A 49,718-nucleotide genomic window follows, 5' to 3' on the forward strand; every position below is an offset into this window, starting at 1 on the left:
TGCGACCCGCCGTCGAGGACGCGCTGGACGCGTTCGGGCCGGACCGACTGATGTTCGGCTCGGACTGGCCGGTCTGCCTGCTCGCCAGCTCGTACCAGCGGTGGGTGGACACCGTGGCGGAGCTGCTGGACGGCCAGGACGGGGCCGACCGGGCGTCGGTCTGGGGCGCGACGGCACGCCGCGCCTACGGGCTGGAGACGTCATGATGACGCGTGCGCTGCCGCGCCGGCCGGGGACACGTCTCACCGAGTTGGGCTTCGGCGCGGCCCAGGGGGGCAACCTCTACCGGGCGACGACGGACGAGGAGTTCGCCTCGGCGGTCGACGCCGCGTGGGAGGCGGGCGTCCGGTACTTCGACACCGCGCCGCACTACGGTATCGGGCTGTCCGAACGCCGCCTCGGCGCCGCGCTGCGCCAACGGCAGCGCGACGAGTACGTGGTGTCGACGAAGGTCGGGCGGCTCCTGGTGCCATCCCCGGGGGACGCGCACCTGCGGGACTCCGACGGGTTCGACGTGCCGGCGACCCATCGGCGGGTGTGGGACTTCAGCCGCGACGGCGTCCTGCGCTCCATCGAGGCCAGTCTGGACCGGACCGGGCTGGACCGGATCGACATCGTCTACCTGCACGACCCGGACGAGCACTGGGAACAGGCCGCACACGAGGCCGTACCCGCCCTGGTCGACCTGCGGGACCAGGGCGTCGTGGGTGCCATCGGCGCGGGCATGAACCAGTCGGCGATGCTGGCGCGGTTCGTGCGGGAGACCGACGTCGACGTGATGATGTGCGCCGGGCGGTACACGCTGCTCGAACAGGGCGCCGCCGGTGACCTGTTGCCGGCCGCCGAGAACCGGGGGGTGGGCGTGGTCATCGCGGGCGTCTACAACTCGGGGCTGCTGTCGCGGGACCGGCCGCCGGCCGACGCCGTCTACAACTACGAGCAGGCGCCGGCGGCGGTGATCGAGCGGGCGCGGCGGATCGCCACGGTCTGCGAGACGCACGGGGTGACCCTGCCGCAGGCGGCACTGGCCTTCGTCCGCCGGCATCCGGCGGTGGTGTCGACGGTGGTCGGCGTCCGCAACGAGGCGCAGGTGGCGGAGACGGTGCGACGGTCCGGGGTCGTCGTGCCCGAGGAGTTGTGGGACGACCTGGCGGCGGCCGGACTGCTCGCCGCGCCGCCCGGTCGGCACTCCCCGGCCCCGTCCGACTGACGGCTGCGTTCGCCTCTGCCGCGCACCAGTGGGTGCGACGGTGACGACGACGTCCCGGCCGGGACCGGTTCCGTTCCTCGGAGACCGGTCCCGACCGGGACGTCAGCTGTTACCGCGAGAGCGGCGGGATCACACGGCGGTGAACCGCCACTGCTGGTTCGTCGCGTTGGTGCAGTTCCACTGCAACACCCGGGCGCCGTCGGCCGTGGAAGCGCCGTTGACGTCCATGCAGAGCCCGCTCAGCGCACTCTTCACCGTGTACACGCCGGAGGTTCCCGTCGCGGTGGCGGTGAACTTCTGCTGGTTGCCGTTGCTGCAGGTGGCCTGCTGGAGGAAGGCGCCCGCCGCGGTCGAACTACCGATCGCCTCGACGCACTTGCCGCTGTGCACCGCCTTGAGGTAGAGCGCGCCGTTACCGGCGTCGACCGCCTGCCACCTCTGGTTGTTGCCACCGGTGGACGCCCACTGGGTGATCTGGGCGCCGTCGGCGGTGGAGACACCGCTGACGTCCAACAGCTTGTTGCTGTGCTGTGCGGTGACCGTGTAGGTCTTACCGGCCAGGCCGGTGCCGGTGCCGGTGCCGGGTGTCCCGACGCCGTTGCCGCCGAAGGTGTGCGAGTCCAGATCGAACGAGTTGTTGGCGTTCTTGAACACCATGTAGAGCGTGTGCGTCCCGCCGAGGGCGGCGACGCTCACCGGTGTCGTGGACTGGTAGTTGTCCCAGCCACCCGTGCTCGGCACCGTGGTGGTGGCCAACAGGGTGCCGGTCGGCGAGTCGGCCCGCAGCTCGATCGAACCGCCACCGGAGGGCGACGACAGCCGGTAGCTGACCGTCGAGATCCCCGACAGGTTCATCGGGTTGAACGCGATCCAGTCGTTGCTGGAGATGTCACCGATGCGCTTGGTGCTCTCCGCGGCCGCCTGGTCGACCACCCGGATGCCGGACTGGCTGCTGAAGTACTCGGACTGCTTGTGCTTCGGCTGCAGGATCGCCTGTGCGGTGCCGGTGAGCGGAGACCCGCCGCCCGAGCCGCCGTTGTCGGTGTACCTGGCGTTCAGCACGTAGAACAGGTTGGCGCCATCGGGGTGCCCGCCGAGCAGGTCGGTGGAGATGGTGCCCGAGCAGCCCGGGTACTCGGTGGTCTCGTGGGCGTGGTCGTCGTGGCCCAGCGCCGGGTTGAGGAACACCTTCGAGCAGTCGACTGTTCCGCCGTCCGGATCGGTCACGGTGATCTGGTACGACACCTTGTCACCGAAGGTCAGCATGCCGCCGTTGCCAGGTGTGGTGATGGTGACCACCGGGGCGCTGTTGCCGACGGTGATCGGGACGTTGGCGAAGCCGGTCTTGCCGGTGCTGTCGGTGACCTTCAACTGGGCGGTGTAGTTGCCGTTGGAGGTGTACACCTTCGACGGGTTGGCCGCCGTCGAGGTGGTGCCGTCGCCGAACGTCCACAGGTAGGTCAGCGTGTTGCCGTCCGGGTCGGACGTGCCAGCGCTGCTGAACTGGACGGTCAGCGGTGCGCTGCCGCTGGTGGGCGTGCCGGTGGCCTTGGCGATCGGTGACCGGCCGCCCTGGTTGTAGTCGATCCGGTAGAGCCCGGAGTCGCTGTTGCCGCCGCCGAAGTTGGTGCCCCACTCCAGCATGTAGAGCGAGCCGTCCTTGCCGAACTCCATGTCCATCGGCTTGTTGAACCGAACGTTGGGCAGGAACGGGTTGGTGCGGGTCACCGCCGAGGAGGAGTCGAAGTGCACCTCCTTGACGTAGTTGCGCGCCCACTCGTAGAAGAAGTGCACGCCGTCGTAGTAGGGCGGGAACTTCGTCTCGGAGGGGTTCGCCGCGTCGTACCGGTAGATCGGCCCACCCATCGGAGCGGAGCCGCCGGAGCCGAGCTCGGGGAAGGTCGTCGAGGCGGGGTAGCCATACCAGATGTTTGGCATGACGACCGGCTTCAGGCTGGTCAGACCGGTGTTGTTCGGCGAGTTGTTGACCGGCGCGGAGCAGTTGAACTTCGCGCCGACGACGCCGGTGTCCGGGTTGAACGGGGCGTACGGCTGGTTGTTGCCGTGGCAGAACGGCCAGCCGTAGTTGCCGGCCTGCTTGATCACGTTGAGCTCGACCAGGCCCTCCGGCCCACGGTTGGTGGTGGGCGGGTTCCGGTCCGGGCCGTAGTCGGCCAGGTAGACCCAGCCGTTGGCCGGGTCGATGGAGAAGCGGAACGGGTTACGGAAGCCCATCGCGTAGACCTCGGGCTTGGTCTGCGCGGTGCCCTGGGGGTAGAGGTTGCCCGACGGGATGGTGTAGCCACCGTTGGCCGAGGGCCGGATGCGCAGCAGCTTGCCGCGCAGGTCGTTGGTGTTGCCGGCGCTGCGGGCGGCATCCAGGTTGGACTTGCCCGACCGCCAGTCCAGCGGGGCGTAGCCCTGCCAGTTCGGGTCCAGGTTCGGCGGCGTGTCGTCGCCGGTGCCGATGAAGAGGTTGCCGTCGGGACCGAACTTGATGTAGCCGCCGGTGTGGCCGGGCTCCGGGAACGTCCGGTCCCGGTACGCCGGGATGTCGATGATCGTCACGCCGCTGGACGTGTTCAGCGTGTCACCGCTGACCGTGTAGCGGGAGACCCGGTTGACGTCGGTGCTGCTGCTGGCCGGTGAGTGGTACAGGTAGATGTAGCCGTTGGTGGCGAAGTTGGGGTCCAGCGCCATGCCGGTCAGGCCGTCCTCGCCGCCGGTGTAGACGCTGAGCGTGCCGGCGGTGACGGTGCTGTTGGTGGAGGGCTTGAAGATCTTCACCTGGCCGCCGCGCTGGACGTAGAAGACCCGGCCGTCCGGTGCCACACCCAGCGCCATCGGGTCGACGGTGTTGTCGTCGAGGGTGCGCCTCTCGAAGTTGCCCCAGACGGTGCCGCCGCAGTCTCCGGCGGCGTTACCGGCCGCCCACCGGATGCCACCGAGGACGTGGTTCTGGAAGTTCGCCTCGCTGTAGGAGCCGATCGCGTGGCCCATCGCGGTGGCCCACACCCGCCCTCCACTGGTGTTGCGGCACCAGGAGATCGGGTGGTCCGGGCCCATCGCCCGGGATCCCGGGTTGTAGGTGCGCTCGTCGGCGGTCACCAGCACGTGCACGTTGCCGCGCGGGTTGGCGTCGAAGTTGTACCACTCCTCGCTGCGGGTCCACCGATCCGGCAGGCTGGCCGTCGACGGGTGCTTCTTGTCGGCGACGATGGCGGTGCCCTGGAGCACGCCGGGGGAGTGCTCGGGCATGTGGGCGCCACCGTTGATGGTCTGGTCCCACCACGGGTATTCGCCCTCGATGCCCATGTCGGTGGCGTTGTGGATGGCGACGATGCCCTTGCCGCTGGCGAGGTAGCCCTCCACCGCCTGGCGCTGCGCCGCCGAGGTCCAGACCATGCCGGAGGTCTGGAGCATGACGATCACGTCGAAGGTCGCCAGGTTGCTGGCGGTGAAGACGCTGGAGTCCTCGGTCGCCACCACCTCGAAGTTGTTCGCGGCGGCCTGCTGTTGGATCATGCTGATCCCGGCGGGGATCGAGTCGTGCCGGTAGCCGGTGGTCTTGGTGAACAGCAGGGCCCGGAAGGCCGGGGCCGCCGACGCGGGTGGGGCGAGTCCGAGCGCCAGTAACAAACCGGCGATCACTGATATGAGCAGTGTGTTGCGACGCATGGCGTCTCCTAGGTTGGACGGGCAACTCCGGTAGCGACCACGGGCCCCGCAGCACGTCAGGTTGTGCCTGGACGCGTGCGACGGCACGAGGGTGGTGGTCGGTCCTCGTGCCGCTCGCCGAAGACGGCAGTCAGACCCGTGGGACGTCACCCAGCGTGATGGTGGCTGAGGGCTTCGTCCGGTGATCCACGGGGTCAGGATGAGCTACAAATAGATGACTGTCAATCAAGGAAGCAGGCGTCCGACGTCGCGCCCGGGTGACGACGGCCGTGATCGACTCCCTCGCTGCGGCGTCGCTGCCGCTCAAGTTGCGGCCCTGGCAATCAGCCCCGGTCGAGGATTGCGGACCCCAATCCAAACATCTATCTTCATACGTGTGATGTTTCCTCGATGTCAAGGGAATGTTCGCACCATAAGAACGTAAGCATCCGTCGATGGCTACGAAAGTTCGATGCCCAGGGCATCGAAGCCGCCGTAGAGTTCCATCGAACCTTGTTGATGACTACTGTCTGTGAGGGCTTTCGGGATGTCAGATCCGCCGCCGACGCCACTTCTCACCCTTCGGGGCATCGGCAAGTCCTTCCTCGGCGTACGTGTTCTCGACGGCATCGACCTCGACGTCGCCCCGGGCGAGGTCCACGCCGTCGTCGGTGAGAACGGCGCCGGGAAGTCAACTCTCATGAAGATCGTCTCCGGCGGCTACAGCCCGGACGAGGGCACCGTCGAGTTCGCCGGTGCCACCCGTAGCTTCCGCGGCCCGCGCGACGCGCAGCGGGCCGGCGTCGGCATCATCCACCAGGAGTTCAACCTCCTACCGGAGCGCACCGTCGCCGAGAACGTCTACCTGGGGCACGAGCCGATCCGCCGCGGGTTGGTCGACCGCCGGGGCATGCTGGAGCGCACCCGGCAGCTGCTCGCCTCGATCGGCGAGACCACGTTGCCGGCCGACGCCCGGGTGGGGCAGCTCGGTGTCGCCCAGCAGCAGGTCGTCGAGATCGCCAAGGCGCTGGCCCTGGACGCGCAGCTGCTGATCATGGACGAGCCCACCGCGGCGCTGGCCGACCACGAGGTCGAGCTGCTCTACGGGCTGGTGCGCCGACTCCAGGAGCGGGGCATCGGCCTGCTGTACGTCTCGCACCGGCTCGCCGAGGTCTTCGACCTGTCCGGTCGGATCACCGTTCTCAAGGACGGCCGCCGGGTCACGACGGTGGCCACCGCCGACACCACTGCCGACGAGCTGGTGCGGCACATGGTCGGCCGGGAACTGTCCAGCTACTACCCGGACCGGGCCGCCCCCGAGGACCGGGGCCCGGTGCGGCTCAACCTTCGCGACGCGGGAAACCGGAAGCTGCGCGACGTCAACCTTCAGCTGCGCGCCGGTGAGGTGCTCGGCATCGGCGGCCTGCAGGGCTCCGGGCGGTCCGCCCTGGCCCGCGCGATCTTCGGGGTGTCGCCGTTCACGACCGGCGACGTCACGCTCGACGACCGGCCGGTCCGGCTGCGCTCACCCCGCACCGCGATGCGGGCCGGCATCGCCTACGTCACCGAGGACCGCAAGGGCGAGGGGATCGTTCCCCGGCAGTCGGTGCTCGACAACGCGCTGCTCGCCAGCCGGGCCGTCTTCGCCGCCCGCTCCGGCCGGGCGGCACGGACGCTGCGGGTACGCGAGCTGCTGGCCGCCGTCGAGGTGCGCGGCGCCGGCGACGACCAGGAGATCCGCTTCCTGTCCGGGGGCAACCAGCAGAAGGTCGTGCTGGCCCGGTGGCTCGCGCTCAACCCGCGGATCCTGCTCTTCGACGAGCCGACCCGGGGCATCGACGTGGGCGCGAAGTCAGCCATCCACGATCTCGTCCGCCGCCTCGCCCGCGATGGCGCGGCGGTGCTGATGATCTCGTCCGATCTACCGGAGCTGCTGGGAATGAGTGACCGGATCGTCGTCATGCGGGACGGCCACGTCGCGGGCGAGCTGCCCGCCGGCGCGACCGAGGAGGAGGTCGTCGCCCTGGCGGTCGGCACCACCACCACCCGGGAGGTGGTCCAGTGAGCGCGAGGAGTGAGCCGGGTTTGCGAGCCCCGCAGTCGCGAACAGAGGTGGTCCAGTGAGCGCGAGGAGTGAGCCGGGTTTGCGAGCCCCGCAGTCGCGAACAGAGGTGGTCCAGTGAGCGCGAGGAGTGAGCCGGGTTTGCGAGCCCCGCAGTCGCGAACAGAGGTGGCCCAGTGAGCGCTTTGTCGCTGCTGCCGGCCCGGCGTCCCGTACCGGGTGTCTTCGTGGCCCTGACCCTGACCCTGGCGATCGGCTGGCTGGTCGTCCTGCTCGACGGCGGTCAGCTCTTCAACCAGTCCACGACGGTGAGCCTGCTGCATGTCGCCGCCGGCCTGGGACTGGTCGCGGTGGGGCAGACCCTGGTCATCCTGGGGGGTTCGCTCGACCTCTCGGTGGCGTTCGTGATCAGCCTCAGCACCCTCGTCGCGGCCGAGACGATGAACGGCAGCGATGGTGCGGTGCTGCCGGCGATCGGCCTGGTGCTCGTCGTCAGCGCCGGCGTCGGGCTGCTCAACGGGATCCTCGTCACCAGGTTCCGGGTCAACGCGTTCATCGCGACGCTCGGGGTCGGGTTGCTGCTCAAGGGCTACCTGGACAACGGCTACGACGGTCCGGCCGGTACGACAGCACCCGCACTCGTGCAGGCGCTCGGCTACCAGCGCGTCGGGCCGGTCCCGGTGTCGTTCCTGCTGTTGGTAGCCGTCACCGCGGCGGCCTGGTTCGCGCTGTCGCGGACCCGCTTCGGCCACCACCTGGTCGCTGTCGGCGGGGATCCGGAGGTGGCCCGGCTCTCCGGTGTCCGCAACGACCGGGTCCTCGTCACCGCCCACGTCCTGTGTTCGATGTGCGCGGGGCTCGCCGGCATCTATCTGGCCAGTCGGCTCGGCTCGGGTGCCCCCCGGGTCGGCACCGAGGGTCTCTACGACCTGGAGTCGATCGCCGCGGTGGTGATCGGCGGGACCGCTCTCGCCGGTGGGCGCGGCGGCGTCGTCGGCACTGTCGGCGGGGTGCTGCTGCTGGCCAGCATCGACGCCATCTTCAACCAGCTTGAGGTCGACGCCTTCTTCAAGCAGGTGATCCGGGGCGTCATCATCATCGCCGCGGTCGCCGTCTACGCCCGCAGGGCCATGCGAAAGGCGGCCTAGTCATGCAGACCGTCCAACCCCGTTCCCTGCCGCTGCGGCTGCCGCGGGTACGTCCCGGTGGTGTCCTGCCGATCCTCGCGATTCTCGCGGTGTTGGTGGTGCTGGTCGGCATCCGGCAGCCCGACTTCCTGGCCCCGCCGTCGCTGATGTCGTTCCTGGGTCGGTCGGCGCCGATCATCCTGCTCGCCGCCGGTCAGTACTTCGTGATCGTCTCCGGTGAGTTCGATCTCTCGGTCGGGTCCCTGGTCACCGCGCAGGTGGTGGTCGCCGCCCGACTGATCGACAGCGACCCGGCGCGTACCTGGCCGGTGGTGCTGCTCCTGCTCGCCTTCGGAGCACTTGTCGGGCTGGTCAACGGCCTGGTCACGACCCGGCTGCGGGTGCCGTCGTTCATCACCACCCTCGGCATGTTCCTGATCCTCGTGGGCGCTGTCTACCTGTGGTCCGACGGCGCTCCGAAGGGTGGGCTCTCCGAGGAGTTCCGGCGGTTCGGCCGGCGGGCCTTCGAGGACGTTCCGGTGCTGGGCCGGGTGCCGTACGCGCTGGTGGTCCTGGTGGTCCTGGCGGTGGCGGCGGTGCTGCTGATGCGGTCGGACTTCGGTCGGACGCTGGTCGCCGTCGGCGACAATCCGCGCACCGCCGAGCTGAGCGGGGTACGGGTGTGGCGTACCCGGACCTTCGCCTTCATCCTCAGCGGTCTGGCCGCGGCGGTGGCGGCGATCCTCCTGGGTGGCTACAGCGGCGTGTCGTTCCAGGCCGGCAACGGCCTGGAGTTCGGTGCGATCACCGCGGTCGTTCTCGGTGGGGTGGCGCTCGGCGGGGGTCGCGGCGCTGTCGTCGGGGCGATGCTCGGCGCGCTGACCCTCGAACTGCTGTTCGCTCTCATGAATTTCTACGGCGTCTCCGGCGCCCTCAGGTCGACCGTCCAGGGCGCGATCATCCTGCTCGCCGTGGCGGTCTCGGCAACGCGTTCTTCGTCCAGATAAGGGGAAACCATAGTGCGACGTTCCATGGCGGCACTGGCCGCTGTCACGCTGCTGTCTCTTGCCGCATGTGCCACCGACGAGCCGGCCGCGAGCCCGTCGGGAAGCGCGTCCGCCGCCACTGGTTCCGGCACCGGCGACCAGTCGAAGTTCTTCGTGCAGGCCGACTACGACGCCGAGTTGGCGCTGCTCGACGCGGCACCGACGGGCCCGGCCGACAAGCCGTGGGAGCAGGTGCTCAACCCGACGATGGTCGACACGGCCAAGTTCAAGAAGAACGGCCCGCACAAGATCTGTTTCTCGAACGCGGCCCTGAACAATCCGTGGCGGCAGGTCGGGTTCAAGACGATGCAGGCCGAGGTCGAGGCGCAGAAGAGCCGCATCAAGGAGTTCGTGCACGTCGACGCCGAGGGCAAGGACCAGAAGCAGATCGCGGACATCAACGACCTGCTCGGCAAGGGCTGCGACGCGCTCATCGTCTCGCCGAACACCACCGCCACGCTCACCCCGGCCGTCGAGGCGGCCTGCAAGGCGGGGCTGCCGGTCGTCGTCTTCGACCGTGGGGTCAACACGAAGTGCCCGGTGACGTTCATCAACCCCATCGGCGGTTACGGGTTCGGCCACGTCGGCGCCGAGTTCGTCAGCCAGAAGATGAAGCCCGGCGGCAAGGTCCTCGCCCTGCGGATCCTGCCCGGCGTGGACGTCCTGGAAACCCGCTGGTCGGCGGCGAAGGTGGCGTTCGACAAGGCGAAGGTCGACGTCGTGGGCGTCGAGTTCACCGACGGTGACCCGGCCAAGACCAAGAAGATCGTCGACGACTACATCCAGCGGTACGGCACGATCGACGGGGTCTGGATGGACGCCGGAGCGACGGCCGTCGCGGCGGTCGAGGCGTTCCAGGACGCGGGCAAGCCCGTTCCGCCGATGAACGGCGAGGACCAGCTCGACTTCCTGAAGATCTGGAAGGACAAGAACCTCACCGCGATCGCACCGACCTACCCGACCTACCAGTGGCGTACGCCGATCATCGCGGCACTGCGGATCCTGGACGGCGAGCAGGTCTCCAACCCGTGGAAGCTGCCGCAGCCGACCGTCACCCAGGACAACCTGGACCAGTACCTCGATCCGAGCATGCCGCCCCTGCACTACGCGATGTGCGGCTGCACCGACCTGCCCGGCTACCCGCAGCGCTGGAAGTAGGGCCCGATGTACGCCATCGGCGTCAACCCCTGGGTCTGGGCCTCGCCGGTCGACGACAAGGCCCTGGCCGAGCTGATTCCGCGGATCGCCGAGTTCGGCTTCGACGCCGTCGAGTTGCCGCTCGAGCAGCCCGGCGACTGGGACCCGATCCGTACGCGGGACCTGTTGGCGGCGCACGGCCTCGTGGCCGCCGGTGTCTGCGCGGTCACCCCGCCGGGGCGGGAACTGGTCGACGCCGCGCCAGCGGTGGTCGAGTCGACGGTGGCGTACCTCATGGGCTGCGTGGCGAGCGCGGCGGCCGTCGGCGCTGGATGCGTCGGCGGCCCCGCGTACGCCTCGGTCGGCCGCACCTGGCGGATGTCGCCAGCGGCCCGCGCGGCCTGCTACGCGGATTTCCGGCGCAACCTGGCGCCGGTGGCCGAGCGGGCCGGCGAGTTGGGCGTGAGCATCGGCGTCGAAGCGTTGAACCGCTACGAGACGAGCGTCGTCAACACTGTCGAACAGACCGTCGAGATGATCGACGGGTTACCGCCCAACGTCGGCATCATGATCGACACGTACCACATGAACATCGAGGAGGCCGACCCCTACGCGGCCCTCGCCGTCGCCGGCCGGCACATCAAGCACGTCCAGGTCAGCGGCACCAACCGGGGCGCGCCCGGTGCTGACCACTTCGACTGGCCCCGCTTCTTCACCGTCCTGCGGGACACCGGTTACCAGGGCGCTGTCTGCATCGAGTCGTTCACGGCGGAGAACGAGACCATCGCCACCGCCGCGGCGATCTGGCGGCCGTTGGCCCCCTCGCAAGATCGCCTCGCCACGGACGGCCTGCGCTATCTCCGGGAGATCCTCGGGTAGCCGCCGCCTGCTCCTACCAGCCACGCCTCCCGCCCGTCGAGGCGTTCCGTCCCCATGCCCTCCGCACGTCAGGAGCACCGTCCCATGTCCTCTTCTCCTCCACTGCGCCGGCTGCTGGCCGGCGCGGCCGCGACGGCGGTGACCGCAGTGGTCGCCGTGACCGTCGCCGCGTCCCCGGCCGCCGCGGCCACCACCACCCTCTACGCGTCGCCCTCCGGCGCCGGCACCACCTGTTCCGCCAGCCAGCCGTGTTCGCTGACCGGCGCCCAGACCGCGGTCCGGGCGATCAACAGCGCGATGTCCGGTGACATCGTGGTGGAGCTGGCCAACGGCACGTACCGGCTCTCGTCGCCGCTGCGGTTCACCGCCGCCGACTCGGGCAACAACGGCTACCAGGTGATCTGGCGGGCGGCCACCGGCGCGCGTCCGACGATCACCGGCGCGCGGGCGGTCACCGGTTGGTCGCTCGTCGACTCCGGGAAGAACATCTGGCGGGCCAGCGTTCCCGCCGGGCTCGACTCCCGCCAGCTCTACGTGAACGGGGCTGTCGCCACGCGGGCGCGTACCGCGGTGAACCGCTCCGACTTCACCTTCACCACGTCCGGAATGCGGTTCACCAACAGCGCGCTCAGCTACCTCAACAACCTGGGCAACCAGAACCGCGTCGAGGTGGAGAGCGTCGGTTCGTTCACCGACCGGTACTCGCCGGTGCAGAGCATCAGCGGGAACTTCCTGACGATGCAGCAGCCCGCGTGGAACAACAACACCTTCGGGTTCGACACCCTCTCCAGCCCACACCGCGCCGGTCCGTTCTACCTGACCAACGCGTACGAGTTCCTGGACTCGGCGGGGGAGTGGTATCTCAACCCGGGCAACGGCCAGCTCAACTACATCCCGCTCGCCGGGCAGAACATGAGTTCGGTCAGCGTCGAGCTGCCGCAGTTGCAGTCGCTGGTCAACGTCGGGGGCAGCTACGACGCGCCGGCACACCACATCTCGTTCAGCGGCATCACCTTCACGGGCACCAGCTGGCTCGGCCCCAGCAGCAGCAACGGCTTCGCCGACCAGCAGACCGGCGCCCACATCACCGGCACCTGGTCCCGCCCGTCCGACGCGTTGACCTCCTGCCAGGCCGGCTGCCCCCAGTTCGAGGCCACCCGACCGAACTGGAACCAGATGCCCGCCGCCGTGCAGGTGTCCGCCGCCAACACCATCACCTTCAGCGACTCCCAGTTCGTCAACCTCGGGCAGACGGCGATCGGCATCGGCAACGACGCCAACGCCCACGCCAGCGGGGTCGGTCTGGGGGCCAGCAACATCACCGTCACCCGCTCCGAGATCGCCCGCAACTCCGCCGGTGGCATCGTGGTCGGCGGTGTGCGGGCCGACGCCCACCACCCGAGCGACCAGCGGATGGTCAACCGCAACATCACCATCAGCAACAACCGGGTGCACGACCTCGGCCTGGAGTACCGGGGTGTGGTGTCGATCCTGACCACCTATGTGAACACGGCGCTGGTGTCGCACAACGAGGTCTACAACATGCCGTACACCGGTCTGTCGGTCGGCTACGGCTGGGGCGCCAACGACGCCGGCGGCAGCCAGCACTACGCGAACCGAGGGCTGTACAACTACCAGCCCCGCTACACGACGGCGACCACCGCGGCCAACAACCAGGTGATCGGCAACTACGTGCACGACGTGATGCAGCAGATGACCGACGGCGGGTGCATCTACACGCTGTCGGCGAACCCGGGCGGGACCATCAACGAGAACTACTGCCTGCGGACCAACGGCTGGTTCGGGCTCTACTTCGACGAGGGTTCCCGCTACTACACCGCCCGTAACAACGTGTTCTCCTCCACCGGTACCTGGGCCACCGCCAACTACTGGTACGCGGAGAACATGGGCAACTTCACCGTCACCAACAACTGGTCGACGAACAACAGCACGAACGTGACCAACGGCGACCGCGGCAACGTGGTCAACGGCAACGTCACGGTCTCCGGAGGCAACTGGCCGTCCGGCGCGCAGACGGTGATCAACGCGGCCGGCGTGCAGAGCGGCGGCAGCACCAACCCGCAGAACGTGCAGATCGTGGGCGTCCAGTCGGGCCGGTGCGCGGAGATCGGCGGGTCGAGCACCACGAACGGCACGCAGGCCCAGCTCTGGGACTGCATCAGCGGGGCCACCAACCAGCGGTGGACCCACACGGCCAGCCGGCAGCTCATGGTGTACGGCACCAAGTGCCTGGACGCCTCCGGCCAGGGCACCAGCAACGGCACCACAGTGGTGATCTGGGACTGCAACGGCCAGCCCAACCAGCAGTGGAACGTCAACGCCAACGGCACGATCACCGGCGTGCAGTCGGGTCTCTGCCTGGACGCCAACGGCGCCGGGACGGCGAACGGCACGAAGTTGATCCTGTGGTCCTGCAACGGCGGCACCAACCAGCAGTGGCAGCTGCGCAGCTGACCTGCCAGCTGGGCACCGACGGGTCCGGGCCGGGGCGACACGCCTCGGCCCGGACCTGTCCGGTCTACCGCCCGGCCGTCGCCCTCGCCGTGTCCACTGTCAGCCCGGCCGCGGCCCGGTAGCGGACCGGGATCGGGTCGGTGATCTCCCCGACGAACGTGTCGTCGACGTGGTCGAGGAAGCCGATGAGGGACCAGTCGTCGGCGGGTCCGTGGACCAGCCGGGGCGCGTACAGGTGCGGGTGGGTGAACGGTCGGGCGGACGCGATGTCCCACGGCCCGAGGGTGCTCTCGCCGGTCGCCACCCAGATCCGGTGGTCGTCGCGCCGGGCGCTGCCGGTGGCATCGGTGGAGAACAGCAGCAGCGGTTGCCCGTCGAGGACCGCGACCTGGGGCACCTCGAGGTGACCGAAACCGGCGGGGGTCGACAGGGGTGGCCGCACCGTCCAGGTCAGCAGGTCGGTGGAGGTGGCGTGGCCGACGACGCCACGGGTGTTCGCCGGCCCGGTGTTGGCGCGGGCGGTGATGAGCATGTGCCAGCCCTGGCCGTGGGGGTCGGGGAACACCCACGGGTCACGCCAGGCCTGCTCGTACCACAGGTCCGTGTCCAGCAGCTCGTACCAGGTGGGGTCGGCCTGGACGATCGGTTCGCTGCCGTGCCGGTGCCAGGTCATCAGATCGTCGGAGACGGCCAGCCCGATGCGTTGGACGAGCCCGTCCTCGGCGCGACCGACACCGGTGTAGAACAGGTACCACCGTCCGTCCGGCCCGCGCACTGTGCAGCCCGTCCAGGTCGCCAGGTCGTCCCAGCCGGGCGGGTCGGCGGGGACCAGGGCGTCGGCGACCAGCCGCCACGAGCGCAGGTCCGTCGAGACGGCGTGGCCGATCGTGGCCCGGCGGTGGCGGCGGTGCGGGTCGTGCAGGGCACGGGACGCGCGCAGGAAGAACACGTGCCAGAGGCCGTTGTCGTCCCGCGCGTACCAGCTGTCCCACACCCAGTGGTCGGGTAGACGAAGCATGGTCGGAAACCTAGCACTAAACCGTTTTAGCGTCGGCCGAGGCCGCCCCGGCGGTACGGTCGTGAGCCGTTGGTCAGCCGGCCGGGGGCGCGAGGGACCGGCGTCGGCGCAGCGGCATCGCGACCAGCGCGGGCTCGGCGACGCCGCCGTCCAGGAGCAGTTCGACAGCACGCCGCCCCATCTGCTCGTGCGGCAGGGCCGTGGTGGCCAGACTGGGCCGCAACCAGGCGGCGATCGGGTCGTCGTCGAACGAGATGACCGAGATGTCCTCCGGGACGGTCAGCCCCGCCTCGCCGAGCGCCTGGTAGGCGCCGAAGGCCAACCGGTCGTTCATGCAGATGACCGCGCTGGGGCGCTTCGGCTTGCTCAGCAGGCCGCGCATGGCGGCGTACCCGTGCTCGGGCAACCACTCGGTGCAGAAGCACTCGGCCAGCAGGCTCACGTCCGCCTCGTCCAGGGTCTGCCGGATGCCGTGCAGCCGGGCTCTGGCGGCGAGCGAGACCTCCGGGTCGTCCTCCTTGAGCCGGTTGCGACCGATGAGCGCGATCGCGTCGCGGTGGCCGAGCTCCAGCAGGGCGGCGGCGACGGAGCGGCCGGCCCCCTCGTCGTCGGGGACCACGCTGGGCAGACCGTCGGGGCTGGTGGCGTTGAGCAGCACCACCGGTCCGCCGAGGATGGCCGCGGGCACCGACAGCCGTCGGGTCGCCATCGCCGCGTAGATCACCCCGTCGACCTGCCGGTCCAGGACGGCCTCGATGGCGTACTGCTCGAAGGTGGCGTCGCCCTGCGTCTCGGTGATGAGCAGGACGTGGTCGCGTTCGCGGGCCGCGTCGAGAGCGCCACGGATGAGGTCACCGGCGAACCGGGTGGTGGCCACGATGTCGGAGACGAACGCGATGGTTGCCGTCTTGCGGGTGCGTAGGCTGCGCGCGGCGAGGTTGGGCCGGTAGCCGAGTTCCTCGGCGGCGGCGAACACCCGCTGGTGCGCCTCGGCCGAGAGTCGGGTGCCCTCCCTGCCGTTGAGCACCATCGACGCGGCGGTCTTGGACAGCCCGGCTCTGCGCGCGACGTCGGCGAGTGTTGCTCTGTTGCGGCCCATCAGTCCTCCGAATCAGGCGCGGTGCCGCAGGCACCGCTCCCGCCCATCATGATGCGTCGCCGCCCAGGATCCAGCGCCGGTCGTGTCGGCGCGGTGTGAACCCGACGTTTCCGCACCGTTGCCAAGTTGTCCTTGACAGCTTCCCGTGCCACGCGCATGCTCTGCTAAATCAGTTTAGCGACCACTTCTGGTGCATCCAGAGGCGCCTTCGGTGGCCGTGCCGGCTTCTTTTTCGCTGACGGTACGGGTGCTGCGCCCGGGCGGCAGGTCACGGCGTACGTGCCGTGGCCGCACCCGGTCGCGCTGGTCCCGGTGGAGCCGTCGCGCGGCCATGGGTCGCGGGACGCGTGGAGATGTCAAGGAGTCATGAAATGACAGAATTGCTGACAAAGTTTCCGCGACGGAGAACGGTGCTCCTCGCGTCGCTGCTGGCGGTCGGGATGACCGCGACGGCCTGCAGCGCCCCGGGCGAGGACCGGTCGTCGACCCAGAAGTCCGATGCCGCCGTCACGACGGAGCTGGGGACCGACCCGCTCACCCTGGAGATGTACGCCGAGACCGGCTTCCCGCTGGCCAAGGCGTTGGCCGAGGAGTTCTCCAAGCAGCACTCGAACGTCAAGTTCAACATCCGTGAGGACCAGTTCACGGTGATCGTGGAGAACGCGCCCCGGGTGATGGCCTCGGACAACTCGCCCGACATCATCCGGCTCCCCACCATGGTCGACCTGGTCAAGGACGACCTGCTCAAGAACCTCGACCCGTACTTCACCGCGTACGGCTGGGACAAGTTCCCCGCCTCACAGCTCGTGCAGCTGCGCGTCGGTGAGAACACCCGGGGCACCGGCTCGCTGTTCGGGATGGGGCTCGGCTACAGCGTCACCGGCGTGTTCTACAACAAGAAGCTGGCCACCCAGATCGGGATGACCCAGCCGCCGGCCACCGTGGCCGAGTTCGAGCAGCTGCTGGCCAAGGCGAAGGCCGGTGGGGTTCAGCCGATCATGCAGTTCAACAAGAACACCGCCGGCATCAACTTCCCGCACCAGGCGCTGCAGAACCAGTTCGGTGACCCGGCCCAGGTCGCGGACTGGATCTTCCAAAAGCCGGGGGCCACGTTCGACACCCCGGCCGCCCTGAAGGCCACCCAGACGATCCAGAAGTGGGCGCAGGCCGGCTACTTCCCGAAGGACGCCAACGCCATCGACTACGCCGGCATGGTGGGGGAGTTCCAGAAGGGCAACGGCCTGTTCATGTTCAACGGTGACTGGGAGTCGGCGAACCTCGACAAGTCGATGCCCGGCAATGTGGGCTTCTTCCTGTTCCCCACCGAGTCCCCCGGTGGGAAGCACGTGGCGATGTCCGCCCCCAACACCTTCGGCGTCTCGGCCAAGGCGAAGAACCCGGACGCCGCCGCGTACTTCCTGAACTGGGTGCACACCAACGCCAAGGCCCGGGAGATCTCGGTGACTGTCGGCGGCTCGAGCCCCGGCGGCCCGAGCGACCTGCCGGTGCCGGCCGCCGCCCCGAACACCGTGCTCGCCGAGACCCTCAAGGCGTCGCAGCAGCTCGGCGCGGAGAACGGCGCTGTGGACTTCACCGCGAACGCGACCGGCGGCATCTTCGCCGCCGCGATCACCCCGGAGATGCAGAAGCTGATCGCCGGCCAGCAGACGCCCGAGGGGTACGTGAAGGCGGTCCAGGCCGAGTACCAGAAGGAACTGTCCCGATGACGTCTGCCCTCGGCAGCGCACCAACCGGGCGCGACGATCGTCGTGCCCGTCCGACCCCCACGCGGGCCCACCGTTCTCGGTGGGCCCGCGCGGCCGGGACCGGCTGGTTGTACGTCCTGCCCGCCCTGGTGATGTACGCGGTGTTCGTCCTGCGCCCGCTGGTCCTGACGCTGCAGTACTCGCTCTACGACTGGAACGGCATCGGGGTGGCCCGCTGGGTGGGCCTGGACAACTACCTCACCGTCTTCACCGACAGCGACCTGCTGAAGATCATCGGCAACGCGATCGTCCTGATCGTCTTCTTCAGCTTCATCCCGGTCGCGCTCGGGCTGTTGGTGGCGAGCATGGTCCGCCGGATCACCACCGGCCCGTTCGGCACCGTCGTCCGGACCATCCTCTTCCTGCCGCAGGTCATCCCCCTGGTGGCGGCGGGCATCGCGTGGAGCTGGCTGCTCTCGTCGAACGGTCTGGTCAACCAGGTGCTGCGGGCGGTCGGGCTGGGTGGCGTCGCCCGCGCCTGGCTCGGCGACTTCGACACGGCGCTGCCCGCCGTCGGCGTCATCGGGGCCTGGGTCCTGCTCGGCCTCTGCACGATCCTGCTGGTGACCGGCATGAGCAAGATTGATCCGGCGCTGTACGAGGCCGCCCGCCTGGACGGCGCCGGTCCGTTCCGCGAGTTCTTCGCCGTGACCCTGCCCAGCCTGCGCCAGGAGATCGGCGTCTGCCTCACCGTGACGATCATCGCGGCGTTGGCGAGCTTCGACATCGTCTACATCTCCACCAGCGGCGGGCCCGGCCTCCAGACCACGGTGCCGGGTCTGGAGATCTACCGGCTGGCCTTCTCGCAGCGGCAGGTGGGCCTCGCCTCGGCGCTCGCTGTCGTGCTGATGCTGCTGGTGCTGGCGTGTGTGCTGCCGATCCAGCGGCTGAGCCGAGGGGAGAAGTCGTGAACCTGACCCGACGCGAACAGCTGACCGGACGTGTCTTCCTGATCGCCCTGATCGTCGTGACCCTGCTGCCGTTCGTGAGCATGTTGTCGGCGGCGTTGCAGCCGCGTGGCACCGTGCCCAGCGGGCTCGACTGGCCGTCCGACCCGCAGTGGGGGAACTTCGCCGACGCCTTCACCGCCGCGAACATGGGCGCCCTGCTCCGCTCCAGCCTGCTCATCGTGGCCGGTGTCGTGCCGGTGTCGGTGCTCATCGCGACCATGGCCGGCTTCGGCCTCGGTCAGTTGCGGGTGCCCGGTGGCCGGCTCGTCTTCGGCCTCTTCCTGCTGGGTCTGACCCTGCCGTTCGAGGCCGTGGTGACACCGCTCTACTACCAGATGCAGGATCTCGGCCTGCTCAACACGCGCTGGGCCATCATCCTGCCGCTGATCGGCCTGTACATGCCGTTCGCGGTGTTCTGGATGCGGGCGCACTTCACCAACGTGCCGGTCGAGTTGACCGAGGCGGCCCGGGTGGACGGCAGCAGCACGTGGCAGTTGTTCTGGCGGGTCCAGGTGCCGCTGGCCCGGCCGGCGATCGCCTCGCTGACCATCCTGATGTTCCTCTGGACGTGGAACCAGTTCCTGCTCGCCATCGTCCTGGTCGACGACGCCACCAAACGCACCATGGCCGGGGCGCTCGGCGCGTTCCAGGGCCAGTGGGGCACCGACCTGGTGCTGCTGTGTGCCGGGTCGTTGCTGATCCTCACCCCGACCCTCATCGTCTTCCTGATCTTCCAGCGACAGTTCATCAAGGCCCTGATCCAAGGGTCAGTGAAGGGGTAGGCAGTGGTCACACAGCCACAGATCCACGGCGACGTCGCCGACCGCTACGGGCGCGTCGCGGACGTCTTCCGGGACAACTTCACAGCGCGGGGCGAGGTCGGCGCCGCGGTCACCGTCTACGTGCGGGGCCGCAAGGTCGTCGACCTGTACGGCGGGGTCGCCGACACCCGGACCGGCCGGCAGTGGGACAGGGACACACCCGTCGTCGTCTTCTCCTGCACCAAGGGAATGCTGGCGATCTGCGCGTACCTGCTGGTCCAACAGGGCCGGCTCGACCTCGACGCGCCGGTGACGCGCTACTGGCCGGAGTTCGGGCAGCACGGCAAGGCGCACATCCCGGTGCGCTGGCTGCTCACGCACCAGGCCGGTCTGCCCGCGTTGGACCGACCCCTGACCCTCGACGAGGTCCTGGCGTGGGACCCGGTGATCAAGGCGATCGAGGCGCAGGCCCCGTTGTGGGAGCCGGGCACGGCACACGGCTACCACCCGATGACCTACGGCTGGCTGGTCGGAGAGGTGATCCACCGCATCACCGGCCAACTACCCGGCGCGTTCTTCGCCGACACTCTCGCGGGCCCGCTCGGCCTGCGCACCTGGCTCGGGCTTCCGGCCGCCGAAAGTGACAGCGTCGCCTGGGGCCTGGCACCGCCACCGGACCCGGAGCCATTCGAGGACCCGGTCGCCGAACGCGGCATCACCATGGGGGGCGCTTTCGCCTTCCCCGCCGACGCCGACGGCCTGGTGAGCTTCAACGACGACGCCATCCGGGCCGCCGGTGTTCCGGGCGCGGGAGCGGTGAGCACCGCGGACGGCCTCGCCCGCCTCTACGCCGCCTGCGTCTCCGATCTGTCGGGTCAGGCCGGACCGTTGCTCACGTCCGCGTCGGTGCACGACGCCGTCGTCGTCCGTTCGCGCGGCCAACAGCGACACGGGCCACCGGACACCGGGCAGCGCTGGGGCACCGGTTTCCTGCTGCACTCGCCGCCGGCCCGGCCCCTGCTCGGTGAGCGCAGCTTCGGCCACGACGGCGCGGGCGGGAACCTGGCCTTCGCCGACGCCGAGCATCAGGTGGGATTCGGCTACGTGGTCAACCAGATGCGTGGAATGGGCGACGAGCGGGCCAACCGACTAACCGCCGCCCTCCGCACCTGCCTCGAAACCTGACCCCCACCCCACCTCGATGATCATGAAGTTATTGCCCTGACACGCCGTGCCCGGTGGCAACAACTTCATGATCACTGGGGTGGGGGCCGTGGTGCGGGCACCTGTCCATTGTGGAGGGCGGCGGTGTTACGGGGATACTTCGGGCACGTTTCATCGATAGTCTTGACAGGTGTTGTTAGCGATAACACGATGGCCTTCACGCCGCTCTCGCGTTTGGAGCTCGTCTTGGTCGTGTCGATCCGCTCGGGTGTCCTGAACTCCTCCCGCACAACTCCTGTGAACAGGCTGAACGCCCTCGCGCGCCGCGCCGGGCACGCGCTGACCCCGCTGGTGTCCACAGTGCTGCCGCGTCGGCTGCGTCCACTGTGCGCGCTCGCATCGGCGGCCATCCTCGTCGCCGCGAGCCTGGTGGTCACCCCGGCCGCCGCGCACGACGCCGACGGCTGGTCGCCCCGGTCGTCGTACACCTCGACCGACACCGGCGCCGGCACCTACTCGGTGCCGCTGCTCAACGCCGACGTGCCGGACATCAGCGTCGAACGCGTACCGGCCGCCGAGAACGACGAGGGCCGCGACCTCTACTACATGATCAGCACGACCATGCACCTGAGCCCGGGTGCGCCGATCATGAAGTCGTACGACCTGGTCAACTGGGAGATCGTCAACTACGTCTTCGACCGGGCGAGCATCGGCGACTCCTTCTCGCTGCGCAACGGCCAGAACTCGTACGGCCAGGGCCAGTGGGCGTCGTCGCTGCGCTACCACGACGGCACGTTCTACGCCGTCTTCAACACCAACAACCTCAGCGGGGCGTACCTCTACCGCACCGACGACATCGAGAACGGCCCGTGGCAGCGCACCGCCCTCGGTCGTGGCCTGCACGACCCGTCGCTCTTCTTCGACGTCGACGGCACGCCGTACATCTTCTACGGCTCCGGCGGCACCAGCGCCGTGCGGCTCAACGCCGGCCTGACCGCCATCGCGCAGGACTACCCGAACATCTTCACCGCCAACAACTACGCCGGGCAGCCGTTCATCGGCGGTCTGTTCGAGGGCGCGCAGGTCTACCACATCGACGGCTGGTACTACGCCGTCATCATCACCTGGCCGTCCGGACAGGGACGCCAGGTCGTCATGTTCCGGTCGAGGGACCTGCTGGGGCGCTACACCTCGGCCGGTGGCGTCAACACCTACGAGGCGCGCGGCGTGCTCAACTCCAACGGCTTCGCGCAGGGCAGCCTGGTGCCGATCAGCCGCGCGGACGGCCGGACCGACTGGCACGGCATGTTCTTCCGGGACACCTTCCCGATCGGTCGGATCCCGGCGCTCATCCCCGCCACCTGGCAGGACGGGTGGCCGACCTTCGGCGCAGGCGGGGTCGTGCCGGTCAACGGCCTGTTCGACAAGCCGATCCGGCTCAGCCCGGCGGAGGAGACGTTCGAGCGGCAGAAGAGCATCGTCGCCTCGGACGACTTCGCCAACGACGCGCCGCACCGGGCGTACCAGGACGAGCAGTGGACGGTCCCGGCGCCGCTCGACCCGGCGGAGATCGCCCCCAACGGGTCGCGGCTCGACCTGGCGTGGGAGTGGAACCACGCCCCGGACAACCGGTACTGGTCGCTCACCGACCGCGACGGCTGGCTGCGGTTGACGGCCGGCACCGTCGTCACCGGCCAGTACGTCTACACGAAGCTGTCCAACCGGGCCGAGCTGGCGTGGTTCGAGGAGGCGCGCAACACGCTCTCCCAGCGGACGTTCGGGCCACGGCAGTCGGTCCAGACCCGGATGGACATCAGCGCAATGAAGAACGGCGACGTCGCGGGCCTGGCGGCCTACAACCGCGGATTCTCATATGTGGCGGTGAAGCGCGTCGACGGCGTCAACACCCTCGGTGTGGTGAACCGGTCGCAGCCGTTCGCTGTCGACCTCGACCAGTCGACGCTGGAGAACTTCGTGGCGGGCACGACGGTGCCGCTGGGCGACGCCACCGACGTGCACGTGAAGGCCGACCTCGACTTCGCCTCGCCGGTGGGTCAACTGTGGACGACGTTCTACTACAGCCTGGACGGGGTCCAGTGGACCCGGCTGGGCAACCGCGTCGGCCCGCAGGCGCTCGACGGTAGCCTCGCGCACTTCATGGGCCACCGTGTGGGCCTGTTCACCTACGCCACCCAGGAGGCCGGTGGCCACGTCGACTTCGACAACTACCTGCTCAGCGACGTGCTCACCGCGCAGGCCCGACCGTTGGACACCGCCGCCCTCGACGCGGCCATCGCCCACGCGCGGACGCTCGACGCGCGCCACTACCCGGCCGACGCCTGGGCCACGACGCAGGCCGCGCTCGCCACGGCGAGCGCGGCACGGGCCGGTCACCTCGGCACCCAGAACGAGATCGACGCGCCGGAGCGGGCGCTGAGCTACCAACTGGCCCGACTCGCGGTGCTGGCCGCGCTGCCCGCCACCGCCACCGCCCAGGTGCGCTGCCTGGGCGGGAAGACGTACGTGGCGGTGCAGGCGCGCAACGACTCGACCGAGCCGGTCGAGATCACCGTGCAGACCCCGTACGGGAACCGGTCGTTCGCGGCCGTCGCGCCGGGAGCGAGTGTCTACCAGTCGTTCAACACGCGTACGGCGTCCGTGCCGGCCGGCTCGGCGACGGTCCGGGTCACCGGCACCGTCGCCGGTCAGGACGTGAGCACCGGCCACTCCACGCCGCACCCCGCCAACGCCTGCGGCGGCTGACCCCACCACGAGCCCTCGGTTCACCGACCAGCACCACCGGCGACCGGCCGGGCGGCGCGGAACAGCGGACCTGTCCCGCGCCGCCGGCCACGGTCCGCCGGTGGTGGCGGTCGACCCCTGATGTCCGGACCACCCACCGATCCCCCGTACACCGATGACCGCACGTCAGAGATGAAGGAGGATGTCTCGTGGAACAACGACTGCGACGGGCGACCCGAGGACGGGTCGCCGCGCTCGCGACACTGGGCCTGATGCTGGCCACGGGGTTCGTCGCCGGCGCGGCGCCGGTCCAGGCCGCCGACACGAACCTCGTCGTCAACGGCGGGTTCGAGGACGGCCTGGCCAACTGGTTCGTCAACAACGGGAACGCCGCCGACGGCGCCCAGTTGTCCGCCACCTCGGACGCCTTCTCCGGTGCGACCGCCGCGCTCGTCACCAACCGGGCGACCACCGGATCCGGCCCGATGCAGGACCTCAGCGGCAAGGTGCAGGCCGGTCAGGCGTACACCCTGACGGCCCGCATCAAGTACGCGAACGAGAGCGGACCGGCCACGAAGCAGTTCTTCGCCACCATGCACTACGGCGGCGGCACCTACACCAACCTGGTCAGCGTGACGGCGACGAAGGGTCAGTGGGCGCAGTTCAGCGGAACGTTCACGATCCCGGCCACGCAGAGTGTGTCGACGGCGCGCCTGTTCTTCGAGACCCCGTGGACGAGCACCCCGTCCACGGACCCGGCCCTGCACCTCATGGACTTCACGCTCGACGACGTGTCGGTGGTCGGCGCCGCGCCGCCCGCACCGGCGTCGAAGACCATCGAGGTCGTCGGCAAGCTGCCCGGGGAGCACAACCCGTTGATCGGGCACAAGTTCGGCGCCGACGGCTTCGGTCTCGTGCACGACGGTCGGGTCTACATGTACATGACCAACGACACCCAGGGGTACGCCCCGAACCCGACCACCGGTGTCTCGCCGGGGATCAACTACGGCGACATCAACCAGATCACGGTGATCTCCTCCGAGGACCTCGTGAACTGGACCGACCACGGTGAGATCCAGGTCGCCGGCCCGAACGGGGTGGCCCCGTTCACCGCCAACTCGTGGGCTCCGGGCATCACCAAGAAGGTGGTGAACGGGGTGGAGAAGTTCTTCCTCTACTACGCCAACGGCGGTGGTTCCAGCAACGTGATCACGGGTGCGTCGCCGCTCGGCCCGTGGACCAGCGAGCGCACCAGCACGCTGATCGACGGCCGTACCCCCGGTGCGGAGGCCGTCGCGTGGAAGTTCGACCCGGCGCCGTTCGTCGACGACGACGGCCAGCCGTACCTCTACTTCGGTGGTGGCCCCGCGTCGACGAGCATGCCGCCGGCCGAGCGCTTCAACAACCCGAAGAACATCCGGTCGATCGAGCTCGGCGATGACATGGTGTCGACCGAGGGGACGGCCGCGGTGGTGGACGCCCCGGTCGCCTTCGAGGCCGGGCACGTCTTCAAGCGCCAGGGCAAGTACTACTTCTCGTACTCGTCGCACTTCGGCGGGAACGACTTCGGTGGTAGCCAGCAGCCCCTTCCCGGTTACCCCGGCGGTGGGCAGATCGGCTACATGATCTCCGACGGCCCGATGTCGTGGCCGAAGGAGACGTACGCCGGTGTGCTCTTCCCGAACCAGTCGCAGTTCTTCGGTGCCGGCACCGGCGGCAACAACCACCAGTCGGTGTTCGAGTTCGGTGGCAGGTACTACTTCACCTACCACGCCCCGACGCTGAACAAGCGCATCAACGGCAACACCACCCAGGGGTACCGCAGCCCGCACATCCAGGAGTTGACCTTCAACCCGGACGGCACGATCCAGCAGGTCGTCGGCACGTACGCCGGCGTGGACCAGGTCCGGGACTTCGACCCGTACCGCGTCTTCGAGGCCGAGACCTTCGGCTGGAGCAAGGGCGTCGCGACCACGAAGGTCGACGGCGGTTCCGCCCAGTTCGGTGGTGCGGCACCGAACCTGGTGGTCCGCGACGTCGACAACGGGGACTGGACGGCGCTGTCCTCGGTGAACTTCGGGGACAGCGGCGCGGGCAGCCTGACGGCGCGGGTGCGCGCGCTCGCCGCCGGCGGGCAGGTCCAGGTTCGTCTGGACGACGTCAACGGTCCCGTCGTCGGCACTGTCGCTGTGGACGCGCCGGTCGGACAGTGGGCCGAGGTGAGCGCCGAGCTCACCGGTGTCAGCGGCGTGCACGACGTCTACTTCACCTACACCGGCCCGGCCGGCGCGGACCTCTTCGAGATCGACACCTGGGCCTTCCAGTCGGCCACCGTCGACCTGCCCGTGACGGTCAGCGCGTCGACGCGGTGCGTCGGTGGCACGACGTACGTGGCGGTGCAGGCGCGCAACGACCATGACGAGCCGGTGGGCGTGAGCATGGAGACGCCGTACGGCACGCGGTCCTTCGCGGCCGTCGCGCCCGGCGCGAACGCCTACCAGTCCTTCACCACGCGGGCCGCGTCGGTGCCGGCGGGTTCGGCGACGGTCCGGGTGACCGGGGCGATCGGCGGACAGGACGTGACGACCGTCCGCACCGTGCAACACCCCGCCGGCACCTGCGGCGGATAACCCCTCATGGCAGAGAACGGAGCTCACATGAACACAGACAAACGGCGGCAGTTGCTGGCGGCCTGCTCGGTCGGCGCCGTGCTGACCGGGGTGGCGGTGCTGCCGTCGCCCGCGCTGGCCGAGCCCGGTGACGACGCCAGCGTGCGGGTCACCGTCGACATCGACGAGATCAGGGAACCGGGCGTGCTCGCCCTGTCGATCGCCGGCGACGCCGTCGCGCTCTCCGAGGACGGCTCGACCCTGCTGGTACGCCAGTTCGTCGGCACCCTGCCGACGGTGACGGTCACCGACACCCGGGTCGCCGACGAGGTGCCCGACGGCGCCGGCTGGGCGGTGCTCGGCAGCGCGACCGACTTCGCGGGCGCCGCCGGCCAGGCGCCGATCACCGCCGACCACTTCGGTTGGAAGCCGCGCCTGCTCGACGGGGGCGAGACCGGCCTGGTCACCGAGGGCGAGGAGGTGGTGACCAGCCTGGACGAGCCGACCCAGCCGGGCAACAATGTCGGCCTTGTCGACCAGGAGCTGTTGGTCTCGGCCTTCGACTCCGCTGCCGTCGCCAGCGACTCGTACTCGGTCAACGCCGACCTGTACCTGCGGACCCCCGCCGAGGTCGCGGCCGGCGAGTACAGCTCCACCCTCACACTCTCACTGTTCGAGTAGTGGCCTGGGCGGGGGCCCGGACCGGGTCCCCGCCCAGCCCCGTGCCGAAGGGCCGCCTGAATGACCGTCACCCCGCTGCGCAGGGCGCTCGTCGTCCTCACCGTCGCGTTCCTCGCGGTTGCGGCCACGCCGGTCGCGGCGGCGGCGGAGCCGGACCCCAAGGCCCTGACCTGGACGGTCCAGCCGGCCACCGCGAGTGGCCCGGACCAACGCCGGTGGATCACCGCCAGCCTCGACCCCGGGCAGGCCGTGACCGAGCACCTGGCGGTCCGCAACTTCAGCCGCACCGCCGTCACGTTCGCCCTGAAGGCCGCCGACGGGTACCTCACCGACAAGGGCCGCTTCAACATGCTGTCGTCCGACCGGCCCTCGGTCGACGGCGGCACCTGGATCGACGTGCAGGAGAAGGTCACCGTCGGCCCGAACGAGACGCGGGTCGTGCCGTTCACCATCACGGTGCCCCCGGGCGCCACACCGGGCGACCACCCGGCCGGCATCGCCGCGACCGTCAGCAGCGCCGGAGGCACTGTCACCGTCGAGAGTCGGGTCGGGTTCCGGGTCATGCTGCGGGTCAACGGCTCCGCGCGGGCGGCCCTGGCCGTCCGGGGCCTCGACGCGACGTACTCCCCGTCGTGGAATCCCTTCGCCGGTGGCACGGTGCGGGTCCGCTACACCGTCGAGAACGACGGCAACGTCTGGGTCAGCGGCACCAGCCGGGTGGCGATGTCCGACCTGCTCGGCCGCAGCAGCCACGACGCCACCAGCGCCGTCGAGGAGCTGCTGCCCGGCGGCAGCCGGACGGTACGGACCCGGGCCGACGGCGTGTGGGCCCTGGGCCGCCTCCGCACCACCGTCACCACGTCGCCGACGCTGCTGGGTGACGGCCAGGCCGCGGCCGACCTGCGCCAGGCCTCCGCCACCGTCACCACCTGGGTCGTACCGTGGGCGCAGCTCGCCCTGCTCGCCCTGCTCGTCGGCCTGCTCCTGGGGCTGCGGGCGGCGGCCCGGCACCGGCGGCGTCGACTGGCCGGCCTGCTGGCCCGCGCCCGGCAGGAGGGCCGGCAGGAGGCTCAGGAGTCCGTGCTCGTCGGGGGCGCGGCCACCGCTGGCGAGCCCGACCCGGGCGACGCCCACCGGTGACCCGTCGACGCGAACGGATCGCGCCCTCGGGTCGCGGCGTGGCGTCGCCCGGCCCGCGACCCTACGGCTTGGTCTGGTCGAGCAGCCAGCGCAGGATGCCGGAGTCCTCGTAGGTCGGCCCGAACGCCGCGTGGTAGTCCGGCACCGAGAACGCGGCGTCGGCGTACTCGGTGTAGCGCACCAGGTCGGCGGCCTGCTCGGGCGTCTTGCCCCGGGCGGTGTACGCCTGCCGCAGCACCGCCGTGGAGTTGCGCGCGCCGGAGACGTTGAGCAGGTGGTCGTGCTCGCCGTGGGTGATCCACACCGGCACCTCGGCCGCCGCGATGGCGCTCGCCTGGGTGGCGTTGACCGGGAACCCACCGGTCACCAACCCGCCGGCGAACAGGTCCGGACGCTTGGCGAACGCCTCCCAGAGCAGCTGCGAGCCGTACGACACGGTGGTCGCGTACACCCGTCGGGTGTCGACCGCGAACTGGTCGACGAACTGGTCGAGCAGTTTGACCAGCAGGTCCGCCTCGGCGGCTCCACCGACCCGCTGGTGCTGCGGGGCCAGGACGATGACGTCCTCGGAGGTGCCGGTCCACTGCGGTTGGAGCCACGCGGTCGCCGGGATGTCGGCGGCGAGCTGCACGCCGAGGTTGTCGCCGTCCCAGCCCATTCCGTGGCCGGGCAGGACGACCATCAGCGGGTACGTGCGGCCCGGCTGGTAGTTCTTCGGCAGGTGGTAGTGGTACGGCAGCACCATCCCACCGCTGAGGAACGAGCCGTAGGTGAACTCGTCGACCAGGTGGTTGACCGGCTTCGCGGTGACCGGTCGGGACTCGCGCGGGGTGGCGCGGGCGAGCACCGGCCCCTTGCCGGCCCCTCGACCGGGCTGGCCGTGCACGTCCTCGCGTTGCACGACCCGGGTGGGCAGCTCGGGGTTGACCTTCACGGTGCAGAGGAACGTCGGGCACTTGGAGACGATGACCGTCGAGCCGCCGGTGTCCGCGGGGTCGAGTTCGACGATGACGTACCTGCCCGGCGTCGACCGGTGGTCGTCGCGGGTGTCCGGTGCCGAGTTGGTGTAGGTGCGGGTGACGGTCCGCTCGGCGAGCTTCGGCAGGTCCTCGATGGGGTTGAAGCGGAAGTTGTAGATGGTGTCGGTCACCGCGAACGTGTCGGTGTCGAGGGTGCGGGGGTTGACGGTGGCCCCGTACTCGATCGCCACCGCGGAGACCTTCTGGCCGTACGTGTAGACGGTGGTGATCGGGGTGATGCTGCGGATTCCGTCCGGGGCGCCGGGGCCACCGGTCGCGCTGCCGTACGCCGTGCCGGAGGCGGTGGCCAGGACGACGGCGGTGGCGAGCGGGATCAGTCCTTTTCGCAGTCTCATGCGGGTCCTTTCTCGGGGTGGTGCGCTCAGCCGACGAGCCTGCCCGGGACCGGGAGGGGGACGGGTCGGAGCGAGCCGGTCGCTAAACTGATTTAGCAGAGCATCGGTGGCGGGCCCGGCGCTGTCAATACCGCGCCTGCGCCAACCTGCGGACAGGGGTCGGCGAGCGCCCGGCCCGCTCGCCCGAGCGCCCGGGAGTACTGCAACAAACCTGCAAGCGTCAGCTATTGCCTTCAGGGAAACCGCTTTCCTACGATTGCGTTACATCGATGTTTCGATTAACGGTCGGGCGAGTGGTGTCACCAGGAACGCCCCGCTCACCCGGCACATCAGTGCTTCCACCAGGGCACAAAAGATCTCGATGACATTCTCGCGATTGACTGCCGTCAATTCCTGAACGACGTCCGTCGGCAGGTGTGATCGCGGTGTCCGTCGAGTCGGAACCTGGTACGAGACGAATGCGAAGGTGAGGCGAGATGAGACGACGAGTCGTGTTGCGACGTCGGGCGGTGCTGGCCACCGCGGCCGTGCTGGTAGCGGTCGGGGTGACAGTGCCGACCCCGCAGGCCTCGGCGGCGGTCGGCAGCGCCACCGGCTACGCCACCCAGAACGGCGGGACCACCGGCGGCGCGGGCGGGCAGACGGTGCGGGCCACCACCGGCACGGCGATCCACGCGGCGCTGTGCGGTCGGCCCAGCAGCAGCACCCCGATCACCATCGAGGTCAGCGGGACCATCAACCACGGCAACACCAGCAAGGTGTCCGGGTCGAGCTGCAACACCGCGGCGGGCGTGATCGAGCTCAAGCAGATCAGCAACGTCACCATCATCGGGGTCGGCAGCGCCGTCTTCGACCAGCTCGGCATCCACATCCGGGACTCCAGCAACATCATCATCCAGAACGTGACAGTGCGGAACGTCAAGAAGTCGGGCTCGCCGACCTCGAACGGTGGGGACGCGATCGGCATGGAGAGCACGGTCCGCAACGTCTGGGTCGACCACGTCACCCTGGAAGCCTCGGGTGGGGAGTCCGAAGGGTACGACGGCCTCTTCGACATGAAGAACAACACCCAGTACGTGACGCTGTCGTACAGCATCCTGCGCAACTCCGGTCGCGGCGGCCTCGTCGGGTCCAGTGAGAGCGACCTGTCGAACGGCTACATCACGTACCACCACAACCTCTACGAGAACATCGACTCCCGGACGCCGCTGCTGCGCGGCGGTGTGGCCCACATCTACAACAACCACTACGTGAGCCTGCACGAGTCCGGCATCAACTCCCGGGCCGGCGCCAGGGCCAAGGTGGAGAACAACTACTTCCGCGACTCCAAGGACGTCCTGGGCACCTTCTACACCAACGAGCGCGGCTACTGGCAGGTCGCCGGCAACATCTTCGACAACGTGACCTGGTCCAGCGCGGGCAGCGAGAACTACCCCGCCGGCCCCAACCCGACCTCCACCACCACGGTCAGCATCCCGTACCCGTACAGCCTCGACGGGGCGAGCTGCGTACCGGAGATCGTCCGCCAGACGGTCGGCGCCAACACGGGCCTGAGGGTGTCGAACGGCAGTTGCTCGCCGCAGACCCCGCCGCCCACGACTCCGCCGCCCACCACGCCCCCGCCGACCACACCGCCGCCCTCCGGTGGGACCAACCTCAGCCTCGGCGCCGGCGCCGACGGCTCCAGCAAGGCCAGCGGGACCAGCTACGGCAACGTCCGCGACGGCGATCTGAGCACGTACTGGTCGCCGGCCGGGTCGACCGGCACGATCTCGATCAAGTGGGGCTCGGCGACCCGGGTGTCCCGGGTGGTGATCCGCGAACCGTCCGGCACCCAGGGCTCCATCGGGTCCTGGCAACTGATCAACAACGACAACGGCGCCGTCCTGGCCGCCGGCAGCGGGGCCGGAACGATCACCTTCTCCGCGACCTCGTTGAGCAAGATCAACTTCAAGATCAACAGCTCCGGCGGTACGCCACGAGTCGGTGAGTTCGAGACGTACGCCAGCTAAGGCCTGTTTCATAAGGGCGGTCGAGCCGAGGCGGGGTCCGGGCGGCGATCCGGCAAGGCGCGGTTTCGTCCGGATACCGATGTTGTATCCGGACGGAACCGCAACGCCGCCGGTCGTCGTCCGGGCCCGCCGCAGGCCGGCCAGTTCTTGTGAAACAGGCCTTAGGTTCTGTCTCGTAGATCTTGGTGGTCGGGGACGGCGCGTAGCCAGTCAAGGGTTTCGACCAGGTCGAGGGTGGCCTGGAAGTGGGAGCCGAGCTTGTCATAGCGGGTGGCGAGGCCGCGCCAGTGTTTGCGTCGGTTGAAGCCGCGTTCGACCTGGTTGCGGCGCTTGTAGGCGGTGGGATCGAAGGTCGGTGGTCGGCCGCCGCGTTGTCCTCGCCGCTTCCGGTTGGCGATCTGGTCGTTGGGCTCGGGGATGACGGTGGTGATGCGTTTGTCTCGCAGGGCCTTGCGGTTGGCTCGCGAGGAGTACGCCTTGTCGCCGGTGACGGAGTCAGGTCGCTTGCGTGGTCTGCCGACCTGGCCGGGACGCGGCACTCGGACCTGGTCGAGTAGTGGGATCAATTGCTGGGTGTCGGCGGCTTGACCTGGGGTGATGCGGGTAGCTAGCGAGCGGCCACGTCCGTCGGCCAGGGTGTGGATCTTCGTGGTGAGTCCGCCGCGGGACCGGCCGATGCCTTGCGCTGCCCGCGCGTCGGTACTGCTCAGCCCCCTTTTCGGGCACCTGCCGCGTGCTGATGGGTCCGCACGATGGTGGCGTCGACCTGGGCGTCCCAGTCAATGTCGTCATCGAGTTCGGCCAACGCGATGACGTGAGCCTTGAGGCTGGCCCAGGTGCCGTCGGCTGCCCAGCGGCGGAACCGTTGGTACGCGGTCTTCCACGGCCCATACCGTTCGGGCAGGTCACGCCACGGCGAACCGGTCCGCTTCACCCAGCAGATCGCGTTGATGACCTGCCGATGATCACGCCACTGGTTACCTCGAACGGGCTGCGCCGGCAGCAACGGCGCCAGCACAACCCACTCGTGGTTCGTCAGATCTCCTCGTGCCACAAAGGGCCTAACGAGCGAGATTCATGATCCGCGAGACAGAACCTAGGGCCGATGCGGTTCTCAGCGGTATACCTCAGGGGATGAACATGCCCCTGAGGTATACCGCTGTAAGGCAGTTCCGCACGGCGGGGTCAGCCGTGCGCGGCCGTCACGAATCGGTCGACGGCAGGGTGTCCATGAAGGAGCTGACCGAGAAGACCGCTCGCCCCGGCCCGGCCGGACCGTAGCCGGGCGGGCTGGAAAGACCGTGCGCCTCCATCGTCGCCCGGTAGACCTCCAGCAGACGGACGTGGTATTCGAGCGGCGCGCCCTGCGGGTTCGTCCGGCCGAGCGGGGTGGTGGGCTCCGGGCACCAGGTGGTGAACCGGGGCGTGATCCCCCGGGACATGAAGTAGTCGAGCCCCTCGGCGGTGGAGGCGATCGCCTCGTCGACGCTGGTGAAGCCGTGCGGGGCGGCCATCTCGACGCCCGCCACGAAGTTCGGGATCACGTTGCGCGGGCCGAACACCTCGGCGGAGTCGAGGATGCGCCGGTGCCACTCCTCCCGGCCGACGTAGCGCTCCTTGCCCGGGCAGTACAACTCGAACAACCGCTTGTCCCACACCTCGTAGTTGGGGTGGTAGATGCGGATCCCGTAGTCGTGGAACCGCTGCACATCGGCTCGGGGCAGCGCCTGGGCCACCACCTTGCCGATCCAGCGGCCCGGGAAACGCTCCTCGATCGCCTGCGCGTACCGGCCGTAGAAGTCGGCCTCGGCCAGTCCGTTGACCTGCGAGGTGATGCTGCCGCCGGTCAACGTGTACGCCTGCGACGCGCGGTCGGTGTCGTGCCGGTTGATGATCTCCAGGGCCTCTAGGACCTCGTCGACGGGCTTGACCCCGGTGTAGGGCCGGCCCGCCTGCTTGTGCTGCCGCCAGTTGTGGTTGATGTCGCAGTACTGGCACTCCTCCTTGGCGCCGAAGTACTGGCAGACCCGGAACGCGGTGAGGTAGATGAGATAGCCCCACTGGATCGTCGGGGCGACCTCCATCACCGACTTGCCGTTGGCGAGGGTGTGGCGGTAGTACGCCGGCATCGGGGGCAGCCCGACATCGGCGATCGGCCGCCCGTCCAGGAACAGGCGCAGTCGACCGTCGCTGTCGGTGCCGACCCGGTACGGCGAACTGGGGTTGGTGCGGACCGAGACGACGGTCCGGCGTAGCTCGTACGGACCCCCGGTGAGCACGATCTCCTCCGGCGGTCGGCGCAGCGCGGCCGTCCCCAGCTCCGGCAGTGTCCGGTGGTCGAAGGAGAAGATGAAGTACGACTTCGGCTTGACGTCGCCGTGCTCGTTGTCGGTCAGTGCCGCGTCGTCGAAGGCGAGTCCACCCCGCAGCAGGTCCTCCTTGAGGACCGCCTCCCGCGGCACGTGTGGGAAACGGCTCATCAACTCTTCGACGAGGTCGGTGCGCGACGTCATGCGGTTCCTCCCGAACGTGGTACCCCGAACCGGGTGGCCTGCGCCACCCGGTACCGGCTGCTCAGCTCTGCTTGGTCTCCCAGAAGATCTTCGAGATCTCCTCGATCTTCCCGAGGAGCTGCTCGGCGACCGCCGGGTCCGCGGCGCCCTTCGCGCCGCCGGCACCCGCCAGCTTCGTCGCCTCGTTGAACAGGCCGTGCAGCTGGGGGTACTTCTCGAAGTGCGGCGCCTTGAAGTAGTCGGTCCAGAGGACCCAGAGGTGGTGCTTGACCAGCTCGGCTCGCTGCTCCTTGATGAGCAGCGAGCGGGTGCGGAACTCCGGGTCGTCGCTGGCCTGGTACTTCTCGGAGATCGCCTTGATCGACTCGGCCTCGATGCGGGCCTGGGCCGGGTCGTAGACGCCGCACGGCAGGTCGCAGTGGGCGCTCGCGACGATACGCGGGCGGAGCGGGCGGGGCAGGTGCATCAGATTCCCTCCGACGGTGGCGCTCGGCTGACGGACGTCCGGACGAGACGGCCCGGACGTGATCATCTAGGGACGCTAGAACCTCAACCCCACTTCATGTCAAGTGTCATGCTGCTCCGGGTCGCTGCCTCCGGACGAGGGTCAGCAGGGCGGCGTGTGTCCGCTCGTCAGCGGCCACCACGAGACCGTTCCCACCGGTCTGCAGCGGTTCGCCGTCGAGCCCGGTGACCACGCAGCCGGCCGCCTGGCAGAGCGCGATTCCGGCCGCGAAGTGCACGCTGCGGCTCAGGTCGTGGCGGTCCGTCAGGTAGGCGGCGCGGCGACCGGCGGCGACCCACGCCACGGCCAGGCTGGTGGAGACCACCCGGGGGTGGAACTGCTCGATGAAGTCCTCGTCGGCGAGCATCCGGGCGGCCAGGAAGACGTCCCGGCTGGGGAACGGCGGGTCGAGGTTGACGTCGACCAGCCTCGACTCGGCCGACGGCACAAGTCGCTCGTCGGTGCCGGCGAGGCGGACGTACGCGGCACCGCCGTCGGTCCAGAACACCTCACCGCTGAACGGGTCCGCCGACGCGGCCACGGCGCAGCCCGTCCCGGTGAGCAGCGCGACGTTGACCGACACGAGCGTGGTGCGGGCGGCGTAGTTCGCCGTGCCGCAGAGCGGGTCGACAAGCCAGGTGCGTCCGTTTCCGCCGGTGCCCGTGCGCCCGCTCTCCTCGCCCACCACGACGTCGTCGGGGCGCGCCCCGCGCAGGACGTCGAGGATGGCCTCCTCCGCCTCGATGTCGACGGTGGTGGCGAAGTCGTTTCCGATCTTCATGAAGCGGGTCAGCGGCGACCCGAATCGAGCACGGACGACTGCCGCGCCGGCCTCCGCCGCCGCGATGGCCACGGCCTGGTCGGTGATCGACACGCGTCACTCCGGCAGTTCGGTGATCGCGAACCGGCTGGCCACCGCGATCATGATCATCGGGGCGTCGCCGTCGCACTGGTTGACCGAGACCGCGACCCACCGGCCCTCGGCCGCCGTCGGCCCCCACACGGTGAGGTCGCCGTAGCAGTCCATGTCGGCGAGAGCCTGGAACAGTGCCGGCATTGGTGTGCCGGCCTGCTTGCGGAACAGCGGTACGTGCATGGACACCCTGCGGTGCGGGCCCCAACGGCGGTCAAGCTCACCGACGACAAGGGTCAGGTTCGCCGTGGCGACCTCCTCGGCCTCGGTCCACTCGGCGCCGTACACACCGACGAGGTCGTCGCTCTCCCAGAGCGGAATGATCTGGAAGCCCGCCCCCCGGGTGCCGGTCCACTCACCGGTGGCCGGGTCGCCCTCGCTGACCGGCTCGCCGTCCGTGGGCAGCTCGGCGGCGAGCAACGACTCGACGTCGGACACGGCCCGACCGGTGTCGAACGCCTGACCGGCCCGGGCCGTCACCGGGCTGCCCGGGTCGCCGCTGGTCGCCTGCGCCACATCGTCCGCACGGTGCCTCCCCTTGGTCGCCGGCCCCGATCATCGCTCACCTCGGGCCGGTCGAGCCACTGCGGTCGCCCCGATCCAGGCGGTGCCCGGGACGATCAGGAAATCGCTGCCCGCACCAGCTCGGTGATCTTCTTCTCCACGGCGGGGCTCCACTTCTGCAGCGCGAACGACGCCGGCCACATGTCGCCGTCGTCGAGGTTGGCGGCGTCCTGGAAGCCCAGCGTCGAGTACCGGTAGTTGAACTTCCCGGAGTCCTGGAAGAAGACCACGATCTTGCCGTCCGCGTTCGCGTAGGCGGGCATCCCGTACCAGGTCTTGGGCGACAGGTCCGGGGCGGCGGCGGTCACCGTCACGTGGACGCGCTCGGCGAGCGCCCGATCCTCCGGCTCCATCTGCGCGATCCGGTCGAGGACCGCCTGGAGCCCGTCGGCCTTCTTTGCGCCCTTTTTGCCCTCGGCGCGCAGCTCGGCGGCACGCTCCTTCATCGCGGCGCGCTCCTCGGCGGTGAAGCCGTCGGACTCGGTGGTGGTCTTCGTGGACATGGGCGGTCTCCCTCTCGTCGTCCGGCCCGGCGTGCCGCCGGCCGTTCTGGGAAAAGGCTAGGCCGGACGCCGGCTCCGGGGCTTCTCGATTCCTGATCGGTACGGAGCACCGCCCGCTGCCCGAATCGTCACGTTTGCTGGTCTGACCGATTGCTGGCTAGGTTGACGGACTCGTCAGGACAGTTCCATGGGGGAGACCAGGCATGAGCACCACCGCCGACCGGTTGGCGACGGCGTACTCCGACGCCATCGAGACACTCTGCCGGGTGACACCGAAGGGCTGGTACGCCGAACGCGGCACCGCGCGCGCGGGGGTCACCCGCACCGGCGTCGCGTCGCTCAACGGGGTCTTCGATCTGACCACGGATCCGGACCTCGGCTCGCTCGACGAGTTGGCAACCGAGGTCCGAGCGCAGGTTCCGCACTGGTCGATCATCGTCCGGGGTGAGCCCAGCGCCGGGATCGCCGACCTCGCGGCCCGGCACGGGCTCACCGAACGCAGCGCCCTCCCGCTGCTGGCCTGCGCCACCGACGACATCGTGTTCCGGACCGGCTCGACTCAGCAGACCCTGGTACGCCGGGTCGGCGCCGCCGAGAGCGACACGTACACCGCTGCTTTCGCCGAGAGCTTCGAGGCGCCCGTCGGTGCCTTCGGCTCGTTGATGGGCGGCGCGGTGCTCGACACCGACGGCGTGACCGGCTATCTGGCCGAGGAGTCCGGCCGTCCCGTCGGCACCGGCCTCGGCATGCGGGCCCACGGCGTGGTCGGTGTGTTCAACATCGGCGTCGTACCGTCCGCCCGGGGTCGTGGCCTCGGGCGGGCGCTCACCGAAGCGGTGCTGCGTGACGGCATCGCGGCTGGCGCGGACATCGCCTACCTGCACAGCAGCCCGATGGGCCGGCCGCTCTACGAGTCGATGGGCTTCACGCTCGTGCAGAACTGGACCATGTTGACGGCACGAGCGAGCGAAGCGTGACGGGGGAGAAGGCCATGAGCTTCAGTGAGAACGTGCGTTCGGCCTTCCGGCGGGGCGAGACCGACGCCGTGGTGCGGATGAGCGAGGCGGAGATCGAGCGGGCGCGGGCGGCCGGCGACCCGGCAGGTGAGGTGGAGGCCCGCTACAGCCTCGCCCGGGTCGCCATCCGCGGCGGCGACCTGGCGGGCGGGGAGGCCCGGGCGCGGGAGGCCCTGGCGGTGGCGCTGCGCTCCGGCGACCGCGCCCTCGAGGAACGGCCGAGGCACGTGCTGGCCGGCGTCGCGCGGATGTCCGGCGACCTCGTTCGGGCGCGGGAGCTGTACCGGGAGAGCATCGCGCTCAACGAGACGCTCGGCCAACCCAAGACCGTCAACTCCGAGTATCACAACCTGGCGTTCTGCGAGCTGGGGCTGGGCAACATCGACGTGGCGCGGACACTGTTCGCCGAGAACCGCGAGCGGGTGTTCGACAACGGCTGGGCCGACTTCGTGCCGTACGTCTGCGTCGCGGGCGCCGCGCTCGCGTCCGCCGAGGGAGATCACCTGCGGACGGCGCGGATGATCGGCGTGGCGGACGCCGCGTTCGCGGCGCTCGGCCAGGTGCCGGACCCGGACGACGCGGCGGACCTCGCCCGGATGCGGGCCGCCGCGACCGGAGCGCTCGGCCCGGCCGCCTTCGACGAGGAGTACGCCGTCGGCCAGCTCCTCGAACCGAAGGCGGCCTTCGCCGCGTAGCCGCGCTAGGCGGCCCCGGGTGCGGTCGAGGCTCGGGCGGCGGTGACGACCCGTCCCCGCTCCGACTCCGGGAAGCGGTCGAGCATCGCGCGGACCTCGTCGGCGCTCACGTTGGCGCCGAACAGCTCGCTGCCCGGTTCGAGTCGTACCCCCTCGGCCAGCGGGCCGGCGACGACCGGATCGAAGCCGAGCGCGTCCACCAGCGCCGACACCTCGGCGAGGTCGGCGCTGTCGTCGCCGGCGATCGCGATGGCCTTGCGCCCGGCCGCCCCGGCCGGTCGGGCCTCGTCCTCCAGGTCGTGATAGCCCATGTGGTTGAACGCCTTCACCACCCGGGAGCCGGACAGGAACGCCTGGACGATCTCGCTCGACGAGGTACGCGGGTCGGTGAGGTCGTCGCGGATGCCGTCGATCTCCCACCAGTAGTTCATGGCGTCGACGACGAGCTTGCCGCGCAACGCCCCGGCGGGGATGCTGCGGTGCTTGCCCAGGGGCAGGGCGAGGACGACGATGTCGGCGTCGGTCGCCGCGTCCAGCGCGGTGGTGGCCTCGGCCCCCGGGGCGAGCACCTCGACGGTGAGGGCGATCTTCGCCGGGTCGCCGGAGCCGGCCACCCGTACCCGGTAGCCGGCGGCGACGGCGAGCCGGGCGAGCACGGTGCCCACCTTGCCGGCGCCGAGGATGCCGAGGGTGGCAGGCCGGCTTCGGTCGTTGTCGGTCATGTCGTCCTCTCGCGGGGAAGTGGCGGTCAGGCCAGCAGTTCGCGGACCATGGGGATCACCTTCGAGCCGTACAGTTCCACGGCGCGCATGCGGGCGCTCGCCGGCTGCGCTCCGGCCGAGTAGATGAGGTCGAACCGGCCGACGCCGAGGCTGCGGATCGCCCGGGCCATCCGGCGGGCCACCGTCTCCGGTGAACCGATGTAGAGGGAGCCGTTCTCCACCTCGGAGTCGAACTCCTGGCGGCGGATCGGCGGCCAACCCCGCAGTTTGCCGATCCGGTCCCGCATGATCCGGTAGTGCGGCCAGTAGATCTCCTTGGCCTCCTCGTCGGTGTCGGCGATGAAGCCGGGCGAGTGCATCCCGACCGGGTGCGCGGTGGTGCCGAGTTGCTCGGCGGCCCGGCGGTAGAGGTCGATGTAGGGCGCGAAGCGGTCGGGGGCGCCGCCGATGATGGCGAGCATGAGCGGGAGCCCGTACTGGGCGGTGCGGACGACCGACTGCGGCGAGCCGCCCACGCCGACCCAGGTGTCCAGGCGACCCGACTCGGTCTTCGGGAAGACGTCGGCATTCTCCAGCGGGGCACGCAGGGTGCCGCTCCAGGTGACCGGCTTCTCGTCCAGCAGCTTCACGAACAGGTCGATCTTCTCCTCGAACAGCGTGTCGTAGTCGCGCAGGTCGTAACCGAACAGCGGGAACGACTCGGTGAACGAGCCGCGGCCGAGGATGACCTCGGCCCGGCCGTTCGACAGCGCGTCCACGGTGGCGAAGCGCTGGAACACCCGCACCGGGTCGTCCGAGCTGAGCACCGTCACGCCGGAGGCCAACCGGATCCGCGAGGTGCGGGTGGCGATGCCGGCCAGCACCGTCTCCGGTGTGGAGACGGAGTACTCCGGACGGTGGTGCTCGCCCAGGGCGATGACGTCGACCCCGAGCTGGTCGGCGAGCACCGCCTCGTCGACGACCTGCCGGATCGCCGCCGCGTGGGAGACGAGATTGCCGGCGTCGTCCTGCGGTACGTCACCGAACGTGTCAAGGCCGAACAAGAGGTCAGACATTGTTGGGCTCCTTCGCCAGCAGCTCCCGGACCCGTGGCGCGACCGCACTGCCGAGCAGGTGGATCGTGCGCGCACGGGCCTCGCGGGGCAGGTGCATGATGTCGTACTTCAGGTCGAAGCGGCTCAGCCGCAGATCGCGAGCGACAGTGGCGATCTTCTGCGCCACCGTCTCGGGTGAGCCGACGAACAGCGCGCCGTGGTCGATTTCCGCCTCGTAGCGCGCGCGGTCCGGTTTGTAGAAGCCACGTTCGGCGGCCAGGGCCGCCGCGACCGGCTGCCAGTACCGCCACCACGTCTCCACCGCCTCCTCGTCGGTGTCCGCGACCAGGCCGAGGGAGTGCTGCCCGATTGGCGGCAGGGTATGCCCGAACTGTTCGAGCGCCCTGGTGTAGAGGTCGACGTGGCCGGCGAAGCGCTGCGGACGCCCGCCGATGATCGCGAGCATGAGCGGAAGTCCGTGCCGGGCGGCGCGGATGACCGAGTTCGGGCTTCCCCCGACCCCGATCCAGGTCGGGATGCCGCCGGCCCGCATCCGTGGGTGCAGCCGCTGGGCGGTGAGCGAGCTTCGTACCGTGCCGGACCAGGTGACCGGTTCGTCCTGTCGCAGCCGCAGGAAGAGGTCCAGCTTCTCCTCGAACAACCGCTCGTAGTCGGCGATGTCGTAACCGAACAACGGGAACGACTCGGTTGCCGAGGCGCGACCGAGGATCAACTGGGCGCGGCCGTTGGAGACGGCGTCGAGGGTGGAGAACTCGTGGTAGAGCCGTACCGGGTCGTTGGTGCTGAGCACGGTGACCGAGGTGCCGAGACGAATTCGCTCGGTCGCCGTCGCGGCCGCCGCCAGCAGCACGGGTGCCGCCGAGTCGTTGTGGCCCTCGCGGTAGTGCTCACCGACGCTGAACACGTCGATCCCGGCCGACTCGGCGAGCCGTGCCTCGTCGACGAGTAGCCGTACGGTCTCGGCGTCGCTCAGGGTCCGGTCGCCGTCGGTGGCGACCTCCCCGAACGAGTTCAGCCCCAGCTCGAAGTCTGCAGCTGCCATCGTCTCCTCCTCGGTGCTCAGCCGGCGAGCTGCGGAAGCAGACCTACCGGTTGACGTGTCAATGATGCTAACTTGGCGATTGACACGTCAATTCCCAGGAGGGTGAGATGACGGACGCCACACCGGCCCGGCGGGGGCGCCAACTCCCCACCGCCGACGAGCTGCGGATCTGGCGGGACTTCATCGAGACGACGGCAGCACTCGGCTCCCGGCTCGAGTCCCGGTTGCAGAGCGACTCCTCGCTCTCGACGGGCGACTACGCCGTGCTCCTCGCCCTCAGCGAGGCGCAGGGTCAGGCGATGCGGTCGTCCGAACTCGCCGCGCACATCGGGTGGGAGCGGAGCCGCCTCTCGCACCACCTCGGGCGGATGGAACGGCGCGGCCTGATCCGCCGCCAGGAGTGCGCGACGGTGCCCCGTGGCGCCGAGGTGCTGCTCACGACAGCCGGCGCCGAGGCGTTCAAGGCCGCCACCTTTCCGCACCTGCGCGCCATCCGTGAACTCTTCGTCGACGCCCTCACCCCGGACCAGATCGTCGCGGCGGGCGAGATCGCCACGGCACTGCGAGCGCGCCTCGACGCCCTGCGCGCACGCTGACGCACCCGGTCGCCGGGCCGGCACTGTCGCATCCATAACTGCGAGTGTTTGAAAGATTGCCGACAGCTACATCCGGGTGGTCCAATCCTCCAGAAAGCCGCCACCCCGCCCGCCCGCGGGGAACGGCGTCGGCCGCGCCGCCCGGGAGGTACGTCCATGAGCGAGACCGCCACCGCAGAGGCCCACCGGGTCAGGCCAGAGCCGTCCCGCCCGGGGCGCACCGAATCGGTGCTGCCGGAACTGCGGGAGATGTGGTGGGAGACGGGGGTGCGCGCCCGCGCCGAGGCCGGCGTCTTCGCCGTCTTCGCGGAACTGCCCAGGCTGGTGTGGACCGCCCTCGGCATCAGTTGGCGCGCGGACCGGCTCCGTACCGGTGTGGTGGCCGTGGCCACCGTCGGCGCGGGGGTGATGGCGGCCTTCGGGCTGCTGGCCACACAGCGGGTGCTGGTGGAGTTGTTCGCAGGCGGGCCGACACCGGACAAGGTGCGGGCGGCGCTGCCCGCGCTGGCCGTGCTGGCCGCGACGGTCGCGCTCCGCGCCGGGATGGGCATCGCCACCGGGTACGCACAGAACGGGCTGACGCCCCGGGTGAGCCGGGAGGTGGAGCGGGGCCTGTTCGAGGTGTCCACAGCGGTCCGGTTGGAGGCGTTCGACGCCGACGCGTTCGCCGACGACATGGAACGCGCCTCGCGGGGCACCGAGTCGACGATCGGGCTGGTGCAGGCGTCGATGAACCTGCTCGCCGGGCTGGCCGGCCTGCTCGCCGTGGCGGCTGCCGTCATCATCATCCATCCGCTGCTGCTGCTGGCGCTGCTGGTCGCCACGGTGCCCACGGCGTGGGCGTCGCTGCGGGCCGGTCATCTGCGCTACCAGACCTACAACGCCGGATCGGTGCGCCGACGTCGACTGTGGCTGCTGCACAAGTTGATGGCCGAACGTGCCTCGGCACCGGAGTTGCGCTCGTACGGTCTGCGCCGGTTCCTGCTCGACCAGTACGACCGGGTGATGCGGGTGGAGACCGACATCCAGCTCGCCCTGGCCCGGCGCGTCACCACGACCACCACTGTCGGAGCGATCATCGGTGGCCTCGCCACCGGCACCGTCTACGCCCTGCTCGGGTTGCTGCTCCTGGACGGTCAGATCCCGCTCGCCGCGGCGGCGACCTGCGTCATCGCGGTGCAGTCCGCGCAACGGTCCCTGGCCATCGCGACCTTCCAGGTCGACCACGTCTACACCGAGGGGCAGCACTTCGGCGACTACACCGGCTTCATGACCCGCGCCGACTCCTATCTGCCGGGCAACGCCGACGACGAAGCCGGGGCCGCCCCGGACCGGCTGCGGGAGTTGACGGTCAACGGGGTGAGCCTGCGCTATCCCGACCGGGACACCCCGGCCGTCGACGGCGTCACGTTGACGATCACCGCCGGGCAGACGGTCGCGTTCGTCGGAGAGAACGGCTCGGGCAAGACCACCCTCGCCGCGATGATCGCCGGCCTGCGCGTGCCCACCGCCGGCGGTATCGAGTGGAACGGCCGACCGTTGTCGGAGCTCGACGTCGACGGGCTGCGGGCCCGGATCGCGGTCGTGACGCAGGAATACCACAAGTGGCCGTTCACCGCGGCCACGAACATCGCCATCGGCGACGTCGACAGCGAGGCCCGGCAGGATCGCATCGAGGCCGCCGCCGGCCGCGCGGTCGCCCACGACATGATCAACGAACTTCCGCACGGGTACGAGACACTGCTCGACCGGACCTTCGCGCGCGGTCAGGACCTCTCCGGTGGGCAGTGGCAACGCATCACCGCGGCCCGCGGCTTCCTGCGCGACGCCGAACTGCTGATCATGGATGAGCCGTCCTCCGCGCTCGACCCCCGCGCCGAGGACGCCCTGTTCCAGGCCATTCGGGACCGCAGAGGTCGCGCCACCACGATCCTCATCACGCACCGGCTCGCCAACGTCCGGCACGCCGACCGGATCTTCGTCCTGCACCACGGCCGACTGGTCGAGGCCGGCTCACACGCCGACCTCGTCGCCACCGGCGGCCGGTACGCCGAACTGTTCGCCCTCCAGGCCGCCGGCTACGACGCGAACCCGAAGGACGGTCACCGGCCCGCACCGACCTCCCACTGAGGACCGCCCCCCGCCGGCCCCGGGTCGGACCTTCTCCCGCTCCCCGCCGAGAGGCTAGGCTTCCGCGCATGTCGGGGTGGCGCGGCCGGACGGCGAACACGGCCCTGGTGCCCGTGGTCGGCCTGATCGCCCTCGTGGGCCTGGTGGTGCAGTCGCGCGGCATCGACACCACCGCCGAATGGGCGTCCCTGCCGGCGGTGCTGCTCTCGTCCGGCGCGCTGTACGTCCGCCGCCGTCACCCGGTGGCGGTGGGCGTCGTGGCGCTGGCCGCCGTCGGCGCGTACGGGGCACTGCTGCACCGGCCCGGCCCGATCATGCTGGTGTTCGTCGTGGCGCTCTACACCGTCGTCGACGAGGGGCACCTCACGGTCGCCATCGGGCTGGGTCTCGCCTCGGTGATCGCCTTCGCCGTGGCGGACAGCTACAACCGGTCCCCGACCAGCATGAACGGGGCGACACTGCTGCACGCGGGCTGGCTCGTCGCGGTCATCGTCGGGGTGACCCGCAACCGTCGCGCCTACCTCGCCGAGGCGCAGGCCCGAGCGGCCGCCGCCGAGCAGCGCATGGAGGAGGAGGCCCGGCGGCGGGCCACCGAGGAGCGGCTGCGCATCGCCCGGGAACTGCACGACGTGCTCGGCCACCACCTGTCACTGATCAACGTGCAGGCCAGCGCCGCGCTGCACCGGCCCGACCCGGCCCGGTCCGAGCAGGCCCTCACCGCGATCAAACAGACCAGCAAGGAGACGTTGAGCGAGTTGCGCGCGACGCTCGGCGTACTGCGGCAGGAGGGTGCGGGGGCGCTCGGGCCCGGACCCGGTCTGTCCCGCCTCGGCGACCTGGTCAGGACGGCCGGTCGGCCGGAGTTGGAGATCCGCACCGAGGTGGCGGAGACCCGGTCGCTGCCGCCGGAGGTCGACCTGGCGGTGTATCGGATCGTCCAGGAGGCGCTCACCAACGTGGCACGGCACGCGGGTGCCACCACCGCCGTGGTCCGGGTCCGGCCCGACCACGACGACGTGCTCGTGGAGGTAGATGACGACGGCACCAGCCAACCGGGTACGCCGGGCAGCGGGATCGTCGGGATGCGTGAGCGGGCGCGGGCACTGGGCGGTTCGTTGAGCGCGGGCTCGCAGCCGGACGGTGGCTTCCGGGTCTGTGCCCGGCTGCCGGTGCGGCCCGGCCCGGCGGGGGAGCGGGCATGATCCGGCTGCTGCTCGTCGACGACCAGACCCTGGTCCGCGCCGGTTTCCGGTCCATCCTGGAGGGCGAGGACGGCATCGAGGTGGTCGGCGAGGCTGCCGACGGCGCGGAGGCGGTGCGGCTCGCCCGGCACCTGCGGCCGGATGTCGTGCTCATGGACATCCGGATGCCCGGGCTGGACGGCCTGGCCGCGACCGGGGAGATCGTCGGGAACTCCGACGCCCGGGTCATCATCCTGACCACGTTCGACCTGGACGAGTACGTCTACGGGGCGCTGCGGGCCGGCGCCAGCGGCTTTCTGGTCAAGGACACCGAACCGGCCGAGTTGATCCACGGCGTGCGGGTGGTGGCCCGGGGCGACGCGCTGATCGCGCCGTCGATCACCCGTCGGTTGATCGCCGAGTTCGCGGCCCGGGCCGGGCATCCCGACCCGGGGCCGCGACTGAGCGTGCTCACCGAACGGGAGCGGGAGGTGCTGGCGCTGGTCGCGGCCGGCCTGTCCAACGACGAGATCGCCGCGCGACTGGTGCTGAGCCCGGCCACCGCCAAGACACATGTCAGCCGGATCATGACCAAGGCTGCTGCCCGGGACCGGGCCCAGTTGGTGATCCTCGCCTACGAGTCCGGTCTGACCGTGCCCGGTTGGCTCACCCGCCAGTGACCGCCTCCGGGCTGGCCGGCAGAGCCACCGACCGGACCGGTCAGGCGGTCAGCCGGTCGGTGCGGCGGGCGCGGGTCAGCGCCAGCCCGCCGAGGACCACGCTGATCACCCCGACCACCACTGCCACGTAGGCCCCACCCAGCCCGTTGCCGGTGCCGACGCCACCGTCGGAGGTGACCATCACCAGCCCGCCGAGCGCCAAGCCGATCAGGCCGGCCGCCAGGGCCAGGACGGCCCCGAGGCGGCCCGAGGCGACGCCGACGCGGCTGGCGGGGCGGGCCAGAGCCAGCCCTCCGACGACGACGCCGGCCAACCCCAGCAGAGCGCCCGCACTGGCGCCGAGACGCCCGGAACTCATGGAGACAGCGGCGGCGGCCGACTCCGCCGAGACGTGCGCGGCTGCCGGTGCGGCGAGCGTGATCCCGCCGAGCGGGGCGGCTACGGCGGTGACGAACAGGTGGCTGACGGACATCGTGGTTCCCCTCGGTCGGCTGACGACTACATGCGGCAGCGTAGGAACCGGACCGCCCGCGAGTCGTCATGCCGGAGTTGCCAACGTGCCTACCACCCGGGAGGTATCCGCTCCGGACGTCGTACCACGGCGGTTGTCTCGGGGTCGGGCAGCGCGTCACGGCGTTGCGGGGTCGCCCTCCGACCGGGGTTCCAGCACCACCACAGTGGTTTCCGACGATCGCCGGGCCGCGTGGGCCTCGAAGTTCTTGTCGGCCCCGCGCCAGCGTGGCCACAGTCGCTCCCGCTCGTCGGCGGTGGCGGCCCGGCCGCGGACCAGCCGCCGCCCGTCGGCCAGGTCCACCGACGCGTCCGGGTGGGCCTGCAGGTTGAGCCACCAGGCGGGGGCGCCCTCGCCCCACCCGTTCATCGCCACCCCGACCAGGTTCGGGCCGTCCTCGAAGTACGCGAGGATGACGCTGCGCTGCTGGCCGGTGCGGCGGCCGATGGTGGTCAGCCGCAGCGTGCCCCAGCGGTGCTCGCGCGGCCGCCACAGGCCGACCCGGCTGCCGGTGACCCGGTACAGACCCCGGTGCACCGACCAGGCCAGCCGGATGAACCACCGCGGCGGAAGCCACGGTGCCTTCGTCTCCTGAGCATCGGACATGACGACCTCCTCCACCGACCACTGCTGATGGCCCGGCAGGCTGCCGTATCCGGTAACCCCACTGTGGACCGAGAGCCCAAGGTCTCGCGGCGTGAGCACAGCTTGCGTCCTGTTGTCCATGATCCGACCGAGGATCGGACCGATCGGTGGAAGCCCCGCCTCGGCGGCAGCCGGGTGAGCTACCGCTGCCAGGCGTCGATGGCGCGTACGCCGTCGCGCACGACCCGGTCCAGGATGGCCGGGTTGCCGCTGGTGCCCTCCCACCCCTGGTCGTTGAAGACCGTCACCGCGCTGTCGACGCGGGCCACGGCGATCTGGCTGGACGCGGTGCCGCCGGTGCGTTCGCCGTTCAGGCTCGTCTCCGGCCAGGTCCGGGTCAGCAGCAGCCCCTCGCCACCGACCCCGGTCAGCACCTCGCTCTTGACGGTGACCCGGTTCCCGGCCTGCTCGTACGAGGGACACGCCTGCACGGCGGTGCGGAGCCGGTCCAGGTAGGCCGAGGCTCCGGCGCCGTCGAAGGTGAAGATGGTCTGGTGGATCATCCCCTGCGGCACGTTGCTGGCGGGCTCGCCGGCCGTCTGGTAGGTGACGGTCATTGCGGCGCTCGCGGTGACCTGCCGGCCGCCGGTGCCGAACTCGTTGCCGCACAGTGTCGGCAGGGCCTCCTCGACGGGTGTCGTCCGTCGTGGAGACTTTCGCAGCTCGGCGGGCAACTCGACGAAGGCCGAGGTCGGGATGGTCACCCGGGTGCTCGCGCTCGGAGATGGTGACTCCGTCGGGGGCGCTGACGTTGCCGCGCTCGTTGGTGCGGTGGTCGCCGGGGCGGAGCCGGGCGGATCATCGGTGGTGGTGCAGGCGGCGGCCAGCGCGATGGTGCCGAGCAGTGGGAGCAGCGCGAGCGTGCGCCGGGTACGCGCCGGTGGCAGTGGTACGGATCGGCTCATCATCACCCCTTGTCTGTGCCGGGAAGGTGCCCAGCACCGCGCCGACCGAAACGATCACCAGGCGGCGCGGGGATCGACCGGGCCACCGGAATTGAGGTGTCATCACATCGACCGGGCCACTAGGCTGCCCCGCATGACCAGCGTAATCGCTCACTGCACCACCGGACTGTCGGGTGACGTCCAGGTCGGTGCGGAGCGACGCCGGCGATCCGTCGCCCGCCCGCGCTGACCTGTTCCTGCGACCGGCGGATCGAGCCGCCGGTCGTTCGCTGGTCGTCCTCGGTCCGCCCGCATCTCCCCGTCAACGGCTCGCGTGACAGCGCGGGTCCGAGCGAGATCGGCGTACCCATGGATCTTGAAAAGTTGTTGTCCGACCGGCTGGCACCGGCGTTCGCGGCGGTGGCCGACGGCCCGGTCGACCCGCTGGTGCGGCGGTCCGGGCGCGCGGACTTCCAGTCCGATGCGGCGCTGGCGCTGGCCCGGCGGCTCGGCCGCCCGCCGCGGGACATCGCCGGCGCGGTGCTGGCCCACGCGGTGCTCGACGACATCGGCGTGTCGGCCGAGGTCTCCGGGCCGGGTTTCATCAACCTGACACTTAGCGACCGGGCGCTGGCCGACCTGGTCGCCGGGCTGGCGGGCGACGCCCGGCTCGGCGTGCCGTCGACGGCGACGCCGCAGACGGTGGTGGTCGACTACTCGGCGCCCAACGTGGCGAAGGAGATGCACGTCGGGCATCTCCGCTCGACCGTCATCGGTGACGCGGCGGTGCGGCTGCTGACCTGGCTCGGGCACCGGGTGGTGCGGGTCAACCACCTGGGTGACTGGGGGACACCGTTCGGCATGCTGATCGAGCACCTGATCGACCTCGGTGAGGCCGAGGCCGCGCAGCACCTGTCGATGGGCGACCTGGACACCTTCTATCGGGCGGCCCGCGTGAAGTTCGACGCCGACGAGGCGTTCCAGGAACGGTCCCGGCTGCGGGTGGTCGCGTTGCAGGGCGGCGACGAGCGGACCCGGCGGCTGTGGCGGCTGCTGGTGACGCAGTCCGAGCGGTACTTCCTGACCGTGTACGACCTGCTCGACGTGGGGTTGTCCGGCGACGACTTCCGGGGCGAGAGCGCCTACAACCATCTCCTCGCTGGCGTGGTCGACGACCTGGACCGGCTGGGGCTGCTGCGGCCCAGCGGTGGGGCCGCGTGCGTCTTCCCGCCCGGGTTCACCGGCCGGGACGGCGCGCCGTTGCCGCTGATCGTGCGCAAGAGTGACGGTGGGTACGGCTATCCGGCCACCGACCTGGCCGCGCTGCGGCAGCGCGTCGGCGAGCTGGGCGCGACCCGGCTGCTGTACGTCGTCGGTCTGCCGCAGCGGCAGCACTTCGCGATGGTGTTCGCCGTCGCCGAGGCGGCCGGTTGGCTCCACCCACCGGTCCGGGCCGAGCATCTGGGCTTCGGGTCCATCCTCGGCGCCGACGGTCGGATGCTGCGCAGCCGGGCCGGTGAGTCGGTGAAGCTGGTCGGGCTGCTGGAGGAGGCGGTCGCCCGCGCCACCGACCTGGCCCGCAGCAGGAACCCGGACCTGGACGCCGAAGCCGCCGCCGAGATCGGCCGCGCGGTGGGCATCGGCGCGATCAAGTACGCGGACCTGTCCGTCGACCGGACCACCGACTACGTCCTGGACTGGGAGCGGATGCTGGCGCTGGACGGCAACACCGCGCCCTACCTCCAGTACGCGTACGCCCGGATCCAGTCGGTGCTGCGGCGGGCCGGGACCGCCGCCCGGCCGGATGCGTCGATTGTCCTCGCGCAGCCGGCTGCGCCGATTGTCTTCGCGCAGCCGGCGGAGCGGGCGCTCGCGGTAGAGCTGCTCGGCTTCGCCGGGGTGGTCGGCGAGGTGGAGCGGAGCCTCGAACTCCACCAGCTCGCCGGGTACCTGCACCGGCTGGCTACCGCGTTCAGCGCGTTCTACGAGCGCTGCCCGGTGCTGCGCGCGCCGGACGAACTGCGGGAGAGCCGGCTGCTGCTGGCCGGGCTGACCGCCCGGACCCTGCGGCAGGGGCTGGACCTGCTCGGCATCCGAACGTTGGCGCGGATGTGACCGGGCCGGTTCCCCGGCCCGGTCAGCGGGCCCGCTTCGTCGCCCGCTTCCGGGGCGGCGTCAACAGGTCGGCGATCTGCGCGATAGCGGCGGGCACCAGGCGGTAGTACGCCCAGACCCCACGCTTGTCGCGTTCGAGCAGGCCGGCCTCGGTGAGGATCCGAAGGTGATGACTCACCGTCGGCTGAGAGAGATTGAGCGCCGACGTGAGGTCACTCACTGACGCCTCACCCTCCGGCGCGGACTGGATCAGGCTGAGCAACCGGAGTCGCGCCGGATCGGCGAAGGCCTTCAGCACCCCCGCTAGCCGCTCGGCATCGGCCCGCTTGATGGGATCGCCGGTCAGCGGCGAGATCGCAGGCATGGCAGTTTTCGCAGTTCCCACGCCTGCCATAGTGACACCAACACCATCAATACACCGGCAGAAACCGACACCAGCCCTCCGATGGCGTCCAGATGGCGCCACGACGCCACCGAACGTGAGTCGAACGCGGACGTCCGTGGTGGCAGACGGGCCGTGTGGAGCTTCGGCAAGCTC

At 70.2% G+C, this 49,718-nt stretch carries 40 protein-coding genes and 1 pseudogene (1 of these 41 running past the window's edge); 24 read left to right on the forward strand and 17 right to left on the reverse strand.

The window, feature by feature from the left end; genetic code table 11:
* Together QCZ28_RS24435 and QCZ28_RS24440 are read left to right on the forward strand one after the other, a co-directional pair.
* On the forward strand, window positions 1–206 hold the end of the coding sequence (locus QCZ28_RS24435) for an amidohydrolase family protein (RefSeq protein ID WP_279518843.1). It extends 673 nt beyond the left edge of the window; 206 of the gene's 879 nt are visible here — the last part of the coding sequence; its start codon lies off the left edge, out of view; its stop codon occupies window positions 204–206.
* Window positions 203–1,210, forward strand: a complete 1,008-nt coding sequence (locus QCZ28_RS24440; RefSeq protein ID WP_279518844.1) for an aldo/keto reductase — start codon at window positions 203–205, stop codon at window positions 1,208–1,210. The genes QCZ28_RS24435 and QCZ28_RS24440 overlap by 4 nt, the downstream gene beginning before the upstream one ends.
* A 129-nt stretch (window positions 1,211–1,339) precedes the next feature.
* Here QCZ28_RS24440 and QCZ28_RS24445 read toward each other — a convergent pair whose 3' ends face one another.
* The gene (locus QCZ28_RS24445; protein WP_279518845.1) at window positions 1,340–4,888 is read right to left on the reverse strand and encodes a ThuA domain-containing protein; all 3,549 of its coding nucleotides are present in this window, start codon (window positions 4,886–4,888) and stop codon (window positions 1,340–1,342) included.
* Between the two features lie 526 nt (window positions 4,889–5,414).
* Here QCZ28_RS24445 and QCZ28_RS24450 point away from each other — a divergent pair.
* From QCZ28_RS24450 to QCZ28_RS24475, 6 genes are all read left to right on the forward strand, one after another.
* Complete coding sequence (locus QCZ28_RS24450; RefSeq protein ID WP_279518846.1) at window positions 5,415–6,932, forward strand: sugar ABC transporter ATP-binding protein; 1,518 nt, start codon at window positions 5,415–5,417, stop codon at window positions 6,930–6,932.
* 173 nt (window positions 6,933–7,105) lie between these two features.
* Window positions 7,106–8,077 carry an ABC transporter permease gene (locus tag QCZ28_RS24455; protein WP_279518847.1) on the forward strand — a complete coding sequence of 324 codons (972 nt, stop codon included), beginning with the start codon at window positions 7,106–7,108 and terminating at the stop codon, window positions 8,075–8,077.
* Between the two features lie 2 nt (window positions 8,078–8,079).
* Entirely contained in the window at window positions 8,080–9,063 is a 984-nt protein-coding gene (locus QCZ28_RS24460; protein WP_279518848.1) for an ABC transporter permease, read from the forward strand.
* Between the two features lie 12 nt (window positions 9,064–9,075).
* Complete coding sequence (locus QCZ28_RS24465) at window positions 9,076–10,260, forward strand: ABC transporter substrate-binding protein (RefSeq protein WP_279518849.1); 1,185 nt, start codon at window positions 9,076–9,078, stop codon at window positions 10,258–10,260.
* 6 nt (window positions 10,261–10,266) lie between these two features.
* On the forward strand, window positions 10,267–11,118 hold the full coding sequence (locus QCZ28_RS24470; RefSeq protein ID WP_279518850.1) for a sugar phosphate isomerase/epimerase: 852 nt from the start codon (window positions 10,267–10,269) through the stop codon (window positions 11,116–11,118).
* Window positions 11,119–11,202: 84 nt separating this feature from the next.
* Window positions 11,203–13,593 (forward strand): ricin-type beta-trefoil lectin domain protein, encoded by a 2,391-nt coding sequence (locus QCZ28_RS24475; RefSeq protein WP_279518851.1) that lies wholly within the window; start codon window positions 11,203–11,205, stop codon window positions 13,591–13,593.
* A gap of 64 nt (window positions 13,594–13,657) precedes the next feature.
* On the opposite strand, the gene QCZ28_RS24480 is transcribed toward QCZ28_RS24475, so the two are convergent.
* Together QCZ28_RS24480 and QCZ28_RS24485 are read right to left on the reverse strand one after the other, a co-directional pair.
* On the reverse strand, window positions 13,658–14,782 hold the full coding sequence (locus QCZ28_RS24480; RefSeq protein WP_279518852.1) for a family 43 glycosylhydrolase: 1,125 nt from the start codon (window positions 14,780–14,782) through the stop codon (window positions 13,658–13,660).
* Window positions 14,685–15,710, reverse strand: a complete 1,026-nt coding sequence (locus QCZ28_RS24485) for a LacI family DNA-binding transcriptional regulator (protein ID WP_279518853.1) — start codon at window positions 15,708–15,710, stop codon at window positions 14,685–14,687. The genes QCZ28_RS24480 and QCZ28_RS24485 overlap by 98 nt, the downstream gene beginning before the upstream one ends.
* A 371-nt stretch (window positions 15,711–16,081) precedes the next feature.
* On the opposite strand from QCZ28_RS24485, the gene QCZ28_RS24490 reads away from it, so the two are divergent.
* From QCZ28_RS24490 to QCZ28_RS24525, 8 genes are all read left to right on the forward strand, one after another.
* Window positions 16,082–17,437 (forward strand): extracellular solute-binding protein, encoded by a 1,356-nt coding sequence (locus QCZ28_RS24490; RefSeq protein WP_279518854.1) that lies wholly within the window; start codon window positions 16,082–16,084, stop codon window positions 17,435–17,437.
* Entirely contained in the window at window positions 17,434–18,387 is a 954-nt protein-coding gene (locus tag QCZ28_RS24495) for a sugar ABC transporter permease (protein ID WP_030333881.1), read from the forward strand. The genes QCZ28_RS24490 and QCZ28_RS24495 overlap by 4 nt, the downstream gene beginning before the upstream one ends.
* Window positions 18,384–19,208 (forward strand): carbohydrate ABC transporter permease, encoded by an 825-nt coding sequence (locus QCZ28_RS24500; RefSeq protein WP_030333883.1) that lies wholly within the window; start codon window positions 18,384–18,386, stop codon window positions 19,206–19,208. Before QCZ28_RS24495 ends, QCZ28_RS24500 begins: the two co-directional genes overlap by 4 nt.
* Before the next feature lie 3 nt (window positions 19,209–19,211).
* Window positions 19,212–20,372 (forward strand): serine hydrolase, encoded by a 1,161-nt coding sequence (locus QCZ28_RS24505; protein WP_279518855.1) that lies wholly within the window; start codon window positions 19,212–19,214, stop codon window positions 20,370–20,372.
* Between the two features lie 276 nt (window positions 20,373–20,648).
* Complete coding sequence (locus QCZ28_RS24510; protein WP_279518856.1) at window positions 20,649–23,114, forward strand: glycoside hydrolase 43 family protein; 2,466 nt, start codon at window positions 20,649–20,651, stop codon at window positions 23,112–23,114.
* A 188-nt stretch (window positions 23,115–23,302) separates the two neighbouring features.
* The gene (locus tag QCZ28_RS24515; protein WP_279518857.1) at window positions 23,303–25,723 is read left to right on the forward strand and encodes a family 43 glycosylhydrolase; all 2,421 of its coding nucleotides are present in this window, start codon (window positions 23,303–23,305) and stop codon (window positions 25,721–25,723) included.
* Window positions 25,724–25,750: 27 nt separating this feature from the next.
* Window positions 25,751–26,383, forward strand: coding sequence for a hypothetical protein (locus tag QCZ28_RS24520; protein ID WP_279518858.1), 633 nt, complete (start codon window positions 25,751–25,753; stop codon window positions 26,381–26,383).
* Window positions 26,384–26,443: 60 nt separating this feature from the next.
* Window positions 26,444–27,523 (forward strand): hypothetical protein, encoded by a 1,080-nt coding sequence (locus QCZ28_RS24525; protein ID WP_279518859.1) that lies wholly within the window; start codon window positions 26,444–26,446, stop codon window positions 27,521–27,523.
* Window positions 27,524–27,584: 61 nt separating this feature from the next.
* On the opposite strand, the gene QCZ28_RS24530 is transcribed toward QCZ28_RS24525, so the two are convergent.
* On the reverse strand, window positions 27,585–28,898 hold the full coding sequence (locus QCZ28_RS24530; protein ID WP_279518860.1) for a hypothetical protein: 1,314 nt from the start codon (window positions 28,896–28,898) through the stop codon (window positions 27,585–27,587).
* 476 nt (window positions 28,899–29,374) lie between these two features.
* On the opposite strand from QCZ28_RS24530, the gene QCZ28_RS24535 reads away from it, so the two are divergent.
* Complete coding sequence (locus QCZ28_RS24535; protein WP_279518861.1) at window positions 29,375–30,910, forward strand: polysaccharide lyase family 1 protein; 1,536 nt, start codon at window positions 29,375–29,377, stop codon at window positions 30,908–30,910.
* 161 nt (window positions 30,911–31,071) lie between these two features.
* On the opposite strand, the pseudogene QCZ28_RS24540 reads toward QCZ28_RS24535, so the two are convergent.
* The 6 genes and pseudogenes from QCZ28_RS24540 to QCZ28_RS24565 form a co-directional block, all read right to left on the reverse strand.
* Window positions 31,072–31,964: pseudogene (locus QCZ28_RS24540) on the reverse strand (IS5 family transposase).
* A 148-nt stretch (window positions 31,965–32,112) separates the two neighbouring features.
* Complete coding sequence (locus tag QCZ28_RS24545) at window positions 32,113–33,423, reverse strand: radical SAM protein (protein WP_279518862.1); 1,311 nt, start codon at window positions 33,421–33,423, stop codon at window positions 32,113–32,115.
* A 61-nt stretch (window positions 33,424–33,484) separates the two neighbouring features.
* Window positions 33,485–33,889, reverse strand: a complete 405-nt coding sequence (gene sodN, locus QCZ28_RS24550) for a superoxide dismutase, Ni (RefSeq protein WP_279518878.1) — start codon at window positions 33,887–33,889, stop codon at window positions 33,485–33,487.
* A gap of 106 nt (window positions 33,890–33,995) precedes the next feature.
* The gene (locus QCZ28_RS24555; protein WP_279518863.1) at window positions 33,996–34,802 is read right to left on the reverse strand and encodes an inositol monophosphatase family protein; all 807 of its coding nucleotides are present in this window, start codon (window positions 34,800–34,802) and stop codon (window positions 33,996–33,998) included.
* Between the two features lie 3 nt (window positions 34,803–34,805).
* Window positions 34,806–35,357, reverse strand: a complete 552-nt coding sequence (locus QCZ28_RS24560) for a hypothetical protein (RefSeq protein ID WP_279518864.1) — start codon at window positions 35,355–35,357, stop codon at window positions 34,806–34,808.
* A 104-nt stretch (window positions 35,358–35,461) separates the two neighbouring features.
* Window positions 35,462–35,908: a hypothetical protein gene (locus QCZ28_RS24565; protein ID WP_279518865.1), complete on the reverse strand. Its 447-nt coding sequence runs from the start codon at window positions 35,906–35,908 to the stop codon at window positions 35,462–35,464.
* 203 nt (window positions 35,909–36,111) lie between these two features.
* Between QCZ28_RS24565 and QCZ28_RS24570 the strand changes: the two genes are divergently transcribed.
* Window positions 36,112–36,885: a GNAT family N-acetyltransferase gene (locus tag QCZ28_RS24570; RefSeq protein WP_279518866.1), complete on the forward strand. Its 774-nt coding sequence runs from the start codon at window positions 36,112–36,114 to the stop codon at window positions 36,883–36,885.
* 14 nt (window positions 36,886–36,899) lie between these two features.
* A complete protein-coding gene (locus tag QCZ28_RS24575) occupies window positions 36,900–37,619 on the forward strand; it encodes a tetratricopeptide repeat protein (protein ID WP_279518867.1) in 720 nt (239 codons plus the stop codon).
* A 5-nt stretch (window positions 37,620–37,624) separates the two neighbouring features.
* Here the strand turns inward: QCZ28_RS24575 and QCZ28_RS24580 are convergent, their stop codons facing one another.
* From QCZ28_RS24580 to QCZ28_RS24590, 3 genes are read right to left on the reverse strand one after another with little or no spacing between them, the layout of a single operon-like run.
* Complete coding sequence (locus tag QCZ28_RS24580) at window positions 37,625–38,341, reverse strand: NADPH-dependent F420 reductase (RefSeq protein ID WP_279518868.1); 717 nt, start codon at window positions 38,339–38,341, stop codon at window positions 37,625–37,627.
* A gap of 26 nt (window positions 38,342–38,367) precedes the next feature.
* Window positions 38,368–39,396 (reverse strand): LLM class flavin-dependent oxidoreductase, encoded by a 1,029-nt coding sequence (locus QCZ28_RS24585; RefSeq protein ID WP_279518869.1) that lies wholly within the window; start codon window positions 39,394–39,396, stop codon window positions 38,368–38,370.
* On the reverse strand, window positions 39,389–40,438 hold the full coding sequence (locus QCZ28_RS24590) for an LLM class flavin-dependent oxidoreductase (protein ID WP_279518870.1): 1,050 nt from the start codon (window positions 40,436–40,438) through the stop codon (window positions 39,389–39,391). Before QCZ28_RS24590 ends, QCZ28_RS24585 begins: the two co-directional genes overlap by 8 nt.
* 107 nt (window positions 40,439–40,545) lie before the next feature.
* On the opposite strand from QCZ28_RS24590, the gene QCZ28_RS24595 reads away from it, so the two are divergent.
* From QCZ28_RS24595 to QCZ28_RS24610, 4 genes are all read left to right on the forward strand, one after another.
* Complete coding sequence (locus tag QCZ28_RS24595) at window positions 40,546–41,034, forward strand: MarR family transcriptional regulator (protein ID WP_279518871.1); 489 nt, start codon at window positions 40,546–40,548, stop codon at window positions 41,032–41,034.
* A 249-nt stretch (window positions 41,035–41,283) separates the two neighbouring features.
* Window positions 41,284–43,164: an ABC transporter ATP-binding protein gene (locus tag QCZ28_RS24600; protein ID WP_279518879.1), complete on the forward strand. Its 1,881-nt coding sequence runs from the start codon at window positions 41,284–41,286 to the stop codon at window positions 43,162–43,164.
* Window positions 43,165–43,232: 68 nt separating this feature from the next.
* Window positions 43,233–44,366: a histidine kinase gene (locus tag QCZ28_RS24605; protein ID WP_279518872.1), complete on the forward strand. Its 1,134-nt coding sequence runs from the start codon at window positions 43,233–43,235 to the stop codon at window positions 44,364–44,366.
* Window positions 44,363–45,025 (forward strand): response regulator transcription factor, encoded by a 663-nt coding sequence (locus tag QCZ28_RS24610; protein ID WP_279518873.1) that lies wholly within the window; start codon window positions 44,363–44,365, stop codon window positions 45,023–45,025. The genes QCZ28_RS24605 and QCZ28_RS24610 overlap by 4 nt, the downstream gene beginning before the upstream one ends.
* A gap of 40 nt (window positions 45,026–45,065) precedes the next feature.
* On the opposite strand, the gene QCZ28_RS24615 is transcribed toward QCZ28_RS24610, so the two are convergent.
* The 3 genes from QCZ28_RS24615 to QCZ28_RS24625 all read right to left on the reverse strand — a co-directional run bounded on the left by QCZ28_RS24615 (window position 45,066) and on the right by QCZ28_RS24625 (window position 47,086).
* Window positions 45,066–45,497, reverse strand: coding sequence for a DUF6223 family protein (locus QCZ28_RS24615; RefSeq protein WP_279518874.1), 432 nt, complete (start codon window positions 45,495–45,497; stop codon window positions 45,066–45,068).
* Between the two features lie 156 nt (window positions 45,498–45,653).
* Window positions 45,654–46,142 (reverse strand): nitroreductase/quinone reductase family protein, encoded by a 489-nt coding sequence (locus tag QCZ28_RS24620; protein ID WP_279518875.1) that lies wholly within the window; start codon window positions 46,140–46,142, stop codon window positions 45,654–45,656.
* 179 nt (window positions 46,143–46,321) lie between these two features.
* Entirely contained in the window at window positions 46,322–47,086 is a 765-nt protein-coding gene (locus QCZ28_RS24625) for a hypothetical protein (protein WP_279518876.1), read from the reverse strand.
* A gap of 348 nt (window positions 47,087–47,434) precedes the next feature.
* On the opposite strand from QCZ28_RS24625, the gene argS reads away from it, so the two are divergent.
* The gene (gene argS / locus QCZ28_RS24630; protein WP_279518877.1) at window positions 47,435–49,180 is read left to right on the forward strand and encodes an arginine--tRNA ligase; all 1,746 of its coding nucleotides are present in this window, start codon (window positions 47,435–47,437) and stop codon (window positions 49,178–49,180) included.
* 22 nt (window positions 49,181–49,202) lie between these two features.
* On the opposite strand, the gene QCZ28_RS24635 is transcribed toward argS, so the two are convergent.
* Complete coding sequence (locus QCZ28_RS24635) at window positions 49,203–49,544, reverse strand: metalloregulator ArsR/SmtB family transcription factor (RefSeq protein WP_030333934.1); 342 nt, start codon at window positions 49,542–49,544, stop codon at window positions 49,203–49,205.
* Window positions 49,545–49,718 lie beyond the last annotated feature (174 nt).

This window comes from Micromonospora sp. DH14, from assembly GCF_029809455.1.
In the GTDB taxonomy this organism is placed as follows: domain Bacteria; phylum Actinomycetota; class Actinomycetes; order Mycobacteriales; family Micromonosporaceae; genus Micromonospora; species Micromonospora parva.

What these genes read in the sequence shown, in the direction of transcription:
- QCZ28_RS24440 (WP_279518844.1), top strand. Translation starts at nt 203, where the DNA reads ATGATGACGCGTGCGCTGCCGCGCCGGCCGGGGACACGTCTCACCGAG.
- QCZ28_RS24445 (WP_279518845.1), bottom strand. Translation starts at nt 4,888, where the DNA reads ATGCGTCGCAACACACTGCTCATATCAGTGATCGCCGGTTTGTTACTG.
- QCZ28_RS24450 (WP_279518846.1), top strand. Translation starts at nt 5,415, where the DNA reads ATGTCAGATCCGCCGCCGACGCCACTTCTCACCCTTCGGGGCATCGGC.
- QCZ28_RS24460 (WP_279518848.1), top strand. Translation starts at nt 8,080, where the DNA reads ATGCAGACCGTCCAACCCCGTTCCCTGCCGCTGCGGCTGCCGCGGGTA.
- QCZ28_RS24470 (WP_279518850.1), top strand. Translation starts at nt 10,267, where the DNA reads ATGTACGCCATCGGCGTCAACCCCTGGGTCTGGGCCTCGCCGGTCGAC.
- QCZ28_RS24475 (WP_279518851.1), top strand. Translation starts at nt 11,203, where the DNA reads ATGTCCTCTTCTCCTCCACTGCGCCGGCTGCTGGCCGGCGCGGCCGCG.
- QCZ28_RS24485 (WP_279518853.1), bottom strand. Translation starts at nt 15,710, where the DNA reads ATGGGCCGCAACAGAGCAACACTCGCCGACGTCGCGCGCAGAGCCGGG.
- QCZ28_RS24490 (WP_279518854.1), top strand. Translation starts at nt 16,082, where the DNA reads ATGACAGAATTGCTGACAAAGTTTCCGCGACGGAGAACGGTGCTCCTC.
- QCZ28_RS24495 (WP_030333881.1), top strand. Translation starts at nt 17,434, where the DNA reads ATGACGTCTGCCCTCGGCAGCGCACCAACCGGGCGCGACGATCGTCGT.
- QCZ28_RS24520 (WP_279518858.1), top strand. Translation starts at nt 25,751, where the DNA reads ATGAACACAGACAAACGGCGGCAGTTGCTGGCGGCCTGCTCGGTCGGC.
- QCZ28_RS24525 (WP_279518859.1), top strand. Translation starts at nt 26,444, where the DNA reads ATGACCGTCACCCCGCTGCGCAGGGCGCTCGTCGTCCTCACCGTCGCG.
- QCZ28_RS24530 (WP_279518860.1), bottom strand. Translation starts at nt 28,898, where the DNA reads ATGAGACTGCGAAAAGGACTGATCCCGCTCGCCACCGCCGTCGTCCTG.
- QCZ28_RS24535 (WP_279518861.1), top strand. Translation starts at nt 29,375, where the DNA reads ATGAGACGACGAGTCGTGTTGCGACGTCGGGCGGTGCTGGCCACCGCG.
- QCZ28_RS24545 (WP_279518862.1), bottom strand. Translation starts at nt 33,423, where the DNA reads ATGACGTCGCGCACCGACCTCGTCGAAGAGTTGATGAGCCGTTTCCCA.
- sodN (WP_279518878.1), bottom strand. Translation starts at nt 33,889, where the DNA reads ATGCACCTGCCCCGCCCGCTCCGCCCGCGTATCGTCGCGAGCGCCCAC.
- QCZ28_RS24565 (WP_279518865.1), bottom strand. Translation starts at nt 35,908, where the DNA reads ATGTCCACGAAGACCACCACCGAGTCCGACGGCTTCACCGCCGAGGAG.
- QCZ28_RS24570 (WP_279518866.1), top strand. Translation starts at nt 36,112, where the DNA reads ATGAGCACCACCGCCGACCGGTTGGCGACGGCGTACTCCGACGCCATC.
- QCZ28_RS24575 (WP_279518867.1), top strand. Translation starts at nt 36,900, where the DNA reads ATGAGCTTCAGTGAGAACGTGCGTTCGGCCTTCCGGCGGGGCGAGACC.
- QCZ28_RS24580 (WP_279518868.1), bottom strand. Translation starts at nt 38,341, where the DNA reads ATGACCGACAACGACCGAAGCCGGCCTGCCACCCTCGGCATCCTCGGC.
- QCZ28_RS24585 (WP_279518869.1), bottom strand. Translation starts at nt 39,396, where the DNA reads ATGTCTGACCTCTTGTTCGGCCTTGACACGTTCGGTGACGTACCGCAG.
- QCZ28_RS24590 (WP_279518870.1), bottom strand. Translation starts at nt 40,438, where the DNA reads ATGGCAGCTGCAGACTTCGAGCTGGGGCTGAACTCGTTCGGGGAGGTC.
- QCZ28_RS24595 (WP_279518871.1), top strand. Translation starts at nt 40,546, where the DNA reads ATGACGGACGCCACACCGGCCCGGCGGGGGCGCCAACTCCCCACCGCC.
- QCZ28_RS24600 (WP_279518879.1), top strand. Translation starts at nt 41,284, where the DNA reads ATGTGGTGGGAGACGGGGGTGCGCGCCCGCGCCGAGGCCGGCGTCTTC.
- QCZ28_RS24605 (WP_279518872.1), top strand. Translation starts at nt 43,233, where the DNA reads ATGTCGGGGTGGCGCGGCCGGACGGCGAACACGGCCCTGGTGCCCGTG.
- QCZ28_RS24610 (WP_279518873.1), top strand. Translation starts at nt 44,363, where the DNA reads ATGATCCGGCTGCTGCTCGTCGACGACCAGACCCTGGTCCGCGCCGGT.
- QCZ28_RS24615 (WP_279518874.1), bottom strand. Translation starts at nt 45,497, where the DNA reads ATGTCCGTCAGCCACCTGTTCGTCACCGCCGTAGCCGCCCCGCTCGGC.
- QCZ28_RS24620 (WP_279518875.1), bottom strand. Translation starts at nt 46,142, where the DNA reads ATGTCCGATGCTCAGGAGACGAAGGCACCGTGGCTTCCGCCGCGGTGG.
- QCZ28_RS24625 (WP_279518876.1), bottom strand. Translation starts at nt 47,086, where the DNA reads ATGAGCCGATCCGTACCACTGCCACCGGCGCGTACCCGGCGCACGCTC.
- argS (WP_279518877.1), top strand. Translation starts at nt 47,435, where the DNA reads ATGGATCTTGAAAAGTTGTTGTCCGACCGGCTGGCACCGGCGTTCGCG.
- QCZ28_RS24635 (WP_030333934.1), bottom strand. Translation starts at nt 49,544, where the DNA reads ATGCCTGCGATCTCGCCGCTGACCGGCGATCCCATCAAGCGGGCCGAT.